At 72.1% G+C, this 57,671-nt stretch carries 45 protein-coding genes and 2 riboswitches (2 of these 47 cut by a window edge); of the genes, 15 read left to right on the forward strand and 30 right to left on the reverse strand.

The window, feature by feature from the left end; genetic code table 11:
• Positions 1-360, reverse strand: the 5' portion of a protein-coding gene (locus IE313_RS17560; protein WP_189933225.1) for an SDR family oxidoreductase. 339 nt of this gene lie to the left of the window's left edge; 360 of the gene's 699 nt are visible here — the first part of the coding sequence; it begins with the start codon at positions 358-360; its stop codon lies off the left edge, out of view.
• 93 nt (positions 361-453) lie between these two features.
• Positions 454-993 (reverse strand): LOG family protein, encoded by a 540-nt coding sequence (locus tag IE313_RS17565; RefSeq protein WP_189933227.1) that lies wholly within the window; start codon positions 991-993, stop codon positions 454-456.
• Between the two features lie 52 nt (positions 994-1,045).
• Between IE313_RS17565 and IE313_RS17570 the strand changes: the two genes are divergently transcribed.
• Positions 1,046-1,381 (forward strand): DUF427 domain-containing protein, encoded by a 336-nt coding sequence (locus IE313_RS17570; protein WP_189933229.1) that lies wholly within the window; start codon positions 1,046-1,048, stop codon positions 1,379-1,381.
• Positions 1,382-1,418: 37 nt separating this feature from the next.
• Here the strand turns inward: IE313_RS17570 and mnmA are convergent, their stop codons facing one another.
• From mnmA to IE313_RS17590, 4 genes are all read right to left on the reverse strand, one after another.
• Positions 1,419-2,540: a tRNA 2-thiouridine(34) synthase MnmA gene (gene mnmA / locus IE313_RS17575; RefSeq protein ID WP_189933231.1), complete on the reverse strand. Its 1,122-nt coding sequence runs from the start codon at positions 2,538-2,540 to the stop codon at positions 1,419-1,421.
• Between the two features lie 248 nt (positions 2,541-2,788).
• Entirely contained in the window at positions 2,789-3,952 is a 1,164-nt protein-coding gene (locus IE313_RS17580) for a cysteine desulfurase family protein (RefSeq protein WP_189933233.1), read from the reverse strand.
• A 72-nt stretch (positions 3,953-4,024) separates the two neighbouring features.
• Positions 4,025-4,363 carry a hypothetical protein gene (locus tag IE313_RS17585; protein ID WP_189933235.1) on the reverse strand — a complete coding sequence of 113 codons (339 nt, stop codon included), beginning with the start codon at positions 4,361-4,363 and terminating at the stop codon, positions 4,025-4,027.
• Between the two features lie 28 nt (positions 4,364-4,391).
• Positions 4,392-4,562, reverse strand: a complete 171-nt coding sequence (locus IE313_RS17590) for a hypothetical protein (RefSeq protein WP_189933594.1) — start codon at positions 4,560-4,562, stop codon at positions 4,392-4,394.
• 189 nt (positions 4,563-4,751) lie between these two features.
• Between IE313_RS17590 and IE313_RS17595 the strand changes: the two genes are divergently transcribed.
• Entirely contained in the window at positions 4,752-5,369 is a 618-nt protein-coding gene (locus IE313_RS17595; protein ID WP_189933236.1) for a TetR family transcriptional regulator, read from the forward strand.
• Positions 5,370-5,800: 431 nt separating this feature from the next.
• Here IE313_RS17595 and IE313_RS17600 read toward each other — a convergent pair whose 3' ends face one another.
• Together IE313_RS17600 and IE313_RS17605 are read right to left on the reverse strand one after the other, a co-directional pair.
• The gene (locus IE313_RS17600) at positions 5,801-6,646 is read right to left on the reverse strand and encodes a thioesterase family protein (RefSeq protein WP_189933237.1); all 846 of its coding nucleotides are present in this window, start codon (positions 6,644-6,646) and stop codon (positions 5,801-5,803) included.
• A gap of 236 nt (positions 6,647-6,882) precedes the next feature.
• A complete protein-coding gene (locus IE313_RS17605) occupies positions 6,883-7,431 on the reverse strand; it encodes a TetR/AcrR family transcriptional regulator (RefSeq protein ID WP_189933239.1) in 549 nt (182 codons plus the stop codon).
• A gap of 133 nt (positions 7,432-7,564) precedes the next feature.
• Here IE313_RS17605 and IE313_RS17610 point away from each other — a divergent pair, with 133 nt between their 5' ends.
• A complete protein-coding gene (locus IE313_RS17610; protein WP_189933241.1) occupies positions 7,565-8,614 on the forward strand; it encodes an aldo/keto reductase in 1,050 nt (349 codons plus the stop codon).
• A 520-nt stretch (positions 8,615-9,134) separates the two neighbouring features.
• Here the strand turns inward: IE313_RS17610 and IE313_RS17615 are convergent.
• From IE313_RS17615 to IE313_RS17650, 8 genes are all read right to left on the reverse strand, one after another.
• Positions 9,135-10,319: an ABC transporter ATP-binding protein gene (locus IE313_RS17615; protein ID WP_229924724.1), complete on the reverse strand. Its 1,185-nt coding sequence runs from the start codon at positions 10,317-10,319 to the stop codon at positions 9,135-9,137.
• On the reverse strand, positions 10,316-11,413 hold the full coding sequence (locus IE313_RS17620; protein WP_189933243.1) for an ABC transporter ATP-binding protein: 1,098 nt from the start codon (positions 11,411-11,413) through the stop codon (positions 10,316-10,318). Before IE313_RS17620 ends, IE313_RS17615 begins: the two co-directional genes overlap by 4 nt.
• Entirely contained in the window at positions 11,410-12,408 is a 999-nt protein-coding gene (locus IE313_RS17625; protein ID WP_189933245.1) for an ABC transporter permease, read from the reverse strand. The genes IE313_RS17620 and IE313_RS17625 overlap by 4 nt, the downstream gene beginning before the upstream one ends.
• 135 nt (positions 12,409-12,543) lie before the next feature.
• A complete protein-coding gene (locus tag IE313_RS17630) occupies positions 12,544-14,331 on the reverse strand; it encodes an ABC transporter substrate-binding protein (protein WP_189933247.1) in 1,788 nt (595 codons plus the stop codon).
• Positions 14,332-14,396: 65 nt separating this feature from the next.
• Positions 14,397-15,407, reverse strand: a complete 1,011-nt coding sequence (locus IE313_RS17635; RefSeq protein WP_189933249.1) for an ABC transporter permease — start codon at positions 15,405-15,407, stop codon at positions 14,397-14,399.
• A 405-nt stretch (positions 15,408-15,812) separates the two neighbouring features.
• The gene (locus tag IE313_RS17640) at positions 15,813-16,655 is read right to left on the reverse strand and encodes an enhanced serine sensitivity protein SseB C-terminal domain-containing protein (RefSeq protein ID WP_189933251.1); all 843 of its coding nucleotides are present in this window, start codon (positions 16,653-16,655) and stop codon (positions 15,813-15,815) included.
• A 324-nt stretch (positions 16,656-16,979) separates the two neighbouring features.
• The gene (locus IE313_RS17645; RefSeq protein WP_189933253.1) at positions 16,980-17,852 is read right to left on the reverse strand and encodes an enhanced serine sensitivity protein SseB; all 873 of its coding nucleotides are present in this window, start codon (positions 17,850-17,852) and stop codon (positions 16,980-16,982) included.
• A 149-nt stretch (positions 17,853-18,001) separates the two neighbouring features.
• A complete protein-coding gene (locus IE313_RS17650; protein ID WP_373317017.1) occupies positions 18,002-18,706 on the reverse strand; it encodes an AAA family ATPase in 705 nt (234 codons plus the stop codon).
• Positions 18,707-19,046: 340 nt separating this feature from the next.
• A riboswitch (glycine riboswitch) is annotated at positions 19,047-19,141 on the forward strand.
• Positions 19,142-19,267: riboswitch (glycine riboswitch) on the forward strand.
• A gap of 37 nt (positions 19,268-19,304) precedes the next feature.
• On the opposite strand from IE313_RS17650, the gene gcvT reads away from it, so the two are divergent.
• From gcvT to IE313_RS17675, 5 genes are all read left to right on the forward strand, one after another.
• Complete coding sequence (gene gcvT / locus IE313_RS17655; protein ID WP_189933255.1) at positions 19,305-20,462, forward strand: glycine cleavage system aminomethyltransferase GcvT; 1,158 nt, start codon at positions 19,305-19,307, stop codon at positions 20,460-20,462.
• A 179-nt stretch (positions 20,463-20,641) separates the two neighbouring features.
• Positions 20,642-21,019 (forward strand): glycine cleavage system protein GcvH, encoded by a 378-nt coding sequence (gcvH, locus tag IE313_RS17660; RefSeq protein ID WP_189933256.1) that lies wholly within the window; start codon positions 20,642-20,644, stop codon positions 21,017-21,019.
• A 100-nt stretch (positions 21,020-21,119) separates the two neighbouring features.
• Positions 21,120-22,403, forward strand: a complete 1,284-nt coding sequence (gene glyA / locus IE313_RS17665) for a serine hydroxymethyltransferase (protein ID WP_189933258.1) — start codon at positions 21,120-21,122, stop codon at positions 22,401-22,403.
• A gap of 161 nt (positions 22,404-22,564) precedes the next feature.
• Entirely contained in the window at positions 22,565-23,932 is a 1,368-nt protein-coding gene (locus IE313_RS17670) for an L-serine ammonia-lyase (protein WP_189933260.1), read from the forward strand.
• Between the two features lie 258 nt (positions 23,933-24,190).
• Positions 24,191-25,486, forward strand: coding sequence for a glycosyltransferase (locus IE313_RS17675; protein WP_189933262.1), 1,296 nt, complete (start codon positions 24,191-24,193; stop codon positions 25,484-25,486).
• 253 nt (positions 25,487-25,739) lie between these two features.
• Here the strand turns inward: IE313_RS17675 and IE313_RS17680 are convergent, their stop codons facing one another.
• Together IE313_RS17680 and IE313_RS17685 are read right to left on the reverse strand one after the other, a co-directional pair.
• Positions 25,740-26,252 (reverse strand): P-loop nucleotide/nucleoside kinase family protein, encoded by a 513-nt coding sequence (locus IE313_RS17680; protein ID WP_229924754.1) that lies wholly within the window; start codon positions 26,250-26,252, stop codon positions 25,740-25,742.
• A 511-nt stretch (positions 26,253-26,763) separates the two neighbouring features.
• A complete protein-coding gene (locus tag IE313_RS17685; protein WP_189933266.1) occupies positions 26,764-29,139 on the reverse strand; it encodes a glycosyl hydrolase family 95 catalytic domain-containing protein in 2,376 nt (791 codons plus the stop codon).
• Positions 29,140-29,648: 509 nt separating this feature from the next.
• Between IE313_RS17685 and IE313_RS17690 the strand changes: the two genes are divergently transcribed.
• Together IE313_RS17690 and IE313_RS17695 are read left to right on the forward strand one after the other, a co-directional pair.
• Positions 29,649-30,206, forward strand: coding sequence for a GH25 family lysozyme (locus IE313_RS17690; RefSeq protein ID WP_189933269.1), 558 nt, complete (start codon positions 29,649-29,651; stop codon positions 30,204-30,206).
• A gap of 69 nt (positions 30,207-30,275) precedes the next feature.
• Positions 30,276-31,124: an ABC transporter ATP-binding protein gene (locus tag IE313_RS17695; protein ID WP_189933270.1), complete on the forward strand. Its 849-nt coding sequence runs from the start codon at positions 30,276-30,278 to the stop codon at positions 31,122-31,124.
• Positions 31,125-31,218: 94 nt separating this feature from the next.
• On the opposite strand, the gene IE313_RS17700 is transcribed toward IE313_RS17695, so the two are convergent.
• The 11 genes from IE313_RS17700 to IE313_RS17750 form a co-directional block, all read right to left on the reverse strand.
• Positions 31,219-31,434, reverse strand: a complete 216-nt coding sequence (locus IE313_RS17700; protein WP_189933272.1) for an EF-hand domain-containing protein — start codon at positions 31,432-31,434, stop codon at positions 31,219-31,221.
• Between the two features lie 48 nt (positions 31,435-31,482).
• A complete protein-coding gene (locus IE313_RS17705) occupies positions 31,483-32,400 on the reverse strand; it encodes a helix-turn-helix domain-containing protein (protein WP_189933274.1) in 918 nt (305 codons plus the stop codon).
• Between the two features lie 57 nt (positions 32,401-32,457).
• Positions 32,458-33,675 (reverse strand): YVTN family beta-propeller repeat protein, encoded by a 1,218-nt coding sequence (locus tag IE313_RS17710; RefSeq protein ID WP_189933553.1) that lies wholly within the window; start codon positions 33,673-33,675, stop codon positions 32,458-32,460.
• Positions 33,676-34,180: 505 nt separating this feature from the next.
• Positions 34,181-34,690: an ATP-binding protein gene (locus tag IE313_RS17715; protein WP_189933276.1), complete on the reverse strand. Its 510-nt coding sequence runs from the start codon at positions 34,688-34,690 to the stop codon at positions 34,181-34,183.
• Positions 34,691-34,918: 228 nt separating this feature from the next.
• Entirely contained in the window at positions 34,919-35,686 is a 768-nt protein-coding gene (locus tag IE313_RS17720; protein ID WP_189933278.1) for an enoyl-CoA hydratase/isomerase family protein, read from the reverse strand.
• A gap of 212 nt (positions 35,687-35,898) precedes the next feature.
• A complete protein-coding gene (locus IE313_RS17725) occupies positions 35,899-37,149 on the reverse strand; it encodes a L,D-transpeptidase (RefSeq protein ID WP_189933280.1) in 1,251 nt (416 codons plus the stop codon).
• Between the two features lie 252 nt (positions 37,150-37,401).
• Positions 37,402-38,592, reverse strand: a complete 1,191-nt coding sequence (locus IE313_RS17730; RefSeq protein WP_189933555.1) for a L,D-transpeptidase — start codon at positions 38,590-38,592, stop codon at positions 37,402-37,404.
• A gap of 265 nt (positions 38,593-38,857) precedes the next feature.
• Positions 38,858-39,499 carry a response regulator gene (locus IE313_RS17735; RefSeq protein WP_268256715.1) on the reverse strand — a complete coding sequence of 214 codons (642 nt, stop codon included), beginning with the start codon at positions 39,497-39,499 and terminating at the stop codon, positions 38,858-38,860.
• Positions 39,500-39,806: 307 nt separating this feature from the next.
• A complete protein-coding gene (locus IE313_RS17740; protein WP_229924727.1) occupies positions 39,807-41,321 on the reverse strand; it encodes a sensor histidine kinase in 1,515 nt (504 codons plus the stop codon).
• Positions 41,322-41,325: 4 nt separating this feature from the next.
• The gene (locus IE313_RS17745) at positions 41,326-42,108 is read right to left on the reverse strand and encodes an ABC transporter permease (protein WP_189933284.1); all 783 of its coding nucleotides are present in this window, start codon (positions 42,106-42,108) and stop codon (positions 41,326-41,328) included.
• A gap of 2 nt (positions 42,109-42,110) precedes the next feature.
• Positions 42,111-43,064: an ABC transporter ATP-binding protein gene (locus IE313_RS17750; protein ID WP_189933286.1), complete on the reverse strand. Its 954-nt coding sequence runs from the start codon at positions 43,062-43,064 to the stop codon at positions 42,111-42,113.
• Positions 43,065-43,446: 382 nt separating this feature from the next.
• On the opposite strand from IE313_RS17750, the gene IE313_RS17755 reads away from it, so the two are divergent.
• From IE313_RS17755 to IE313_RS17770, 4 genes are all read left to right on the forward strand, one after another.
• The gene (locus IE313_RS17755; RefSeq protein ID WP_189933288.1) at positions 43,447-45,699 is read left to right on the forward strand and encodes an ABC transporter ATP-binding protein; all 2,253 of its coding nucleotides are present in this window, start codon (positions 43,447-43,449) and stop codon (positions 45,697-45,699) included.
• Positions 45,696-47,690, forward strand: a complete 1,995-nt coding sequence (locus tag IE313_RS17760) for an ABC transporter ATP-binding protein (protein WP_229924728.1) — start codon at positions 45,696-45,698, stop codon at positions 47,688-47,690. The genes IE313_RS17755 and IE313_RS17760 overlap by 4 nt, the downstream gene beginning before the upstream one ends.
• 1,541 nt (positions 47,691-49,231) lie before the next feature.
• Complete coding sequence (locus IE313_RS17765; RefSeq protein WP_373317019.1) at positions 49,232-51,358, forward strand: M4 family metallopeptidase; 2,127 nt, start codon at positions 49,232-49,234, stop codon at positions 51,356-51,358.
• Between the two features lie 289 nt (positions 51,359-51,647).
• Positions 51,648-53,234, forward strand: a complete 1,587-nt coding sequence (locus IE313_RS17770; protein WP_189933292.1) for a M4 family metallopeptidase — start codon at positions 51,648-51,650, stop codon at positions 53,232-53,234.
• Between the two features lie 329 nt (positions 53,235-53,563).
• On the opposite strand, the gene glgP is transcribed toward IE313_RS17770, so the two are convergent.
• On the reverse strand, positions 53,564-56,242 hold the full coding sequence (gene glgP / locus IE313_RS17775; protein ID WP_189933294.1) for an alpha-glucan family phosphorylase: 2,679 nt from the start codon (positions 56,240-56,242) through the stop codon (positions 53,564-53,566).
• Positions 56,243-56,771: 529 nt separating this feature from the next.
• On the opposite strand from glgP, the gene IE313_RS17780 reads away from it, so the two are divergent.
• Positions 56,772-57,671: the start of an alpha-1,4-glucan--maltose-1-phosphate maltosyltransferase gene (locus IE313_RS17780; protein ID WP_229924729.1), read on the forward strand. 1,242 nt of this gene lie beyond the right edge of the window; the window shows 900 of its 2,142 coding nt (coding positions 1-900); its start codon is at positions 56,772-56,774; its stop codon lies off the right edge, out of view.

The raw sequence follows: 57,671 nt of genomic DNA on the forward strand, positions 1-57,671 counted from the left end.
GGGCAGCAGCAGGCGGGTCAGCTCGGCCGGCGCCACCAGGTTGACGTCGAGCTGGCGGCGCCAGCTCTGCGGGCCGAGGTCGCCGACCGGTCCCAGCTCGACGATGCCGGCACTGTGCACCAGCGAGTCGACCCGTTCCGGCAGGCTCTGGTGCGAGAACGCCTCGGACAGCGCGCCCGGCTCCGCGAGGTCGCCGACCAGGGTGCGGGCCCCCGGGTACGCGTCGGCCAGTTCCTTGGCGCGGCCCGCGTCCCGGGCCAGCAGCACCAGGTCGTCCCCCCGCTGGTGCAGCCGGCGTGCGACGGCCGCTCCTATGCCCGAGCCTGCTCCGGTGATCACATGTGTAGCCATGGTTGCCATGCTCGCACCCGGGCAGCGGGAGGACCGCACGCGGTACCGGGAAACCGGCACCCCCGAGGCCCGCGGTGCCCCGCGCGCGGTGCCGGGCGGGGCTCACGCGGTGCCGAACGACTCCTCCAGGTAGGCCAGTGCGCCCACCGGCTCCTCGGCGAAGAACACCAGGTCGGTCAGCGGCAGCGGCAGGAAGCCCTCGGCGTCCATGCGCCGGAACTGCTCCTTGAGGCCGTCGTAGAAACCGGCCGCGTTGAGGAGCACGACGGGCTTGGTGTGGTGGCCGTGCTTCTTCAGCTCCAGTATCTCGGTGGCCTCGTCCAGGGTGCCGGTGCCGCCGACCATGATGACGACCGCGTCGGCCTTCTCCAGCAGGAGGGCCTTGCGTTCCGCGAGGTCGCGCGCGACCAGCATCTCGTCGGCCCGCCGGCGCACCCGGTCGGAAAGGAACTCCACGGAGACGCCGAGCAGCCGCCCGCCCGCCTTCTCCACGCCGTCCGCCACCACCTTCATCAGCCCCACGTCGGAGCCGCCCCAGACGAGGGTGTGCCCGCCCTTGCCGAGCAACTCGGCGAACTCGCGGGCGGGGCGGGTGTAGCGCTCGTCGAGGTCGGCAGCGGAGAGGAAGACGCAGATGTTCATGCGCACCACCGTACGGGGGAAGACGCGCGGCCCGTGGGGCGCTGTACAGGACATGACCCAAGGACACACGATCACGATCGAAGAGAGCACCGAGCAGGTGCGAGTGGTGCACAAGGGGCAGGTGCTGGCCGAGAGCAGCCGGCCCCTGGTGCTGCACGAGACCGGCTGCCCGCCGCGCTACTACCTTCCTCCGCAGGACGTGCGCACGGACCTGCTGACCCCGTCGGACTCGCACACGGTCTGCCCCTTCAAGGGCACGGCCTCGTACTGGTCGCTGCCGGACGCCCCGGACCTGGTGTGGGCGTATCCGGACCCGCTGCCGGAGGTGGCGGGGATCAAGGACCACCTCTGCTTCTACGACACCCAGGTGGTGGGCGGGGCGGCCTGAACCGCGCCGGCGGGCGGCCCGGGGCCGCCCGCCGGCCTCAGACGGCCGCCCGCGCGCGGGTGGTCGTCGCGATCGTCGCCGAGCCGACCACCCGTGTGCCGTCGTACAGGACGATGGCCTGGCCGGGTGCCACGCCGCGCACGGGCTCGGCGAAGCTGACCAGCAGGCGGCCGTCGTCGAGCCGGGCGCTGACCTCGCACTCGCCGCCGTGTGCGCGTAGCTGGGCGGTGTAGGTTCCGGGCCCGGTGGGTGCGGTGCCGCACCAGCGGGGGCGGATCGCGGTGAGTTCGCGGACGTCCAGGGAGGCGGCGGGGCCGACCGTCACGCGGTTGTCCACGGGCGAGATGTCGAGGACGTAGCGGGGCTTGCCGTCGGGCGCCGGGGTGCCGATGTGCAGGCCCTTGCGCTGGCCGATGGTGAAGCCGTAGGCGCCCTCGTGGCCGCCGAGCCTGGTGCCCGACTCGTCGACGATGTCGCCGGGCGCGGTGCCGAGGCGGCGGGCCAGGAAGCCCTGGGTGTCACCGTCGGCGATGAAGCAGATGTCGTGGCTGTCGGGCTTCCTGGCGACGGCGAGGCCACGCCGCTCGGCCTCGGCACGGATCTCGTCCTTGGTGGTGACGGTGTCGCCGAGCGGGAACATCGCATGGGCGAGCTGCCGCCCGTCGAGCACCCCGAGGACGTAGGACTGGTCCTTGGCCTGGTCGGAGGCGCGGTGCAGCTCGCGGGTGCCGTCCTCGCGGGTGACGACCTTCGCGTAGTGGCCGGTGCAGACCGCGTCGAAGCCCAGGGCGAGGGCCCGGTCCAGGAGCGCGGCGAACTTGATCTTCTCGTTGCAGCGCAGGCAGGGGTTCGGGGTGCGGCCCGCCTCGTACTCGGCGACGAAGTCCTCGACGACGTCCTCGCGGAAGCGCTCGGCGAGGTCCCAGACGTAGAACGGGATGCCGATGACGTCCGCGGCGCGGCGGGCGTCGCGGGAGTCCTCGATGGTGCAGCAGCCGCGGGCACCGGTGCGGAAGGACTGGGGGTTGGCGGAGAGCGCGAGGTGCACTCCGGTGACGTCGTGCCCGGCCTCGGCGGCGCGGGCGGCCGCGACGGCGGAGTCCACGCCGCCCGACATGGCGGCGAGGACACGGAGGGGGCGCTGCGGGTTCTCAGTCATAACGCCCTCCAGCGTACGGGGCGCCCCCGGCGGGCGGCGCGCCGATACCGCCCCCTCGGGGCGCTCCCCCCTCGGGCTGGGCCGTCGGCCGTGGCGGGCCGTCCGCCGCGGGTGCGCCGCGCGGGTGTGCGGTCCCCCGGCACCCGTGCGGTCCCCCGCGCGCGTGCCGCACGCCCTCCGGGCGGAGGCGCGGTCGGGCGGAGGCGCGGTCGGGCGGAGGCGCGGTCGGGCGGGGGCGCGGTCCCGGGTCAGGTCAGGCCGGCCGTGCGGGCACGGGCCACCGCGGGGCCGATGGCGGTGGCCACCGCGTCGACGTCCGCCCGTGTGGAGGTGTGGCCGAAGGAGAAGCGGAGGGTGCCGCGGGCCAGGTCGGCGTCCGCGCCCGTGGCGAGGAGCACATGGCTGGGCTGGGCCACTCCCGATGTGCAGGCGGAGCCGGTGGAGCACTCGATGCCCTGCGCGTCGAGCAGCATCAGCAGGGAGTCGCCCTCGCAGCCGGGAAAGGTGAAGTGCGCGTTGGCGGGCAGCCGGTCCACGGGGTCGCCGCCGAGGACGGCCTCGGGCACCGCCGTGCGCACCGCCTCGATCAGCGCGTCGCGCAGCTCCGTGCTCTCCCGCGCGAACCGCTCGCGCCGCTCGGTGGCGAGCCGGGCCGCCACCGCGAAGGAGGCGACGGCGGGTACGTCGAGGGTGCCGGAGCGTACGTGCCGCTCCTGGCCGCCGCCGTGCAGGAGCGGCACGGGGCTCTGGTCGCGGCCGAGCAGCAGCGCCCCGATGCCGTACGGACCGCCGATCTTGTGTGCGGAGACGGTGAGCGCGGCGAGTCCGGAGGCGGCGAAGTCCACCGGCACCTGGCCGACGGCCTGCACCGCGTCGGCGTGCAGGGGCACGCCGAACTCCGCCGCCGCGTCCGCGAGTTCGCGGACCGGCATCAGGGTGCCGATCTCGTTGTTGGCCCACATCACCGTGGCCAGCGCCACATCGGCGGGGTTGCGGGCGATCGCCTCGCGGAGCACCTCGGGGTGCACCCGGCCGTAGGAGTCCACCGGAAGGTACTCGACGGTGGCGTTCTCGTGCTCGGCGAGCCACTGCACCGCGTCCAGGACGGCATGGTGCTCGACGGGGCTGGCGAGCAGGCGGGTGCGGGCCGGGTCGGCGGCTCTGCGGGACCAGTACAGGCCCTTCACGGCGAGGTTGTCCGCCTCGGTGCCCCCGGCGGTGAGCACCACCTCGCTGGGGCGTGCGCCCAGCGCCGCGGCGAGCGTCTCGCGCGCCTCTTCGACGGTGCGCCTGGCCCGTCGGCCGGCAGCGTGCAGGGACGAGGCGTTTCCGGTGCGGGCGAGCTGGGCGGTCATCGCCTCGACCGCCTCCGGAAGCATCGGGGTGGTCGCGGCGTGGTCGAGGTAAGCCATGGTGGCCTCGATTCTACGAGGCCCGCTCCGTGGTGCGGACCGGCGCGGGGGTACCGGCCTTCGCCGCGCCGGTCAGCCGGGGATGTTCCAGGACCAGGTGTGGTCGGCGGTGACCAGGACCGCGAGGACGACCAGGTCGGCCACTCCGAGGGACAGCCCGAACAGGGCGCGACCGCGCCGGCCGGTGCCGCGGGCCAGCGCGAGCGAGGACAGCACGATGGCCGTCGGCCCGAGGAAGAGGTTCGCGACCAGCAGGCCCAGCAGTCCGAGCACGAAGGAGCCGACGGCCATCCCGTCGGCGTCCCGGCGCGCGGCCGTCCGCGGTGTGGGCTCGGCGGCGGGAACGGGGCGGTCGGCGGCCGCGTGCGTCCGGTCCGAGGTGCTTCCGGCCGGGGAGAGGGTGAGGTGCATGGGGTGTGCCTCCTGGTGGATCGGTGGATCAGTGGTGGCGGCGGGCGCGCCGCTCGCGGAGGGCGAAGACGGCCAGCCAGACGCCGATGACGGCGGCGGCGACGACGCTCACGGACAGCGGCGCGTGCGCCACCGTGCCGAGCGCGACACCGAGCAGCAGCAGGGCCGCGACGAGGAAGAGCATGCAGACCTCTTTCATGGTCCGTTCCGTGGCCCCGGTCTCAGTGAGCCCGGGTTTCGTACGGCCCCCGGGGCCCCGGCCCCCTGAGTTGCCGGGCCGCGGACTCCCGAGAGTCAGTGAACGAATGTAGTTACAACTGTTCACTGATCTCCAGAGTACCCCCCGCCCGGCTTTCCAAGAACAGAGAACAGTTGTTGACTGAATGGCATGAGTCACACCCTCGGCAAACGGCAGGTCCAGAAGGAGCAGACCCGGCAGGCGCTGCTGGACGCCGCGCTGGCGCTGCTGGCCGACCAGAGCCTGAGCAGCCTGGGCCTGCGGGAGGTCACCCGGGCGGCGGGCATCGCCCCGACCGCGTTCTACCGGCATTTCCACAGCACGGCCGACCTCGGTGTCGCACTGGTCGACCAGGCCCTGGGCAGCCTGCACGAGATGATCGGCACCACCCTCACCGCCCCGGGCGGCATGGACGAGCGGATCGCACGCAGCGTGGACCTGATCGCGGGTCACGTCCGGCGCTACCCGGCGCACGTGCGGTTCGTCGCACGGGAGCGGCACGGCGGGGTGCAGCCGGTGCGGGAGGCCATCGCGCGGCAGTTGGACCGGTTCGCGGGCGAGGTGCGCACGGAGCTGGCGGGGCAGCCCGAGTCGCACGGCTGGAGCGAGGAGGACCTGCTGATGCTCGCGCGGCTCTACGTCGACCACATGGTGATGACGGCCGCGGCGCTCCTGGAGGCACCGCCCGGCGGTGCGGGGGCGGTGGCGGGCCTGGCCCGCCGCCAGATGCGGCTGATGAGCATCGGCCGCAGGCACTGGCTCGACTGACGGCGCCCGCCCGACCCGGTCCGCGGACCCGCGCGCGAACGGCCGCCTGTGGCGCGGGGCCGCGCCCGCACCGGACGCCCCCGCGCCCCGCGGCGGGTGGACGGCGGGTCGCGGGCCCGCGCGGCGGTGTCGTCCGCCGATCGCGATCAGGCCGTCGGGGTCAGGCTGTCGGAGTCAGGCCGTCGCAACGGGGCCGGCCCCCCGGCCCGCCGGCCCCGCACCCTCCGGGCCGCCCTCCCGGCAGGAACGGCGGAGACGGCGGAGACGGCAGGAACAGCGGAAACGGCAGGAACAGCGGAGACGGCAGGAACAGCGGGGACGGCAGCGAGGGCGGCGGCGACCCTCGGCGAGGAGGGCGACGCTCGCCTCCCGCCGCGGCCGCTCGTGCAGTGCCTCCCGCCCCACCCCGTCCCGACGGGGCGGGGACGGGGTCAGATCAGGCCCACTCGGGCCAGTTGCCGCGACTGGGCCACCAGGCGGTCCGCGGTGTCCCATACCTCGGCGTCCTCCTCCAGGAAGCCGCCGGCCAGGTTGCGGGTGGTGACCGACACGCGCAGCGGCCCCGGGGCGGGCCTCGCCCTGATGTGCGCGGTGAGTTCGACCGTGGGCACCCAGCCGGTGAAGCCGAGTTCGAAGGTGGTGGGCGGCAGGGCGTCCACCGCGACCAGCAGGGCCAGGGGATCGGGGTCGCGGCCGTCGGCGAGGCCGAACCAGGCACGCATCTCGCCCCTGCCGGAGGGCGCGCCGAGCGCCCAGCCGAGGGTCGCGGGGTCCAGCTTCATCCGGAGCCGCTCGTGCAGCGGGCTGCCCGGCGCGGGCCGGTCGTCGGGGGCGTCCTCCGGGCCGAGGCACTGCTCGACGGGCGGGAACTCGGGAGGCTTGGCCGCGGTGCGCACATCGTCGGGGAGCGCGTCCAGGTCGCCGTAGGAGGCGAGGACCCGGACGCGCTCGACCTCGTTGCCTTCGGCGTCGTGCTGCACCAGGGCCGCGGTTCCGGTGGAGAGGGTGCGGCCGGTGCGCACGGTCTCGGTGCGGATCACGGCGGGGCCCGGCCGGGAGGCGGTGAGGTAGTGGGCGGTGATGGTGAACGGGTCGGGGTGCGGGAGCTGGTCCCCGAGGGCCCGGCCCAGCAGGGCCAGGAGGTAGCCGCCGTGCACCGCGGCGTTCCCGACGGACCAGCCGGCGGAGAGGGTGGCGTCGTAGACGCCGGGCCCGCGGAGCGTCACCGCCGTGTCGCGGTCGAGCTCGCCGTCACCCTTGGATACGCGTTCAGCCATGCCCGTCAGCGTACGACACGAAAATACTAAGCGGTAGCTTTTCTTGCTCGCCCCCGCCCGGCACCCCGACCGGAGCACGGGCACGCACAGCCGCCCCGATCAGGACCCTCCGCCCGGGCGACCGGTCCCGGCCCGCACACCCCTCGGGGAGAGGCGGCCCCGGCGCCGGCACGGAGGCGGGGCCCGGCCGGACCCGCCGGAGCGTGCGGCGCGGTGCCGGCACCCGCGGACAGTGGCTACCGCAGGCCGGTGACGGCGAGATCGAGGAGCCGGTCGGCCTGGGCGGTGCCCTCGGGGGTGTCGGGGGTGCGCCACAGACAGCTCAGCAGCATGATCACGTCGACGGGGTCGACACCGGGACGGATGTCGCCGGCGCGTTCGCAGGCATCGAGGAGCTGCTGGACGGCCGCGGTGACCGGGGGCCAGGAGGAGCTGATGATCTCCTGCGCCGCGGCCGAGTGGAGGGCCTCGCCGAGGTCGTGCTTGATGCGGACGTAGGCGCTGAGCGTGGTGAACCAGCGGCGCAGCGCCTCCAGCGGGGGATGGGCGGCCAGGAGCTCGGACACGGAGCCGGTGAGGCGGGCGATGTCGTGCCGGTAGACCTCGAGGAGCAGCGCTTCGCGGGTGGGGAAGTGCCGGTAGAGCGTGCCCGGACCGACGCCGGCCCGCTTGGCGATGGAGTTGAGCGAGGCGTCCGGGGACTCGGCGAGGGCGTCGTGGGCGACCTGGAGGATCGCCTCGCGGTTCTTCAGCGCGTCGGAGCGCTGCTGCGGGGCGCCGGTCATCGAGTCCTCCTGGGAGTGCGGGCGGGTGCCCGCGGATAGTGCCGTTTGCGAAACGGAGACCTCTCCGTTAGCGTCGGGCGGGTCGGCGGAGAGTTCTCCGTTTGGCTTCGTTCCCCATTGTAGGAGCCTCCTCATGCGCTATACCAAGCTCGGGCGCACCGGCCTGGACGTCTCTTCGGTCGCGATCGGTGCCATGACCTACGGCGAGCCCGACCGCGGGCACCCGGTCTGGTCGCTGGACGAGGCGTCCAGCCGCCCTTTGATCAAACAGGCCCTGGAAGCGGGCATCAACTTCTTCGACACCGCGAACATGTACTCCTACGGCTCCAGCGAGGAGATCCTGGGCCGGGCCCTGAAGGAGTACGCGAACCGCGACGACGTCGTCATCACCACCAAGGTCCGCCACCCCATGCGCCCCGGCAGTCCCAACAGCAGTGGCCTGTCCCGCAAGACGATCATGACGGAGATAAACAACAGCCTGCGCCGCCTGGGCACCGACCACGTCGACGTCTACATGATCCACCGCCTGGACAACGACACCCCGCTGGAGGAGACCCTGGAGGCCCTCAACGATGTGGTGAAAGCCGGCAAGGCCCGTTACCTCGGCGCCTCCTCCATGCACGCCTGGCAGTTCGCCAAGGCCCTCCACCTCCAGGAGCGCCACGGCTGGGCCCGCTTCGTCACCATGCAGGACCACTACAACCTCCTCGCCCGCGAGGAGGAACGCGAGATGCTCCCGCTGTGCGCCGACGCGGGAGTGGCCACCATGGTGTGGAGCCCGCTGGCCCGCGGCCGCCTCGCCCGCCCCTTCGACCAGGCCGCCGCCACCCCGCGCGCCGCCACCGACGGCGCCTACGCCGACCTGCTCTACAAGGCCAACGCCGACAGCGACCGCCGGATCATCGACGCGGTCGGCGCCATCGCCGGAGAACGCGGCGTCCCCCGCGCCCGGATCGCCCTGGCCTGGCTGCGCCGCAACCCCGTCGTCGCCGCCCCTGTCGTCGGCGCCCGCACCGCCCGGCAGATCGGCGACGCCGTCGCCTCCCTCGACATCGACCTCACCGACGACGAGGCCCGCCGCCTCGAAGCGCCCTACACCCCGCGCCACGACTTCCAGGGCGTCTCCGACGAACGCGAGATGGAACGCATCAAGGCCTCCGTCCCCGGCTACGCCAACCTCTGACACCGCGCCGATCCGCAGGGCTCCGCCTCCGCGGCGGCCGGATGCCGAAAGGCCCCCGGGACGGGCCCGGGCCGTGCGGCCGCCGCGCCGTCCCCTGCGGGGGCCGGGCGAAGCGACGGGAGGTCGGGCTCGGGGTGGCGCGGGGCGGGCTGTCGTTCCGATCACCCGGGCCGCCCGCATCGCACCGTCCGGTCCCCGTGTGATGCCGTGTGGTCCGCAGGACGGGCCGGGGCGGTCGTACTCGTCGGTTCGGCCGTCCGGGGTGGTCACGCCGACGAGGCCGGCGCGTGTACCCAAAGGCCGTGAGGGCCGCGCACGTGGACTTCGCCGCCCTCCAGCAGCGCGACCGCGGCGTCGTGCAGTCACCCGGCGCCGCATGCCCGTTCGCCGTAGCCGTACGAGAACAGGGCCGGGACGGCACCGCCGGCGCCCCGCGGGGGCAGCCCCGCCGACGTCACTCATCCCCGCACGCCGGGCGGCCGGCCGCGCGGCCCGCTGCTCCGGCGCGCGGGAGACGGGTTCACTCCCCGGACGCCGTGCCCTCCGCCGCGGCGCCCTCGGACCCCGTGGCGGGCTCGGCCGCCGCGGCGCCCTGCCCGGCAGGGGCCTCGTCCCTGCCGACCGGGACGAGCTCGATGGCCTCCCTGGCCGCGGAGAGCAGTTGGGTGTCCTGCGGGGCCTGGTCCTCGGCGTTCTCCGGATGGTGGCAGGCGACCCGCTGTCCCGGCTTCAGCTCGATGAGCGGGGGCTCCTGGGTGGTGCAGATCCGGGTCGCCTTCCAGCACCGGGTGTGGAAGCGGCAGCCGCTGGGCGGCGCGATCGGGGACGGCACGTCGCCCTTGAGCAGGATGCGCTCGCTCTTGGCCGAACGGCGCCTGGGGTCCGGGATCGGCACCGCGGACAGCAGGGCCTTGGTGTACGGGTGCATCGGCGCCCGGTAGAGCGACGAGCGGTCCGCCAGCTCCACGATCTTGCCCAGGTACATGACCGCGATCCGGTCGGAGACGTGCCGGACCACGGACAGGTCGTGGGCGATGATCACGTAGGTCAGGCCCAGCTCGTCCTGGAGGTCGTCGAGGAGGTTGACGACCTGGGCCTGGATGGAGACGTCAAGCGCCGACACCGGCTCGTCCGCGATCACCAGCTTGGGGCTGAGCGCCAGCGCGCGGGCGATGCCGATGCGCTGCCGCTGGCCGCCCGAGAACTCGTGCGGGTAGCGGTTGTAGTGCTCGGGGTTGAGGCCGACCACCTCCAGCAGCCGCTGGACCTCCTTCTTGATGCCGCCCTCGGGCGTGACGCCCTGGAGCCGGAAGGGGGCCCCGACGATGGTGCCGATGGTGTGCCGGGGGTTCAGCGACGAGTACGGGTCCTGGAAGATCATCTGGACGTCGCGGCGCATCGGGCGCATACCGCTGACGCCGAGGTGGGTGATGTCCCTGCCCTCGAACTCGACGGTTCCCGCGGTCGGTTCGAGCAGCCGGGTGATCAGCCGGCCCATCGTGGACTTGCCGCAGCCGGACTCGCCCACGACGCCCAGCGTCTCGCCCGAGCGCACCTCGAAGTCGATGCCGTCCACGGCCTTCACCGCGCCGACCTGCCGCTGGAGCATCCCCTTCCTGATCGGGAAGTGCTTCTGGAGCCCGTTCACCTTGAGGAGGACGTCGCCTGCCGCGGCGCCCTGCGTGCCCGTTGACTTTTGGTTCACAGCTTCGGCGCAATCTCTTCGGTCCAGATACGCTCCCGCTGCTCCTGCGTCATGTGGCAGGCCGCCCAGTGCCGGCCGCCGACCTCCTGCAGCTCAGGCCGGACGGTGCGGGTGACGTTGTCCTTCGGGACGTCCGCGTACGGGCAGCGCGGGTTGAAGGCGCAGCCGGACGGGAGGTTGATGAGCGAGGGCGGGGAGCCCTTGACCGGGATGAGCCGGTCGGTCTGCTCGCGGTCCAGGCGCGGCATCGAGCCGAGCAGGCCCCAGGTGTAGGGGTGCCGGGGCTCGTAGAACACCTTCTCCGCGGGCCCGCGCTCCACGCACCGCCCGCCGTACATCACCAGGATGTCGTCGGCGAGCTCGGCGACCACGCCCAGGTCGTGGGTGATGATGATGACCGCGGAGCCGAACTCCTTCTGCAGGTCCCGGATGAGGTCCAGGATCTGCGCCTGCACGGTGACGTCCAGGGCGGTGGTCGGCTCGTCGGCGATCAGCAGCTCGGGGTTGTTGACCAGCGACATCGCGATCATCGCGCGCTGGCGCATCCCGCCGGAGAACTCGTGCGGGTAGCTGTCCACCCGCTTGTCCGGCTGCGGGATGCCCACCCGGTCGAGCATCTCGACGGCCCGGCGCCTCGCGGTCTTCTTGTCCACGTCGTGGTGGACGCGGTACGCCTCCACGATCTGGTGGCCGATCGTGTAGTACGGGTGCAGCGCGGAGAGCGGATCCTGGAAGATCATCGCCATCTCGCGGCCGCGCAGCTTGCGCACGTGGTCGGGGTCGGCGGACAGCAGTTCGGTGCCGTCCAGCCAGATCTCCCCGGAGATGCGCGCCCGGCGCTTGCCGTACTGGCCCGCGGTGTGCAGACCCATGATGCCGAGCGAGGTCACCGACTTGCCGGAGCCGGACTCGCCGACGATGCCGAGGGTCCTGCCCCGTTCCAACTGGAAGTTGAGCCCGTCGACGGACTTCACGACACCGTCGTCGGTGGGGAAGTGCACCTTGAGGTCGCGCACCTCGAGGAACGCGGTGGGCGCGGGCGAGGCGTCGACCACTTCGCCGACGGCCGCTCCGCTCTTGTGGAGTTCGGTCATGCGAGCCTCACTCGGGGGTCGATCACGGCGTACAGGATGTCCACGAGCAGGTTGGCGACGATCACCGCGAGCGAGGTGATCAGCGTGACGCCCAGGATGATGGGCAGGTCCTGGTTGCGGATCGCCGTGAGCACGGCCTGGCCGAGACCGGGCAGGCTGAACGTGGTCTCGGTGAGGATCGCGCCGCCGATCAGGGCGCCGAGGTCCATGCCGAGCATGGTCAGGATCGGCGTCATCGTCGAGCGCATGGCGTGCTTGCCGATGACGACGGGCTCGCGCAGGCCCTTGGCGCGGGCGGTGCGGATGTAGTCCTCGCCCAGGATCTCCAGCATGGTGGCGCGGGTGATCCGGGCGTACATCGCCGCGTAGAGGAACGCGAGGGTGATCCAGGGCAGGATCATGCCGCCGAGCCAGCCGGTGAAGCTGTCGGACAGGGGTACGTACTGGGCGTCGATCCAGCCGAGGCCGTAACTGAAGATGGCCAGGCTGAGCAGACCGGTGAAGTAGATGGGCAGCGAGACACCCGCCAGCGCGACGACCATCGCACCCCGGTCCCACAGGCTGCCGCGCTTGAGCGCGGAGAGCACACCCGCCGCGACACCGAACAGCAGCCACAGGATGGCGGCACCGAGCGCGAGGCCCAGCGTCACCGGGAAGCGGTCGGTGAGCACCGGCCAGATGGCCTGCTCACTGCGGAAGGAGTAACCGAAGCACGGCGCAGCGCAGTGCGTCACATCACCGCCGGCCGCATAGGTGCGGCCCGCGAAGATGCCTTTGAAGAACTCCCAGACCTGGACGAAGATCGGATCGCCCAGACCCAGCTTCTCCCGCACGGCCTCGACGGCGGCCGGGTCGGCCTGCTTGCCGACGAAGGCCGCGGCCGGGTCGACACCCGCCCACTTGGGGACGAGGAAGAAGATGCCGAAGACCACCACGATGATGACCACCAGCATCACCACGGCGGCGAACAGCCGCCTGATGAGGTAAGCGAGCACAGCTATCGGCCCGCTGCGGACCGCGGGCCACCGCCGGCCCCTGCCGGCTCACGCCGGAGGTGCCCAAGTGGCCCGCGGTCTCGCCGCGCCGGCCTTCACCTGCCTTTCGTGCCGTTAGGGCGGGTGTCGCCGGGACTACTTCTTCAGACCCAGGTTGACGAAGTCGTACTCACCGCTGTAGGCGTCGGTGGTGTACACGTTCGCCAGCCGGGACGAGCGCCAGTTGATGAACTTCTCGAAGACGAACGGCAGGTAGTAGCCGCCCTCCATGACCTTGTGGTTGATCTCGGTCGCTATCTGCGCCTTCTTGGTGGCGTCCATCTCCTTGACGTAGGAGTTGAACAGACCGTCGATCGTCTTGTCCTTGATCAGGGAGTAGTTGTTGTTGCCGCTCTGCAGGATGTACTTGCTGTCCCACAGCGGCAGACCGAAGCCCTGCACCGACGGGAAGTCCGGGCCCCAGCCCATGATGATGATGCCGTAGCCCTTCTTCTTCACGTTGGAGGGGCTGCCGATGATGCCGGTGGTCTGCGAACCGTCGTACTGGTCGATGTCGGCCGTGACGCCGATCTTCTTCAGCGACGCCTGGAGCGACTCGGCGGTGGCCACCTCGACCGGCTTGTTGTTGCGGACCGCGATGGTGGTCTTGAAGCCGTTCGGCTTGCCGCACTCCTTCAGCTCGGCCTTGGCCTTGGCGACGTCACCCGCACCGTCGTTCTTCAGGAAGCCGAACGGGTCGTACTTCTGGCCCTCGGCGCCCGGCACGGACGGCGGCAGCATGTTGGTGCCGATCGCGCCACCGGCCACCGGGCCGCCGCGCGCGGTCTGCAGCGACTTGTGGTCGGCACCGTAGATCACCGCGTTGCGGCAGTGGACGTTGTCGAACGGCTTCACGCTCTGCGGGAAGGCCGCGTAGCGGATGTAGCCGGAGACCGGGTTGTCCAGGTTCTCCTTGTGCTGCTTCAGGGCCACGGTGCGGCCCTGCGGCGACATGCCCGTCTGGCCGATGTCCAGGTCGAAGTCACCCTGGATGAGGCGCTGGTCCATGTCGTTGGCGTTGGTGAAGAAGTTGACCGTGATCTTGTCCGGGTACGCCTTGCGGACCGGGTCGGACGACTGCTTCCACGAGGTGTTGCGGACCAGCACCAGCGACTTGCCGGGGTCGTACGACTGGAACTTGTACGGACCGGAGGAGAACGGGTGCAGGGCGTACTTGGACCTGGTGTCCTTGTCCTGGCGGACCGGGGACGCCGAGGTCATCGCCAGCATCTCCTGGAAGTCGGAGTTCGGCTTCGGCAGGTGGAAGACGATGGTCTTGTCGTCCGGCGTGGAGATCGCCTTCAGGCCCAGGTGATCCGCGCTCTTGTCCTTGTACGGGCCCTTGTAGGTGTTATCGGGGTCCAGCACCTGCTGGAGGTAGATCGGACCGCCGGACAGCACGTCCTGCGCCCACGAGCGCTCGATGCCGTACTTGACGTCCTTGGAGGTGATCGGCTTGCCGTCCTCCCAGGTGATCCCGTCGCGCAGCGTGTACGTGTAGGTCTTGCCGCCGTCCGTGATCTTCGCAAGGCCGGTGGCCAGGTCCGGGGTGAGCTCGGCGCCCGTCTTGCCCGGCGCGGTCTTGTTGGTGACGAGCTGACGGCTGTAGTAGCGCATGAAGTTCCAGGCGAAGCCGTAGTAGCCGCGCGTGGTGTCCCACGAGTCGGCGTCCTGGGCTCCGGCGAACTTCAGCGTGCCGCCCTTCTTGGCGAGCGAGGCCTGGGCGACCTTGTTGTTCGCGGCGTCGAACCCGGCCGCGCCGTCCTTCGACGCGCCGTTGTCCTTGCCACCGCCGCCACACGCCGCCGTGGCCAGCAGTGCGGCTACCGCGGCCGCAGCGGCGAAGGCCTGCTTGCGCCGCCCTGAGGTGCGTTGGGTAGTCACGATCTCGGATCCTCCGAATTGATAAGCGGCCCGTGGATCGGCCACGGGTCCCTGGGGGTAGCAGTTCATCGGGAACCCTTCGGGTCCAGCGCGTCTCGCACGCCGTCGCCGAAGAGGTTGAAGGCAAGCACGGTGATGAAGATCGCTACGCCGGGGATCACCATGTACATGGGGTCCGAGTCGTAGTAGTCGATCGCACTCGAGAGCATCTGCCCCCAGGAGGCGGTGGGCGGTTTGACGCCCACGCCCAGGAAGCTCAGTGCCGCCTCGGTGAGGATGTTGGTCGGGATCATCATCGTCGTGTACACGATGATGGGCGCGACGAGGTTGGGCAGCAGCTCCTTGAACAGGATGTAGAGCCGCCCCGCGCCGAGGCTGCGGGCCGCCTCGACGTACTCCCGCTCACGCAGCGAGAGCGTCTGTCCGCGCACCACACGCCCGATGTAGGGCCATCCGAAGAAGCCGATCACGAGGATCATCACGAACAGGCGCACGTCCGTGCCGGTGAGGCCCAGCATCTCGTTCGGCATGACCGAGACCAGCGCGATGATGAAGAGCAGTTGCGGGAACGCGAGCAGGCCGTCCATGACCCGGCTGATGGCCGCGTCCACCCAGCCCCCGAAGAAGCCGGCCAGGATGCCGAGCACGGTGCCGATGATGACCGCCACCACCGCGGACAGGAAGCCCACGAGGAGCGAGACCCGGGAGCCGTAGACGATCCGGGCGAAGACGTCGCGGCCGCTGACCGGTTCGACGCCGAACAGGTGGTCGCCGCTGATCCCGCCCAAGGAGCCCTTGGGCGTGGAGAAGAGCGGATCGATCAGGTTCTCGTGGTGCGTCTCCGGGTCCTGCCCGACCAGGTGGGCGATCGCGGGAGCGAGGATCGCGATCACGATCAGCACCAGGACAACGATGCCACCGGTCAGGGCGAGCTTGTCGCGTTTGAGGCGCTCCCAGGCGATCCGGCCGAGCGACCGGCCCTGGACCGCCTGCGCGCCTCCGGCCTCGGCGAGGGACGCCTCCTCGGCCGCACTGGGGGCCGCATCTGCGGTCGGCTCGTGCAATGGTGCCGTCATCGTGCCAGGGACCCCTCTCAACCGGCGGTTACCGGCCCACACGTGCCGCTGTGGCGGCCTGATCCGTCCGTTTCGTACGCAGGGGCGACCGCCCCTTGGAGCGGGAGTCTTCATCGCGGTTGCGATCTGTTGCCAGACTTGGCAGGGAATGGATGCCTAACCGTGATGCTGGCTGGAACGTTCCGTTATCCGGACGGGCCGAATCGGGGGTCGGACACCCCCCATTTACGGACAAACGACACATCGGTTGAGATATGCCATTCTGTTGTTCACTGAAAGTGACCAACTGTTACCGCAGAGGACATATTTCCCCCTAGTAACATTGACATGACGGCTTGTTCGACCCCGTCAGGTCAAGTCAATTTCCGTGGCCCCCCGGGCACCGGAAGGCCCACGACAGACCGGTCAGTAGGTGGCGCCGGGAGGTGGGTAACCGTAGCCCGTCGCGGGCGGGGGCAGGATGCCGGGTGCCCCGGGGGCCCCGGGGGCGATACCGGGGGCCCCGGGCGCGCCGTGCGCCTCCCGGTCGTAGAACGGCCGGGCGCAGGCCCGCAGCCACATCGCCACCGGATCGTGCTCGTCGAACAGCGCGACGGTGGAGACCGAAAGGCCGTCCGGCACGGCACCGATGGACTGCTGCATCATCGACCGTACGGCGTCCACGGCGGGCGGGCTGGTGTCGTAGACGTCCAGGCCGATGGCGAGGTACGGCGAACCGAGCGCAGGCTGGACCCAGGCGCGGCGCAGCGCACGCACCGCGGGCGTACGGTGGGCGTGCTGGGTGAGCAGGGCGTAGAACTGCGGGATCTCGATGGTGGGCTCGCTCAGCCGCAGCGGACCGGCCGGCTGCCGGTCCAGGCCGGTGGCCATCCGGCGCAGATCGAGCCAGGGGATGCCGACGCCGCCGCCGGGCGCGTGCGGGTTCAGCCAGAGGCCGTAGTGGTCGGGGTAGAGGGCACGGGCCGCGTCCAGGCCGCCGATCACCTCGTAGGAGCGGTTCCAGCCGCTGGCGGTCAGCTCCTGGGCCGAGGTGACGCAGGGGGCGTAGCCGAGACCGTCGACCTGCATGTTCCCGTACTGGGCGTCCGGGGAGCCGGCCTGGCCGTGCCAGAGCAGCATGTACACCTGCCCGCCGGCGGGATCGGCGAGCGCCTGGAGCAACGCCTCGTAGGCGTCGTAGCGCCCGGGCGTCACCTGGCGCAGCATCTGCTCGACCTGCCCGGCCGCTGCCGTGCCCGACGCACTCACCTTTGACAGCTCCTTCGTGAAGCATCCGCTGATGACGCACTGACGTACCCGGCGGGACCGGGCCCGGACCCCTGCCCGGCGGCTTCGACCGTAGGCGAACGGCCGCGGTGGCGCGAAACGGCCCGCCCGGGTCGTGGGACCAGCTTAAGCGGCACGGTCGGCCGCCGACCTGACGCACCGGTGGGTGGCGGCGCTGCAACGCCTCCTGCGGACACCGGTGCACCGGCGCCCGGCGGCACCCGGCGGGCGCGCCCGCCGGGTGCCGGGGCGGGCCCGCCGGGGCGGGCGCTGCGGGACCTGCCGGGCCCCGGGCGCCCGCCCGTCTCACGGCGCGCAGGTGTAGAAGGGGGCCACCTTCTCCCGCATCCACTCGGCGACCGGGTCCTGAGTGACGTCCAGCAGGACCAGGTTGACGGGCCAGCGGACCGGGACGCGGCCGAGCGCCCGGCCGAGCGCGGCCAGCGGGGCGGCACGCCCGTCCCCCTCCCACGGGGTGAGCTCGACGCCGATGAACAGCACCGGATCGTCGCCCTCGATGCTGGCGAGGCAGCGGCGCGCGCTGAGCACGGTGCCGGGCAGCGGCCCCGCGCCGGGGGCGGCCGGCTGCGGAGCGATCCCGGCGCCGGGGGCCGCGCCGGTGACCGCGAACTCCTCCGCGGCCGCGGACAGGAAGTCCACCGGGTCCTCCTGCCAGTCGGGCTGGAAGAGGCGGACGCGACCGCCGGCGGCCGTCCCGTCGAGGGGGCTGCGACCGGCGCGGCACAGCTCGGCCACCGCGGGCGGCGGCAGCGGGATGCCGACGGCGCCGTCCGGGTTGACGGCTATGCCGAGCTGGGGCGGGAGCCCGCGGGCGAACTCGACGGCGGGCGCGACGGTGTACCCCATGTGATCGCCGACGACAGCCCGGAACTGCTGCTCGGAACTGAAGACCGGGATGTACGCCTGGCCTTCGAGCTCGATGGTGGGCAGGTCGAGCACCGGCTGGTGGGGGCCTCCGCCGCCGGGCAGCGGCACCCAGAACGCGCTGCGCGTGAGGACCTCCAGGATGCGGGCGCCCGCCGAGGACACTCCCCCGGTGCCCGAGGGGCCCGAAAGGTGCCCCCACGGGGCGTCCAGGGAGGCGGCGAGGACCTCTTCGAGCTCGTTGGCCGGCCATCCGCCGTGGGGATGCGTCATGGCCTGCGGCGCTGTGTCCATGCTTCTCAATCCTTGTGTCATGCCCGTGCTCTCACGCCCTGCGCACAGCCGCGCGCGGCTGCGGCTGGCACCCTAACGCGGCGCCGGTATCCTGCGCGTCCCGCCGCCGGAGCCGACCGGGACCACCCGGGACCACCCGGGACCGCGGCTCACCGCCGCGGCGCTGCGAAGGCGATGGTGCGCAGGGCGTCGGCGGCCGGGCGGTCCAGCAGCACCGCGGAGGCGCAACCGGACGGCAGGCGGCCGTCCTTCAGGGAGCGCACCAGGCGGCCCACGGCCCTGCGGTGGCGCAGGAAGGCGTAGCGGGACACGCCGCGGCCGCGCGCGCCCTGCCCGGCCAGGGCGGTGCCCGGCGGCACGTCGAGCAGCAGCAGGTGCAGGGTGGCGTCCCGGCGCGCGGCCTCGCGGGCGAGCCAGCGGCGTACCCATGCCTGCGTGCCGCAGTCGTGGACGACGAGGCCCGCGCCGGTGCGCAGGGTGCGGTGCAGGCGTGCGTAGTGCGCGAGGCGGACGAGGGGACGGTAGAGCGCGTACGGCAGACACCGGGGCATCCGGCGCGACCAGCGCTCGCGGGTGTCCTGGGAGTCGATGCGGGGGCCCTCCACCACCCGCCGCATCAGGGTCGACTTGCCGCTGCCGGGCAGTCCGGAGACCACCACCACGTCGCCCGCGGCGAACGAGAGCTGCCGGGGCACCCGGTGTCCGGGCTCCCGCAGGTCGCGCACGGCGCCCCGGACCGGCGCACGGAGCGCGCGCGTGGCACGGCGCGCTTCGGGGCGCTGGAGGGACGTGTCCGTGCCGGGCACCGCCCCGTCGGAAGTGCCCGTGGCGCGTACCGTGATCGGACCGTCCACCGCGATCGGCCTCCCCCGAGCTGTCACGACCCTGCCTGCCCGTCTCTACTGTCCGTTCCGTTCCTGGTGTGCTCCTCACCAAGTGTAAAGAAACGGTAATGCGGCACAAGGTGACGACCGACCCCTCCCCGGACGCCGGGCGTGTCGCGCGGCTGTGCATCCCGGGCGCACCGCACGGCCGTTGCCGGTTGCGACACGGCCGGCCGGCGCCGCTCGGCCCGGCCTCCCGCGCCCGTCGGCGCGGCTCCTTCGTCTCGTTCGAGGCCGTCCGCCCCGCGCCCCCACCGCTCCGGCGCGCGCGCCGTGCAATGATGTGCGCGCCAACTCCATACCGGCCGTTTGAACCCGCGCGGGAGAGCCTCCGGCCATCGGCCGGGGCGCCGAAGGAGCAAGTCCTCCCTTGAATCTCTCAGGCCCAGATACCGCGCGGGCGAGGCAATTCTGGAAAGCGGGCCGCTCCTGTGGCGGTCCCACCCAAGGTGCAAGCCCGGATGTCCGGATGTCTCCTTGTGAGACGGGCTCTCGGTGAACCTCTCAGGTTCCGATGACAGAGGGGGAGGAGCGTCCTCGTCCGTCCAGCCTGCCCGGGAGCCCGCCCATGCCCCTCGATGCCCGAAAGCCCCGCCGCACCGCCCTCGACGCCGTGCACCGTTCGCTCGGCGCGACCATGACCGACTTCGCCGGCTGGGACATGCCTCTGCGGTACGGCAGCGAACGGGACGAGCACCAGGCGGTGCGGACCGCGGCCGGGCTCTTCGACCTCTCGCACATGGGCGAGATCACCGTCACGGGACCGGACGCGGCGGCCCTGCTCGACCATGCCCTGGTCGGCAACATCGGGGCCCTCAGGCCGGGCCGCGCCCGCTACACGATGATCTGCCGCGCGGACGGCGGCATCCTGGACGACCTGATCGTCTACCGGCTCGCGGGCGGGCGGCCGGGGCCCGCGGGCGCCGCCGACGAGTACCTGGTCGTCGCGAACGCCGCGAACGCCGACACGGTCCTCGGCGCGCTCACCGAGCGGGCCGCGGGCTTCGACGCGGTGGTGCGCGACGACCGCGACGCCTACGCCCTGCTCGCCGTCCAGGGCCCGGCCTCCCCGGGCATCCTCGCACCGCTCACCGACGTCCCGCTCGCGGACCTGAAGTACTACACGGGCGCGCCGGGTGACGTCGCCGGTGTGCCCGCGCTCATCGCCCGTACGGGGTACACCGGCGAGGACGGCTTCGAGCTGTTCGTGTCGCCCGGCGACGCCGAGCGGCTCTGGGCGGCGCTGACCGAGGCGGGCGCGGCGGTGGGCCTGGTGCCGTGCGGCCTCTCGTGCCGTGACACGTTGCGCCTGGAGGCGGGCATGCCGCTGTACGGGCATGAGCTGAGCACCGCGCTGACGCCCTTCGACGCGGGCCTCGGCCGGGTCGTGAAGTTCGACAAGGCGGGCGACTTCGTCGGGCGCGCCGCGCTCGAGGAGGCGGCCGGGCGCGCCGAGAGCGCCCCGCCCCGCAGGCTGGTCGGCCTCGTCGCCGGGGGGCGCCGGGTGCCGCGCGCGGGGTACGCCGTGGTGGCGGCCGCGGACGGCGCGGTGATCGGGGAGGTCACCTCGGGCGCGCCCTCGCCGACGCTGGGCAGGCCGATCGCGATGGCCTACGTCGACGCGGCCCACGCGGAACCGGGAACGGCGGGCGTGGCCGTGGACATCCGCGGCAGCCATGAGCCCCACGAGGTGGTGGCCCTGCCGTTCTACCAGCGCGAGAAGTGAGACCGGGCGGCCGGGCGCGCGCCGCTCGACTGCCGGGCGCACGCCGCCCGGCGGCCGGGCGCACCTCACCCAGCGCCGGTCCTCGCCCGGCCCGGCGGGCACCCGGATCGCCCGCCCCGTCTCGTACCGCAAGACCGTCCGTTCGGAAGCACTCCCCCGCGTACAGGAGAATTCAGCACATGAGCAACCCCGAGCAGCTTCGTTACAGCAAGGAGCACGAGTGGCTGTCGCCCGCCGAGGACGGCGTGGCGACGGTCGGCATCACCGAGTTCGCGGCCAACGCGCTCGGCGACGTCGTCTACGCCCAGCTCCCGGAGGCCGGCTCCACCGTCACCGCGGGCGAGACCTGCGGCGAGCTGGAGTCGACCAAGTCGGTCAGCGATCTGTACGCGCCGGTCAGCGGCGAGGTCACCGAGGTCAACGACGACGTGGTCGACGACCCCTCGCTGGTGAACTCCGCGCCGTTCGAGGGCGGCTGGCTCTTCAAGGTGCGCGTCACCGAGGAGCCGGACGACCTGCTCTCCGCCGACGAGTACACCGAGTTCTCGGCCGGCTGAGCCCGCCGGGCACTCGGGGTACCCGCCGCGCCGGCGCCCCGCTCCGCCCCGGGCCGCTCTGCCCTTGCCAAGGGCCGGAACCACTGCGTTAGGGACCGTGATGTCGCTTCACTCGCTTCTTGATACCCCCCTCCACGAGCTGGACCCGGACGTCGCCGCCGCCGTCGACGCCGAGCTACGGCGCCAGCAGTCGACGCTGGAGATGATCGCCTCGGAGAACTTCGCCCCGCTGGCCGTCATGGCGGCCCAGGGCTCGGTGCTCACCAACAAGTACGCCGAGGGCTATCCGGGCCGCCGCTACTACGGCGGCTGCGAGCACGTCGACGTGGTCGAGCAGATAGCCATCGACCGCGTGAAGGGGCTGTTCGGCGCCGAGCACGCCAACGTGCAGCCGCACTCGGGTGCCCAGGCCAACGCCGCGGCGATGTTCGCCCTGCTCAAGCCGGGCGACACCATCATGGGCCTGAACCTGGCGCACGGCGGCCACCTGACCCACGGTATGAAGATCAACTTCTCCGGCAAGCTCTACGATGTCGTCGCCTACCACGTCGACGGCGAGTCGGGGCAGGTCGACATGGCCGAGGTGGAGCGGCAGGCCAAGGAGGCCAGGCCGAAGCTGATCGTGGCGGGCTGGTCGGCCTATCCGCGCCAGCTCGACTTCGCCGCGTTCCGCCGCATCGCGGACGAGGTCGGCGCCTACCTGATGGTGGACATGGCCCACTTCGCCGGCCTGGTGGCCGCCGGGCTGCACCCGAACCCGGTGCCGCACGCGCACGTGGTCACCACCACCACCCACAAGACGCTCGGCGGTCCGCGCGGCGGTGTGATCCTGTCGACGGCCGAGCTGGCCAAGAAGATCAACAGTGCGGTCTTCCCGGGCCAGCAGGGCGGGCCCCTGGAACACGTGATCGCCGCCAAGGCGGTCGCGTTCAAGATCGCCGCTAGCGAGGAGTTCAAGGAGCGCCAGGCGCGCACGCTGGAGGGCGCGAAGATTCTGGCCGAGCGCCTGAACAGCCCCGATGTGGCCGAGGCCGGCGTCTCCGTCCTGTCCGGCGGGACGGACGTGCACCTGGTGCTGGTGGACCTGCGGCACAGCGAGCTGGACGGCCGGCAGGCCGAGGACCGGCTCCACGAGGTCGGCATCACGGTCAACCGCAACGCCGTCCCGAACGACCCCCGGCCCCCGATGGTCACGTCGGGCCTGCGCATCGGCACGCCCGCCCTCGCCACCCGGGGCTTCACCGCCGACGACTTCCGCGAGGTCGCCGACATCATCGCCGAGACGCTCAAGCCCGCCTTCGGGGCGGACAGCAGGGACGCGCTGGCCGCCCGGGTCGCCGCGCTCGCGGCGAAGCACCCGCTCTACCCCACCCTGGGCGCCTAGGGGCCTTTCGCCCCGGTTCGTCAGCAGTTCCCACGGAACGTACGCTGAACGGGGCGCCGCACCGCCGCGGCGCCCCCACCGCCCGCCTTCCGTGTTCCCGCGGCGCACGCCGCCGTGTCACCCGGGCAGACGACGGCGTCTGCCGACCGCAAGGAGTCCCCGTGGCCGTCTCGGTCTTCGACCTCTTCTCGATAGGCATCGGCCCGTCCAGTTCGCACACGGTCGGCCCGATGCGGGCGGCCCGGATGTTCGTCCGGCGCCTCGCCGGGGAGGACCTGCTCACCCGTACGGCCGCGGTCCGCGCCGAGCTCTACGGTTCCCTGGGCGCCACGGGCCGGGGCCACGGCACTCCGGGGGCGGTGCTGCTCGGTCTGGAGGGCCTTTCCCCGCGCACGGTGGACGTGGACGGCGCGGGCGAGCGGGTGGAGCGGATCCGCACCGAGCGCCGCATACGGCTGCTGGGCAGCCACGAGATCGCCTTCGCCCCCGACGAGGACCTGGTCCTGCACCGCCGCAGGGCGCTGCCCGGGCACGCCAACGGCATGACCCTGTGGGCCCGTGACGCCGCGGGCGGCGTTCTGCTGGAGAAGACGTACTACTCGGTGGGCGGCGGTTTCGTCGTGGACGAGTCCGCCATGGGCACCGACCGCATCCAGCTCGACGACACCGTGCTCAAGTACCCGTTCCGCACCGGTGAGGAGTTGCTGCGGCTCACCCGTGAGACGGGCCTGTCCATCTCCTCGCTGATGCTGGAGAACGAGCGGGCCTGGCGCACCGAGGACGAGGTGCGGGCCGGGCTGCTGGAGATATGGGCCACCATGCGGGACTGCGTGGCGCGCGGGACCAGCAGGGAGGGCATCCTGCCGGGCGGCCTCAGGGTGCGGCGCAGGGCGGCGGCCCTGGCCCGGCAGTTGCGTGCCGAGGGCGACCCCGCGGCGCGCGCGATGGAGTGGGTCACCCTCCACGCCATGGCCGTCAACGAGGAGAACGCGGCCGGCGGGCGGGTGGTGACCGCGCCCACCAACGGCGCGGCCGGAATCATCCCGGCCGTCCTGCGCTACTACCAGGACTTCGTGCCGGGCGCCGACGACGACGGTGTGGTCCGCTTCCTGCTGGCGGCCGGCGCGATCGGCATGCTCTTCAAGGAGAACGCCTCGATCTCGGGTGCCGAGGTGGGCTGCCAGGGCGAGGTCGGCTCGGCCTGTTCGATGGCCGCCGGGGCGCTCGCCGAGGTGCTGGGCGGCAGCCCCCGGCAGGTGGAGAACGCCGCCGAGATCGGCATGGAGCACAACCTCGGCCTGACCTGCGACCCGGTCGGAGGGCTGGTGCAGATCCCATGCATCGAGCGGAACGGCATGGCCGCGGTCAAGGCCATCACGGCCGCGCGCATGGCGATGCGCGGCGACGGCAGCCACAAGGTGTCCCTGGACAAGGTCATCAAGACCATGCGGGACACCGGCGCCGACATGAGCGTCAAGTACAAGGAGACGGCGCGGGGCGGGCTCGCGGTGAACATCATCGAGTGCTGAACGGCCGGCCGCGGTCCGTCGGGACGGGTCCGCCGAGCGGTCGGCGGCCGCGCTGTGCGCGCCCCTCGACACGGTGGGCACCCAGCGATCTGCGGAGAGCGAAAGCGGAAGCAGACAGTACATTTTCAGCCATGAATTTCAGCCATATCTGCGGCTCAAAACAGACTCATCGCCTCTTCCATGGCGTAAACAGCCTTATCTTCCGTACTGCGAAACCTCGCCATTAACGGAACGAAGCACGAACAGAGAGGTCCGTCCTTGAAAGTTCTGTGCACCACCCTCGGCAGCCCGTCACACGGGCGGGCCCAACTCCCCACTCTCCGGGCGCTCAAGGCCGCAGGACACGACATCCTGGTGGCCACCGCCCCCGACCTCGCCGATGTCTTCGAGCCCGACGGCTTCCGGGTGCTCGACTGCCTGCCGACCATCTCGGGCGAGACCACTCAGGCCGCCTTCAAGGAGACCCTCACCGCCGCGGGGCTCCCCACCGAGCACCGGCCGGAGCAGAGCGGGTCCGCGGCGGGCCGGCCGCCGCAGTCCAAGATCGAGATCATGCACCAGAAGATCATGCAGGTGATGACTCTCGCGCTCTCCGGCCCGCTCGCCCTGCGGCTGCGCGAGGCCACCCTCCCCGTGGTCCGCGACTTCGGTCCCGACCTGATCCTGCGCGACGGACTCGACATGAGCACGGTGCTGGTCTCCGAGGAGACCGGGATCCTCCAGGTGGCCACGCCCTCGGGGGCCGGCAACGTGATAGATCCCGCCCTCATCCACTCCAACCTGAACGCCGTGCGCGAGAAACTCGGCCTGCCGAGGAAGGACGACCCGCTGTCGATCGTGCCGTACGGCCGGATCGACTACGTACCGCCGGCCTTCTCCTTCGCCCGGCACCTGCCTGCGTCCTTCTCCTACCGCCAGACGCTCCAGGTGGACCAGCACGCGGTACTGCCCTCGTGGATCGCCGATCTGCCCGCGGACCGGCCCCTGGTGCTCGCCGCCCTCGGCACCGCGCTGCCCATGCGGCACGCGGCGGCGAACGCCGACAACCCGTCCCCGATGACGCTCGTGCCCGGTTCGGATCCGGTTCAGACGCTGGGCGCGATCATCGACGGCGTCTCCCGGCTCGACGACTGCAACGTCATCGTGGCCACCAGCGGGCTGCCCGTCGACCGGCCGGACCTGCCCGGCCACGTCCACCTCACCAACCGGGTGCCGCAGCCGCTGCTGCTGGAGTCCGTCGACGTGTTCGTCACGCACGGCGGCTTCAACAGCATCCGCGAGTCGCTGCGCACGGCCACGCCCATGGCGGTCTTCCCGCACTTCGGCGACCAGATCCACAACGCCAAGCGCGTCCAGGAGCTGGGGCTCGGCCGGGAGATCACCGACCGGACGGCGGACGGCGTGGCCGCCGCCTGCCGCGCCGTCCTCGGCGACGGCGCCATCACCGCCACCACCCGTGCCGCGCGGCTGAGGATGCTCGCGCTGCCGGAGGTCGAGAGCGTCGCGACCGACCTGGAGAACCTGGTCGAGCGTGGCACCCTGGTGGGGCACTAGGAAGGGGGCGGCTCCGGCCCGAGTGCCGGGGCCGCCCCCTTGCGCGGGCCCGCCGCGGGCGGCGTGGAGCTGCCGGCGGCGGGCCCGTTCCCGCGCGGGCGGCGCGGTTCAGGAGGTCGAGGGACATCGGAACGGAAACCGGCACAAAGCCCCTGGAGGGCCCGGGAGCGCTTCGATCTCGGGCTCGGCCGAGGCAGAGCCCTCGGCGGTCGTGTGGATCACTGGCTGTCCAAAGGTCCGGGTGCCGGCCGGGTCAGCTATCGGTGCACGACGGCCATGTGTCCACCGCCCACTCCTGCCAGCCCGGCCAGCCCGGCGGTGGGGTGGGAATCTCGCCGCCGTCGAGTTCTGCGGCGTCGGGCACCTGGAACTGTTCCCGCCAGGCATCCAGGTCGGCCTCGCTCATCGGGAACGTCTGATGCGGTGTTGTTTCCTGGCGGTGCGCGATGCGGGCGAGCTGGACGTCCCTGTCCACGGGCAGGTAGACCACCTGGCATGACGCCCCGACCGACCGGGCCAGCCAGCGCAGTGCCGACCGTTCATCGCGGCTCCAGAGCCCGTAGTCGAGTACGACGCTGGTCCCCAGCCTCAGCGCCTGTAGGGCGACCGAGATGAGCCGCCCTTCGAGCACCCAGCGCCTGCCGTCGGCCGTCGAATCGCCGAACAGCGGGATCATCCAGTGATCCGGGGTCAGCCGCAGCGCCCGATGGGTTGCGGCGAGTTCCTTGGCGCGGGTGGTTTTCCCGGCCCCGGGGAGCCCGACCATCAGGAGCAGGGTGGCGGCACGGGGGTGGTGCCCGGCGTCGGGGCCGGCTGCCTGCGGATGCTGTGCACCGAAACGCTGCGACTGAGACATGACTTCCCTGATCAGGCAGGACGACCCGGCGTCACAGGCATATGAGTGACTGCCGGCAGGACACTGATCCGGCGGTACGTCCTGGCGCTGCCCCATGCGGGGCAGGCAATGGCCGCGGTTACGGGAACCGCGGTACCGCCGCTAGGCGGCGGTTGTGGTCATGGGAGCGCAGCAGCACATGCCTTGATCTTAACGGACCGACTGTGCCCCGGCGTGGGCGCCCGGGGCGGCGGCGGACGGTACACGTCTGGCGGTGGTGTGGTTCCACGGCAGGGCACAGCAGTGACAGCCGGGCCAGCGGCGCGGCCTTTGGCCTTGACCGGGCAGCGGCGCCCGGCGAAGTCCAGGTCGTCGGTGTGCACGCCGAGGACCTCCTCCGGGGCTCGGCACCGGTTTTCGTTCCGCTGTTCTCGACCCCCGTTCAGGAGGCGTTCAGGCCCAGCGTGGAGCGGGTGCCGGGCAGCGACTTGGCACCCTGGTTGGCGGTGCCGGTCAGCCGGGTGCGGCCGTACGCGGAGAGCGGTTCGGCGACCCGCTCGACGACGTAGACCGTGTGGGCGTCGGTGTTCAGGGTGAACTCCCGGTCGGTGGTACGCAGTACCACCGCGTTGTCCGAGGCCCTGCGGACCTGGATCCGCTCGCCGCCCCAGGGGCTGACGACCTGGGTGGTGTTCCCGTACAGGCTCCTGATGCCGACGTACTTGACCTCGCCGGCCTCGCGCTCCGAGCTCACCTGGAAGCCGCCGTTCGCGAGCAGCGTGAACTTCCCGGTGAAGCCGGACAGGGACGGCACGGCGGGGAAGACGCGGATCTTGCCGTTGTACGACTGGAGCAGCGACTCGTTGATCGCGGACAGGTGTACGCCCAGGTACTCGAAGACGCCGTTGGTGTTTTCGGTCATGCCATTCGGATAGTTCTCGTACTTGTCCAGCATGGTCTTCATGCCGTTGAAGGCGTCGTCGCCGAGGCCGAGCCGGGCGGCCTGGACGGCGTCGTTGGACCAGACGTTGCCGTAGGGGAAGGGGCGGGCCCTCCAGGTGTCGACGGCCTTCTGCTGGTCCGGGTAGCCGATGCCGGTCCGGTCGTAGGGCCAGACGATCTCCGCGGCCACGTTCTCGTTGTTGCGGGTCTGCGCGAGCGGCGGGGTGTGCGGCAGGTACGTGCTCGCGTCGGACGGGTAGGGGATCAGGTGGTCCAGGATGTCCTGCCACTGCGGCCGGAGGTCCGCGTCCTGGCCAAGCTGCTGCGAGACGCTGATGGCGATCGGGAAGACGGTGCGCACCGCCGCCAGGTCGGTGATGGCGTTCGGGACGTTCCAGTACGTCTCGTGGGAGTTGGACTCGGCGACGTAGTACTGGCCCGTGGCGTCGTCGTGGGACAGCATCCGCTGGTAGAACCCGACGACGCCCCGGAGGAACGGGTAGACCGTCTGGCGCAGGTAGCCGGTGTCGTTGGTGTAGCGGTACTGGAGGTACATGTTGTACGCGGCCTCGGCGCCGGTGGACCAGATGTTCTTGGTGTAGTCGCTGTTCACCGTGCCGCGGGCGTTGCCGTCCCAGCCCATGGTCTCCGGCACCCAGATGCCGTCGACGCCGTAGCGCTGTTTCGTGAACGCCCTGAGCGCGTCCGCGTTTCGGCTGTAGAGGCGGTTGAACCCGTTCATCAGGTCGGCGTGGTCGGACGCCAGGAAGGAGTTGTAGACGTCGCGCTGGTTCCAGTACCAGTAGGCGTTGCTCCACTTGGTGTCGTCCCCGGTGGCACGGAAGACGCCGTTGATGAAGTGGAAGGGGTAGTCCCCGTAGCCGCCCGCGGCGATCATGTAGGTGCTCAGGTAGTAGACGTTCTCCAGGTAGTCGGCGGCGCCGGACTGGTCGGAGTACTGCACGAAGGACTTCTGCCAGAACGCGTGCCACCACTTCTTGTACGCGTCCAGGGTGCCGGCGTACCCGGTGTTCCCGACCTGCGTCAGCGCTCTCTCGGCCTGGGCCGGGGAGTCGTGGTCCGGGGCGTTCTTCCGGCTGCTGGTGGTGAACCACACGGTGTAGCTGTGGGACGGCGTGATGGTCAGCCGCACCCTGCTGCCGTCCACCACCTGAGTGCGGTACGCGGCGCCCTCCACCGCGGCGGCCAGGGTGTAGCCGAAGCCCTGCGGGTCGTCCTGGCCGCGGCTGAGACCGGCGCTGTCCGCGTCGGCGTAGGTCCTGACGGTCTTCCAGGTGGTCAGGTCGGGGACGTCACCGCTGTTGGAGAGCCGGCCGAGGTCCCAGAGGCTGAGGTCCAGGGTCACCGCGGAGACGTTGCTTCGGCCGTCCTCCACATGGATGCCCATGACCTCGGAGTTCGGCGCGCCCATCACGGTGACGGTGCGGTCGTCGGCGTAACGGGTGGTCAGGGTGCCGTCGTACAGGGACAGCCGCTGCTGGTAGCGAGTGGCGCCGTCCTCCAGGGCGGGTGTCGTCCGCAGGTTCACCAGGCCGCCGCCGAAGGCGCCCTGCTGGGAGTTGTCGACGCCCGAGACCTGCATGGTCAGGCCGTTCTCCTGCCAGGCCATGGCGCCCATCCGGCCGTTGCCCACGGTGAGGCCGTACCTGGGGTCGGTGTTGGGCCGGTCGTAGACGACGTCGTGCTTCGACAGGTACGCCGCGCGGTCCACGTCGAGCGCGCCGGACACCGTGTCGAAGGCCGCGTCGGTGGTGGAGGCGGGGTGGGCGGGGGCGGCTGTCGCCGGCAGGCCGGTGGTGGCCGCGGCCAGGCAGACCGCGGCCACCAGCGGGGCGACGAATCGGGGGATGCGCATGGGCGTTACTCCTGGGGTTGCGGAGGTGGGGACAACCGTGCGCGCTCCCCCTGCCCGCGCGGGGCGGCTCGGCCGGGCAGGGGGATGCACTGGAGCAACAGGCAGTCAACATCGGAGGTTTAAGGGGGTCAAGGCTTAGAACAGCCCTTCCGGAAAGTGGCCACGAAATGGCAAGTGCGCGGCGCATTCCGCATGTTCGAGCTTCAAAGACCCGGTCATCAGTCATCGGATGTCCAGGGGTTTCCACAAGGCCGGGCAGGCCGACACGAGTTGTAAAGAATGGAGAATGACAACCTCTCGTACCTACGCTCGTGGCACGGCACCCAGGGGCGGGGCGGTGGCCGGGAGGCACGTCGTTGCGCACGTCGCGCACCCCCGCCCGTCGCGCCCGGTCGGGCGGCGGTCGGGCGGCGGTCGGGAATGCCGGACAGAAACGGATCGGCACGCCGGGCCGGCGGGAACGCCCCGAGCAGAGGATTCTCCCACCTGATCCGGAAGGCGGTTCGCGCATGCTGCACGGCGTCGACGTCAGCTCCTACCAGTCCTCGTTCGACACGGACGGAATGGCTTTCGTTTTCGTGAAGGCCACGGAGGGCCGTTCGTACATCAATCCGAAGCAGTCCGCACAGGCCAAGAAGGCGCGGGACGCCGGTTGCGTGGTCGGCTTCTACCATTTCCTGTGGCCCGGCAACATCAGGGCGCAGGCCGAGTACTTCGTGGAGGAGTGCGCCTCCGTGGAGGAGGACCTGCTCGCCGTCGACTGGGAGTACACCGGTGAGGGCACGGCCGCCGGCAACGCGGAGAAGGACGCCTTCATCAGGGAGGTGAAGCGGCTGCGTCCGCGGCACCGGGTGATGCTCTACTGCAACCGCGACTTCTGGCTGAACCGCGACACCACCTCCTACGCGGGCGACGGCCTGTGGATCGCCGACCACGTCACGGCGGGAAAGCCCAGGATCAAGGCGAAGTGGGTCATCCACCAGTACAGCAGCACTCCGCTCGACAAGAACGTGGCGAACTTCAAGACCACCGGCGCACTGCGCGAGTGGGCCACGGCTCTGCGGTAGGAGGGGCAGGGGCGCCCCGACGGGATGCGGCTTTCGGGGCGGGAATCGTCCGGGGTTAGGCTGCCGACCATGACGTTCAGCGGTGTGCTTCCCGAGTCGGCCCCCGTGCCCGGCGCCCGCGCGGCCTCGGCCGCGCCGGTCCTCGACGCCCGTGACGTGCATGTCGTACGTGACGGACGGCCGATCCTGGCGGACGTCTCGCTCACCGTGCGGCCCGGCGAGCACTGGGCACTGCTCGGGCCCAACGGCGCGGGCAAGACCACGCTCCTCAGCCTGCTGGGCGCCCTGGTCCACCCCACGCACGGCAGCGTCCGGGTGCTCGGCAGGACGCTCGGCCGGGTTGACCTGCGGGAACTGCGCACCTATGTCGGCCATGTCAATCCCCGCCATCCGCTGCGCTCCCCGCTGCCGGTCCGCGAGGTGGTGCTCACCGGACTGACGAACAGCGTGGAGCGGCTGCCGCGCTGGCGCCCGACGGCGGAGCAGGAGCAGCGTGCCGACCTGCTGATCGACACGCTCGGACTCGGCCCGCGTACGGCGGCCCGCTGGCCGACGCTCTCCCAGGGTGAGCGCGGCCGGGCGCTGATCGCCCGCGCGCTGATGCCGAGCCCTCGGCTGCTGTTGCTGGACGAGCCCGCCACGGGCCTGGACGTCGCCGGCCGCGAGCAACTGATCGACAGCCTCGACTCGCTGGCCGCGGCCCATCCCGAGCTCGCCTCGGTGCTGGTCACCCATCATCTGGAGGAGCTGCCCTCGGGCACCACCCACGCGATGCTGCTCCGCGACGGCCGCACCCTGGCCTGCGGACCGGTTGCCGAGGTCCTGACCAGCGACCTGGTCAGCACCTGCTTCGGCCATCCGGTGCGGCTGGCCCGCCAGGACGGCCGGTGGACGGTGCGCGCGAGGCGGGACGCATAGCGGCACGGCCGGTGCGGGGCCACGCTGCCCCGCGTACGGCGACGGGCCCGGCGCGCCACGGAGGGCGGACCGGGCCCGTACGGGCGTCAGCACCTCATGACTTGTTCAGGTGCGCCCAGAACTCGTCGAAGGACAGGAGCTTGTCCCCGTTGGTGTCCCGGGCCGCGATCACGGCCTCGGCCACCGACTCCGTGACGTGGAAGTCGCCCATCTGCGCCATGGCGCTCTTGTACTCGGCCGCGGTGATGAAACCGTCCCCGTCACCGTCGAACCGCTCGAACGCCTTGCGTGCCGCCTCGATGTCCGCCACCGGGATCCGCCCCTTCTCACTGCCTGCCTGACTCGTTGCCGGGTCAGATTATCGGCCGAGTCGCGTGCGGAGTGCGGCGGCCACCCAGGCGAACTCCTCCCGGTGGTCGGGGGCGGGACTCCGGCCGGCGACCCTGGCGAGCAGTTCGCGGTAGCGGGCGGCGTCCGCGTCCGTACCGGCCTGAAGGCGCTCCAGCACCGCTGCCCGGTCACCGTCCGGACCGAGCAGGGCGTCGAGTACGCCGGCCGCCGCCGGGGCGTCCGGTGCGATGCCGCGTCGCCTTGCGTCGCCGACCAGCTCGATCAGCCGCTTGGCGAACCAGGGGGAGGCGCCCGCGGGGGTGTCCGCGGTGCGGCCCCGGGCGTTGAACTCGATCATGCGCCGCATCTGCTCCCTGAACCGCTGGTCCTGTACCAGTTCGGCCAGTTCGATCCAGGCGTCCACCTGCTCGGGCGTGGGGTCGTCGGGCAGTTCCACGGAGGTGCGGCGCATCCTCTCGCGGATGTCGGGGTCGACGGTGTCCACGCCCTGGAAGGTGTCGGCCACGAAGTCGTCGACGATGCGCCGGCGCTCAGCGGCGGACAGGCGTGCGAGCTTGTTCACGAGTGTCATCTCCTCTGCGGTCGAATCGCGACGGGCGACGGTGGACAGCACGGCCCGGGTGGTCCGCAGGCTCCGGATCTGCGCGTCCAGCGCGGCCACATGGGCGGACGCGACCTGGGCGACCGTCGTCTCGCCCGCCAGCACCCGGCGCACGTCGGCGAGTGGCAGCTCCAGCTCGCGCAGGGTGCGGACGAGTTCCAGCCGGGCGACGGACGCGGCGTCGTAGAGCCGGTAGCCGCCCGCGGACCGGGCCGCGGGCGGCAGGGCGCCCTCGTCGGACCAGTAGCGGATGGTGCGCACCGGCAGTCCGCTGCGTCGGGAGAGCTGCCCGATGGTGAGCAGTTCCGTACCGTCTTCGGTCATGTCGAGGAGTCTGGGCCCTCCGGTCGGTGGAGACTCAAGCCCCGCACCGCGCCCCCGTCAGCGGAAGACCCCGGTGTGCCCGAGCGAGTAGCGGCCGGGCTGCGGGTAGACGGCGAGACCGTGCGGTCCGCTGCCGACCGGGATCTTGGCGATCTGGGCCCCGGTGGCGGTGTCGATGGCGTAGACCTCCGCGTTGTAGCGCCCGGAGAGCCACAGCACCTTGCCGTCCGCGGAGACGCCGCCCATGTCGGGACTGCCGCCGCCCGGCAGCCGCCACTTCCCGGTGAGCCCCCGCCGCCGGAAGTCGAAGAGCGAGATGGTGCCCTCGCCCCGGTTGGAGATGTACATCACCTTGGAGTCGCGGCTGACGTAGAGGCCGTGCGCGCCCTGGCCGGTGGGCAGCAGGCTGGGCTTGCCGAACGTGTCGCCGTCCAGGACCCACACGCCGTCCGCCTCCATGTCGGCGACGTAGAAGGCGCTGCCGTCCGGGGCGATCTTCACGTCCTGCGGCATCGCGCCGTCGAGGGGCAGCCGCTGCTGGCCGACGACGGCCATCCTCGCGGTGTCGACCTTCAGCAGTTCGCCGGAGAACTCGCAGGAGACGATGAAGTAGCGGCCGTCCGGGGAGAAGTCCGCGTGGTTCACGCCGGCGCAACTGACCGGCACGGTCTTCTTCGTCTCCATGGTGTGCGCGTCCCTGAAGACCAGCTCCCGGTCGCGCGAGGCCATCACGACGGCGTACTTGCCGTCGGGGGTGAAGTAGAGGTTGTACGGGTCGTGCACGTCGACGGGCTTGCCCGCCTTGCCGGTTTTGGGGTCGATGGGGGTGAGGGAGTTGCCCAGGTCGTTGTTGACCCAGAGCGTCCTGAGGTCCCAGGAGGGCACGACGTGCTGGGGCTGGTTGCCGACCGGGATGGTCTCGGTGACCCGGAAGGTCACGGGGTCGATGACCGAGACGGTGTTGGAGTTGGTGTTGGGCACGTAGATCCGCGACGGGAAGTCCCGCACCACGGGCGAGAGCTTGCCGGGCCGGTCGGCGGCGTACACGTCCTTCGGATCGAGCAGAGGAGGCATGCCGGGCAGACCGTCCACGGGCGCGGGGGCCGCGGTCCTCGGGGCGGGCGGGATGCTCGGCGCGGCCGCGCGGTCCCTGGTGCGCCGGTCGTCCGAGGAGCCGCCGCAGCCCGCGAGGGCGGCGAGCAGCGCACAGCCGAGCACGGCGGCGGCGCGCTGGGTGAAGGATCGATACACATACAGAAGGTTCACCCGAAACATTCCGATCGGCACGCCCTGTCCGGCATCGGTGTCATCCCCCATGGAGACCATCACGCCAAGAGCCACTTCGCCGATCGCTTGAAAACTGCCGCATCAACCGGGCTTTCACAGGCAAGTGGCCTATCTCACCTGCGATTGAGAACCACTATGGACATTTATGAGCGCTTTGCCGGAATGGTTCCTTTGGAGCGACGTGCTTCCCCTGGCATAGTCGGGGAGACGGCCCCGCGGGGTCCGGGAGAGAGCCCGGACCCAGGCGTTCCACGACGCGGGACCGCACGCAGACCGCCGTGGGACCCCATCCCCCGAGTGCCACGGCGCCCCGACAGCAGCCCCCGCGAGCCCCACGAAGGCGAACGGGGGCTGCTGGCGTCCCGGGAGCGGGCGGCCCCCGGGGGAGGACGGACCCCCGCGGCCGGGCGGACCCCCGCGGCCGGGCAGTCGCGTTCCGGGCGCCTCGACGGGTGCGCGTCGCGCCTGGGCGGCCGCGGGGCGCCGGACGCGGTCAGCGTTCGGGGATACGGATCTCGAACCAGGTGGCCTTGCCGTGCGGTTCCAGGTCGACGCCCCAGCGGTCGGAGAGCCCGTCCACCAGGAACAGGCCCCGGCCCGAGATGTCGAGCTCGTGCACCGGCATCAGGCAGGGCAGGCCGCGCGAGGGGTCGCGCAGTTCCACCCGCAGGCAGTTCCTGCCGCGCGGCAGCCGCATCCGCAGCCCGAACGCCTGCGCGCCGGTGTGCCGCACGGCGTTCCCGACCAGTTCGGAGACGAGCAGCACCGTGTCCTCGGCCAGCTTCGGACCGAGACCCCAGTGCCGCAGCACCACGACCTGGGCGAGCCGGCGTGCCGTGGCCGCGGACTCCGGACGCGACGGGAGCCGCACCTCCGCCTCGGCCGGATTGCCGAGCAACTCCATCACTTCGAGCGCCCGTTCGTCCTCCACCGCCGGTGACCAGCGTGCCGCGGTCGCACTCGCGTGCCGCCGCGGCTGTTCGACACCCTCCAGCCCCGCCATGCCCCCATCATGGCCGCCCGGAGCACCCTCCGTGGCCGTTCACGGGAATCACCCACGCGGAGCCCGCGGCGAGCGGGTTGCCGCGCGGCATATGCCACAGGCAGGTGGAATCCTTGATTTCGGCCATTGACCTGCGGTGACTTAGCGCTGCTCGAAGGTGACAGAATGCTTCTCTCCGACCCTTCGGGCAAGGTCTTCGTAAAGGTTCGGATAACCCGAAAGAGGCATTCAACTGAACTGCGCCTTGCCCGGCCCCTCCGCCACGAAGCTGCGCATGCCGATCTCGCGGTCCTCGGTGGCGAACAGACCCGCGAACCAGTTGCGCTCGATGGCGAGCCCGGTGTCGATGTCCGTCTCCAGGCCGCGGTCCACCGACTCCTTGGCGGCGCGCAGCGCGAGCGCGGGCCCCTTGGCGAGCCGGGCCGCCCAGGCGTGCGCCTGCTCCAGGACCTCGCCGGCGGGCGCGACACTGTCCACCAGGCCGATGGCGAGCGCCTCGGCGGCGCGCACATGGCGGCCCGTGAAGATGAGGTCCTTGGCGCGCGAGGGGCCAACGAGACGGGCGAGGCGCTGGGTACCGCCCGCGCCCGGGATGAGGCCGAGCAGGATCTCCGGCTGCCCGAGCCTGGCGTCCTCGGCCGCGATGCGGTGGTCGGCACAGAGCGCGAGCTCCAGGCCGCCGCCGAGGGCGTAACCGGCGACGGCGGCGACCACCGGCTTGGGGATCCGGGCGACGGCGGTGAAGGAGTCCTGCAGGGCACGGGACCGTACGACCATCGCCGCGTGGTCCATGGCCTGCATCTCCTTGATGTCCGCACCGGCCGCGAACACCTTCTCACCGCCGTGGATCACCACGGCGCGGATGTCCGCACGCGCGGAGACCTCCTCGGCCAGCTCCTTGAGCCGGTCCTGGGTGGTGGTGTCGAGTGCGTTCATGGGCGGCCGGTCGAGGCGCAGCACGCCGACCGCGTCGGCGACTTCGAGATGCACAGTCATGCAGAGCAGGTTAGCGGTGGTTAACGAGGGGGGTGGGCGGGCCCCGGTGGAGGAACCCCGCCCCGCCCTGAGGTCCCGTCACGTACCGAGGTCCCGTCCCGGCCGGAAGCTCGTTGCCTGCCGAGGCCGTCCCGGAGCCAGGCCGGGGTCGGACCGGTCGGGCCGGGGCCGGGCCGGGGTCGGACCCGGCAGGCAGACCCCTCGGCCAGGGGCTACTTCGTCCAGTCCGCCCAGGACATGTTCCAGCCATTGAGGCCGTTGTCCGGCTGGATCTGCTTGTCCGGGGAGTTCTTCACGATGACGACGTCGCCGATGAGCGAGTGGTCGTAGAACCAGGCGGCCGGCTGCTTCTTGTCCCAGGCTCCCTTCACGTCCCTCAGGCCCACGCAGCCGTGGCTGGCGTTGTAGTTCCCGAAGGCGCCGCCCGACCAGTAGTTGCCGTGGATGAAGGTGCCCGACGTCGACAGGCGCATGGCGTGCGGCACGTCCTTGATGTCGTACTCGCCGCCGAAGCCGACCGTCTCGCCGTTCATACGGGTCACCCGGTACTTCTCGCTGATCACCATCTGGCCGTTGTACGTGGTGTGGCCGGTGCCGCCTGCGGTGATCGGGACCTTCCTGACGACCTTGCCGTCCCGCTCGACGGTCATCATGTGCTTCTCGGCGTCGACGGTGGAGACCTGGGCCCGGCCGATCGTGAAGGTCACCGACTTGGCCTGGGTGCCGTACACGCCCGGCCGCCCCTCCACACCGTCGAGGTCGAGCGCGGCGGTGACCTTGGTACCGGGCTTCCAGTAGTGCTCGGGACGGAAGTCGAGGCGGTCGTTGCCGAACCAGTGGCCCTTGACGGGCACGGACGGCTCGGTGGTGATGCGGATCGACCTCGCCACGTCCTCCGGGTGGGTGATGCCACGGGTGAAGTGCAGCGAGAACGGCATGCCGACGCCGACCTCGGAGCCGTCCTCCGGGGTGAAGATCCCGACGAACGTGTTCTTCGGCCGCAGGGTCTTGAAGGTGGACTTCCCGGTCGTCCGGGCGCCCTCCGCGTTCTTCGCACTGGCCCGGACGGTGTACGTGGTCGCCGACGCCAGGTGGCCCTCGGGCCGCCAGCTCCTGCCGTCGTCCGCGACGGTGCCCTCGACCGGGTGCCCCTTGGCGTCCTCGACCGTGACACCGGTCAGCTTTCCGCCGGACGCGCTGACCCTGAGGTCTCCGGTGGTGTCGACGGAGTCCGCGCCGTCCTTCGGGCTGATCGTCACCACGGCCTTCGGCGCCGGCGGCCTCTTCGCGCCCCCGCCGTCCTTGCCGCCGTCCGAGGAGTCGGCGCCGCTGCAGGCGGTGACGAGCACCAGCGCGGCGCCGAGCAGCAGGGCCCAGGGCCCCGTGCGACCGCGGTGTGCCACGCGCCGGTCCGCGCCGCGCCGTTCATCCGCCGCTCCCCCGGATATCGGTCGCCCCTCCACGATGTCTCTCCCCTCGACCCGCCCGGCCCAACTCGCCACCCGCGCAGTGCCCCGCGGGCCCCGCACACCGCGTCAATTAATCACATCGGTTTGCTTGCAGGGTCCCCGCGTTGGTCACCGTTCAGTCTCGACAGGGGAGTTGGGCACGGCGGTCGGGGCCGGTGTGCGGCACTTGAGCGCATACGCGACGGCAACGACCACCGCAGCCTCGACCGCAACCACGGGCGGGCCGGGACCGCCGTTTCCCTCGACTCAGACCGCGCCGGCGCGCCACTGGCGCCAGCTCATGTTCCAGCCGCTGAGGCCGTTGCCGGGGTCTACCTGACTGTCCTGCGAGTTCACCACCTCGATCACGTCCCCGATGAGGCTGCGGTCGAAGAACCAGCCCGCGGGTGTGCTGGAGCTGCCGCCCTTGACGTCGCGCAGGCCCACACAGCCGTGGCTGACGTTGTCGGTGCCGAAGACCCCTTCGGCCCAGTAGTTGCCGTGCAGGAAGGTGCCCGAGGAGGTGAGGCGCATGGCGTGCGGCACGTCCGGGATGTCGTACTCGCCACCGAAGCCGACCGTGCGGCCGTCCATGCGGGTGACCTCCATCATCTCGCTGACCACCATCTTTCCGTTGTAGGTGGTGGACGTCGGGGCGCCCGCGGTGATGGGCAGGGTGCCGATGAGCCGCCCGTCGCGCCGGACCTGCATGGTGTGCGCGGCGGCGTCCACCCGGCTCACCTGGCTGCGCCCGACGGTGAACGCGATCGTCTTGTACTGGAGCCCGTACACACCCGGCGACGCCGCCACATCGCGCAGCCGCAGTTGCACCCTGACCCTGGTGCCCGGTTTCCAGTAGTGCTCGGGGCGGAAGTCGAGCCGGGAGCGGCCGAACCAGTGCGGGGCCACGGGCACCGGGGGCCGGGAGACGACCCGGACGGCGCGCTGTACCGCGGCGCGGTCGCGGATCGGGCGGTTGAACTCCAGCGACACGATCATCCCGGTGCCGACCGTGGCCCGGTTCTCCGGAGTGACGTACCCGATGAAGCGGCGGTCGGGGACCACGGTGCGGAAGGAGGCGTGCCGGGCCGCCCGGCGACCGTGGCCGTCCAGCGCCACGGCGTCGATGGTGTAGCGCGCGGCCGTCGCAAGCCGGCCGCGGCCGAGGGGCCGCCAGGTCAGGCCGTCCGCGGAGACCCGGCCCGGCACCTTGTACCGCTGGGCGTCCTGGTAGCGCATGACCCGTACCGACTCCAGACGGCCGCTGCGCACCTGAACGCCGATCCGCCGGCCCACCGGGACGTTCCCCCTGCCGTCGCCCGGGGTGACCGCGATGACGTCGGCGGGCGTGCGCGACGTGCCGAGCAGTGCGGCCGTGCTGCATCCCACGGCCGAGGCCAGCAGGGCGGCCCCGCCGAGCACGGCCGCCAGTACGAGTCCTGCGCGCGGCGCGCGCATCAGTACGCCAATCACGCCCGGCCCAACGACGGGTTGCCCCGGGGGAAACGTAGATGCCCCCCGAGTGCCCCGGCAGAACACCGAAGAGGACGACACCCGCCCGGCGGACACGCACCCGGGCCGCCGCGGTTCCGTCCCCCGTCCGGACGATGGGCCGGCCTCCCGGTGCTCCAGGACGTCGTCCGCCGTTTGCGCCCGGCCGCTGCGCCTGGCCGCTGCGCCACGCCCGGGCCCACGGGACCGGCGTGGCGCGCACCGTCGCCGGCTACTCGCCCGCCGAGCCCAGGATCCCCCGGTCGTACGCCACCGCAACCGCCGCGGCGCGATCGCTGGCGCCGAGCTTGGCGTAGATATGGGTGAGGTGGGTCTTGACCGTGGCCTCGCTGATGAAGAGCACCCGGGCTATCTCGCGGTTGGAGGTGCCCTTGGCCACCAGCGCGAGTACTTCGCGCTCGCGGGAGGAGAGCGTCTCGCCGCCCTGGGACTGGGGCGGGGTGCGGACCACGGAGACGAGTCGGGAGGCGATGGCGGGCGAGAGCACCGTACGGCCCTCCGCGGCGGCACGCACGGCGGTGAACAGCTCGTCGCGCGGGGCGTCCTTCAGGAGGTAGCCGGTGGCACCCGCTTCGATGGCGGAGAGGGTGTCGGAGTCCGTGTCATAGGTGGTGAGCACGAGGACCTTGGCACGCGCCCCTCTGCGGGACAGCTCCTTTATGGCCTCGACGCCGCCGCCGCCCGGCATCCTCAGATCCATCAGGACGACATCGGGATCAAGCCGGGCCACGAGGTCGACCGCCTCCACGCCGTTCGCCGCCTCGCCCAGCACGGTGAAGTCCACGACGGACTCGAACATGCCGCGCAGGCCGTTCCGTACGACCGGATGGTCGTCGACGACGAGGAGGCTGATCGCCGGGAGCGGGGGACGCTGGGCCTCCTCCCGGGCGGAAGCCGGAGCACAGGCGCCGGGAGCCGGTTCCGGTACACGCGAAGCCCGAGCCGGAGGTACGGACGGTGCCGAGGCCCGCGGTGCGCAGGCCGGTGCCGGTGGGGCGGGCTGCTGTCCTGGGGCTGTGTCAGGTGGCGCGGCGGGACGGCGGTGGTCGGGCGCTGGTGGGGCGGCCTCGGGTCCGCAGGCCGCCGGCGGCCGGGCAGGGTCCGTCCCGTCCGTCATCGCGCTGCCGGCCGGTGCTCCCCCCGGACCCTGGGCGCGTGTGTCATCGGTCATGGCGGACCAACGGTACGCGAGCGGAGACCGCGGTGCCGTGTCCCGGCTCGGACTCCACGCACAGGGTGCCCGCTATCCGCTCGGCACGCACGCGCATGCCGTCGAGTCCGAAGCCGCCGGTGCCGGACCGGCGCGGCAGGGAGAGCGGGTCGAAGCCGCGGCCGTCGTCGCGGACGTCGAGCGTCACCTCGTCGTCCATGTAGGAGAGGGTCACGCCCACCCGGGCGGCGTCGGAGTGTCTGGCCGCGTTGGCCAATGCCTCCTGGGTGATCCTCAGCAGGGTGGCCGCGACCTCGTCGTGCAGGGGCTGGGCGGTACCGGTGACGGTGAACGCGGAGGGCATGCCCTCGCGGGCCGCCCACTCGAAGACCGTCTTCTCCAGGGCCTCGGGCAAGGCGTCGTGCTCAAGGGCGGCCGGGGCGAGGTTCTGCACCGAACGGCGGGCCTCACCGAGGCTGTAACGGGCCAGCTTCGCGGCCTGCTCCAGGTGTTCGAGGGCCACATCGGGTTCTGTGGCGCCCATGACGACCTGCAACTGGGCGATGATGCCGGTCAGGCCCTGCGCGATGGTGTCGTGGATCTCGGCCGCCAGCCGCCGCCGCTCGTCGGCGACGCCCGCCTCGCGGGCCTGGACGAGCAGTTGGGCGTGGAGGGCGGCGTTCTCGTCGAGGGCCTGCTGGAGGCGGGTGTTGGCCCGCTCCAGCTCCTCGATGGTGCGGGCCTGGAGGTGGTTGCGCTCCTCCTCCTTGGCGCCCATCTGGCCGAAGATGATGACCAGGACGACGTTGAAGCCGAGCATCGCCCCGAACAGCACCCAGGAGACCGGCCCCGCCGGAGGCAGCCCTCCGGCCTGCGCGCCCGCCAGCGTGACGGCGGTCGCGAACAGGCCGATCTTCATCCGTCGGACCGGCAGCAGCCGCTCCGCCCCGAAGTAGCCCGAGACGGCATAGAGCGACATGAAGGGGTTCACCCAGGAGAGGGCGAAACCGAGCGCCCAGCGCACGGCGTAGTAGCGCACGGTGGTGCGGGAGGGAGCCCTGTGGGACGGGCTGACCGTGTACCACCACACCTGGAGGACGAGCGCGGCACCGGCCAGCGGCAGGGCTGCCACCCGGCCGGCCGGGCTCATGACCAGGTCGGCGGTGGCGAGTGAGACCAGCATGCCAGCGGCAAGCAGGAGCGAAGGCCCCAAGCGGTCGAACTGCGCCCGGCGCCGCTCGACCACCGCGGCGGCCCGGCCGAGGGCCGCCACCTCGCTGACGGCCGACCCGCCGCGGACGGGGGCGGCGGCCGCGGCACCACCGGGCTGGCCACCACCCGTCCGGGCACCGGCGGCCCCCGCACCGACGGTCCGCGCACCGCTTTCCCGGGTACCGGCGGCCTCCGCCCCGCTGGGCGGGCCCGAGGTCCTCGTACTCCTCCCCATGGGGTCAGTCTGCGCCACGGAGCCGACCGGGCCCATCGCCTCGGCGGGTGCTCTTTCGTACGTCAGGTCGGTGGGCATCGGGTCACTCCCAGCGGAACCAGCGCGCTGCGGCCGTGGAGAGCACCACCGCCCATACCGCCAGGACACCGAGATGGGCCCAGGACGGCCAGTCGCCCGAGGCCGCCTGGTCGAGTGCCTGCGCCGCGGCACCGAAGGGGGTGAGCTCGACGACGCGGGCCAGGGTGCCGGGCATGGCGCGCACCGGCAGCCAGACCCCGGCGCAGAACATCATCGGGAAGAACACCACGGACCCGATCGCACCCGCGATCTTCGAGGTGCGCGAGAGGGCCGAGACCAACGCTCCCAGCGCCAGTGCCGCGAGCACCGCGAGCAGCAGGGCCAGGGCGTACCCGAACGCCTGCCGGGGCAGGGCGACGTCGAAGGCGAGGCGGCCCACCGCGAGGCTGAGGCAGGTGGAGACGACGGCGGCCGCCCCGTGCAGACCCATCTGGGTGCCGAGCAGGGCACCCGGGCGCACCGGCGTGGTGGACATGCGGCGCAGGATGCCCCGCTCCCGGTAGCCCGTCACGACCGGCGGCATCGACTGCAGACCTGACACGATCATGGAGAGCAGTACCGACACCGGGACGTAGGCGTCCACCAGGCGGATGCCGCCGAGGCCCGGATCGGGGTCCCGGAAGGACGGGATGCAGCCGAGTACCACCAGCAGGAGCGTGGGGAAGCCGAGGATCCAGAAGATGCCCGCCGGCTCCCGTCCGAACAGCCTGGCCTCGGTCCTCAGCACGGCGCGCCATGGACGCGCGCCGCGCGGGGCGGCCGGGTCGGTGACGGTGGCGGTGGTCATGCTCAGGCTCCTGTCAGGTCGAGGAACGCGTCGTCGAGTGTGGCGTCGGCGACGCGGAGCTGGTGGGCGGTGATGTGGTGGCGGGCCAGCAGGGTGACGACGGCGTTGACCGTCTCGTCGGTGCCGCTGAGCGTGATCCGGCCGTCCTTGGACTGGACGGACCCCACCTGCGGCAGCGCGGCCAGCACGGCGTGCTCCAGCGGAGAGGAGGGGGTGAAGGAGATCGTGGTCGAACTTGCGGCACGGCCTATCAGGCCGGCCGGGGTGTCCAGCGCGGCGACCCTGCCCCGGTCGATGACCGCGATCCGGTCGCAGAGACGCTGGGCCTCCTCCATGAAATGGGTGACCAGCAGGACGGTGACACCGCCTGTCCTGATCTCTTCTATGAGCTCCCAGGTGTCCCGCCGGGCTCGGGGGTCGAGGCCGGTCGTCAGCTCGTCGAGAACGACGACGCGGGGTCTGCCGATCAGGGCGAGCGCGATGAACAGCCGCTGCTTCTGGCCTCCGGAGAGCCTGCCGAAGCGGGTGGCCAGCCTCTCCGTCAGCCCGAGCCGCTCGGCCAGCGGGCGCCAGTCGGCCGGGGACGGGTAGAACGCCGCATACAGCTCCAGCGCCTCGCGCACGGTGAGCTTCGCCTGTAGCTCGCTCTCCTGGAGCTGGGCGCCGAGTATCCGGGTGACCGCCGCGTGCTCGGCGACCGGGTCGAGGCCGGCTACGCGGATCCGCCCGGTGTCGGGGACGCGCAGACCCTCGATGCACTCGACCGTGGTGGTCTTGCCCGCGCCGTTCGGACCGAGGATGCCGAAGATCTCGCCTTCCTCGACGACGAAGGAGACTCCGTCGACGACGGTCCGGCCGGCGTACGACTTCGTGAGGGACTGCACTTCGATGATCGGGTGCGGGCCCGATCCGCCGGCCGCGGTCGGCGTGGTGTGGGTGACGGGCGTGTTCGGCATGATTCGAGGATCCCGGCGACGACCCCGCCACCACATCGCCCATTGCGCTAAAGGCCCGCATCGTCCGATCGGTTGATACGCCCATACGACCTCGCCGCGGGGCCGTACGGCCCCGCGGCCCGGACGCCCACCGGGCGAGGCCCCGCACCCGGCCCGGCGGTGCGGGTGCCCTGGAGCCTGCCGGGCCGGCGCCGGGGGCCGCGCGACGGGCCGGGAACCCGGCCGTGCGTGGCAAGGCGCGTCCGGCTGGGGCGCAAGGGCGCGATCCGGACGGCGGCACGCGGCCTCCGGTGGCCTAGGACCAGCGGACGAGCCCGGTCCGCCCAAGGCCGGGTCAAAACTCGGTGGGCGCTGTCAGTGGCAAACCGTAGGCTCGCCACTGATGTCCGAGAGCCCAGCACCGACGCTGCCCCCCGAGCCCGCCCCCGAGTCGACAGGGACCACCGGGGTCGCATCCCCTGCGCCTCCCGCGCCCGTGCCCGCGCCCGCCAGGGGCCACTCCACGGCGCGGTCGCTGGTGCGGCTGTGGCCCCAGGTGCGCCGGGTGCGCAGCCGGCTGTCCGCCGCGGCGGTCGTCGCGATCGCCGCGTCCAGCGTGGGCCTGGTGATCCCGCTCGTGCTGAAGTGGATCGTCGACGGCCCGGTGGCGCACCGGGACCCGGGCGGCGTCTGGCTCGGCGCGCTGTACCTCCTGCTGCTCGGCCTCGCCGAGGCGGTCCTCTTCGGACTGCGCCGCTGGCTGGTGGCGCGCCCGCTCGCGGGAGTGGAGGCGCGGATGCGCGGCGACCTCTACCGCCACCTCCAGCGGCTGCCGGTCGCCTTCCACGACCGCTGGGCCTCGGGGCAGTTGCTGTCGCGGGGCACCACGGACCTGATGCTGCTGCGCATGTTCCTCGCCTTCCCGCTGACGTTCCTGCTGGTGAACGGGGCGACCATCCTGATCGGCATGGCGATCCTGCTGGCCCAGCAGTGGACGCTCGGGCTGGTCCTGCTGGCCCCCGCGGTACCGCTCATGGTGGTGTGCGCGTACTTCGAGACGCGGTACTCGTCCGTGGCGCGCCGGGCGCAGGACCAGGTGGGCGATCTGACGACGGTCGTCGAGGAGGGCGTGCTCGGCATCAGGATCATCAAGGGGTTCGGCCGGCACCGCAGCCAGGCACGGGCCTTCCGCGCCCTCGCGCACACCCTGCGGGGCACGGAGCTGGCCAAGGCCCGGCTGCTCGCCGCGATCTGGGCCGTCATCATGACGCTGCCCGAGCTGGCCATCGGCGCCGCGCTCGTCCTCGGCACCCTCCAGGTCGCGGACGGCACCGTCTCCACGGGCACCCTGGTGGCCTTCCTCTCCACCGCGCTGGCGCTGCGCTGGCCGATCGAGTCGATCGGCTTCCTGCTGGCCATGACCCAGGAGTCGGCGACCGCCACGGAACGCTACTTCGAGGTGATGGACGAGGAGGAGGAACAGGAGACGCCGGAGCCCGCGCGGAACCCCTCCGGCACGGCGGCCGCCGCCGCGGTCTCCCCCGGCGCCGCCCCGACGGCCGCCGCGGTACCCGGAGCGTCCTCGTCCGCCGCCGGCCTCCGGTTCGAATCCGTCGCGTTCCGCTTCCCCGACGCCCCGCCCAGCGCGCCCCCGGTGCTGCGGCACATCGACCTGCACATCGCGCCCGGTGAGACCATGGCCCTGGTGGGCGCCACCGGCAGCGGCAAGACGACCCTCACCGCGCTCGTCCCGCGGCTGCACGAACCGACGGCAGGCCGCATCACCCTGGACGGCGAGGACATCACGGCGATTCCCCGGGAGCGCCTGCGGTCACTGGTCGCCGTCGCCTTCGAGGACCCCACCCTGTTCTCGGCCAGCGTCGCGGAGAACGTCCTGATGGGCGCGGCGGACACCGCGGGCGAGGCGGAACTGCGCAGGGCCCTGTCGGTGGCCCAGGCCGAGTTCGTCCACGACCTCCCGGACGGCGCCGCCACCCAGGTGGGTGAGCAGGGACTGAGCCTGTCCGGCGGCCAGCGGCAGCGGTTGGCGCTGGCCAGGGCGGTGGTCGGCCGCCCCCGCTTCCTCGTTCTCGACGACCCGCTGTCCGCGCTCGACGTGCACACGGAGGCGCTGGTCGAGGCGGCCCTGCGCCGTGTGCTGGCGGACACCACGGCCCTCGTCGTCGCGCACCGCCCCTCCACCGTGCTGCTCGCCGACCGCGTCGCCCTCCTCGACGAGGGCCGGATCACCGCCGTGGGCACCCACCAGGAACTCCTGCGCACCAACGCCACCTACGCGTGGTTGATGTCCGCCACCGACCCCGAGGAGACCGCGAACACCGGGGACACCGGGGCTGCCGGGGCTGCCGGGGCTGCCGAAGACCCCGCGGAGGCCGGAGCCCGGACCGGCCACCCCCCGAACGCCTCAGGTGCTTCGGACACCGCGGGTGCTTCGGACACCGCGGGTGCTTCGGACACCGCGGAGCCCGCAGAGACCGCGGTCACCCGTCGGACCGCCACCAGCGCCTCCGCACCCGCTCCGGCCCCCGCGCGCACCACCACGCTCGCCGCCGCGCCCGAGCGAGCGCCGACCCCGGCCGGACACGCACCGGCCTCCGTCCCCGCATCCGCCCCCGCAGAGAAGAAGGACCGATGACCACGGCGTCCACCAGCACCGCACCGGATGCCGACGGCGGCGACGGAAACGGAACCGGAACCGGAGCCACCGCGGCCGTCACCCCCGCATCCGCCGCACCCGCCTCCGCACCCGCGCCCGTAGCCCCCGCCGGCGGCCGTACCGCCGGCGGCACCACCAAGCCCGGGGCAGGTGCGCCGAAGGCGGCCGGGGAGAGCGGCGACCCCTTCGACCGCGACGCGCTGCCGACCCCCGAAGGGGCGACCGGCACCCTCCTGCGCTCCCTGCTCGCACCACTGCGCGCCCGGGTGGCGGTCGTCACCGTCCTGCTGCTGCTCCAGCAGGCGGCCGTGCAGATCGGCCCGCTGCTCGTCGCCTACGCCATCGACCGCGGCGCACCGGCGGCCCGGGACCACGACTACGGCCCGCTGGCCGCGGTCGGCATCGGGTACGCACTGTGCGCCCTGGCCGCAGGCGGCCTCCAGTACGCGTTCATCATCACCTCCGCGCGCGTGAACCAGGACGTGCTGCTGGACCTGCGCGGCCGGATCTTCCGGCACGCGCAGGCCCTGAGCGTCGACTTCCACGAGCGCTACACCTCGGGCCGGCTGATCGCGCGATCCACCACGGACGTCGAGTCGCTGCGCGAACTCCTCAGCGAGGGGCTGCAGGAGCTCATCACCGTCATCCTGTCCTTCGTCTACATCTCGGCCATGCTGCTCTGGCTCGACCTCGGCCTGGGCACGGTCGCGGTGCTCTCCTTCGTCCCGCTGTACCTGCTGGTCCGTACGTACCGCCGGCGCGCCGGGCGGATCTTCGCGCTGCGCTCCACGGCGATCGCCGCCGTCATCGTGAAGTTCACGGAGACGATGAACGGCATCCGCCCGGTGCGCGCATTCCGCCGTGAGGACGCGAACGACGCCGCCTTCCACGCGCTCAACCACCGCCACGAACGGCTCAACGGCGACTCCATGCTGGAGATGGCCCGCTATGTCGTCGGTTCGCGCCTGGTCGCCAACACGGCGATCGCCGCGATCGTGCTCTGGGGCGCCTACCGGGTCGCGGGCGGATCGCTTGAGCTGGGTGTGCTGGCGGCCGCGGTGCTGTACCTGCGGCGGCTGTACGACCCGATCGACCGGCTGGGGATGTTCCTGAACTCCTACCAGTCCGCCGCGGCCTCCCTGGAGAAGATCGCGGGCCTGCTGGCCCAGACCCCGTCCGTGCCGGAGCCCGGGTCCCCCAAGCCCCTGCCGGGCCGGGAGGCGGACCGTCCGGGGCGTGCCGTGGACTTCGAGGGTGTGCGTTTCGCGTACCGCACGGGTGGTGAGGTGCTGCCGCGCTTCGACCTGAGCATCCCGGCCGGCCAGACGGTCGCCGTGGTGGGCTCGACCGGTGCGGGCAAGTCGACCCTGGCCAAGCTGCTCGCCCGGTTCTACGACCCCACCGAGGGCCGCGTGCTGCTCGACGGCACGGACCTGCGCGACCTCACGGTTCCCGACCTGCGGCGCGGCGTGGTGATGGTGACCCAGGAGGCCTTCCTGTTCTCCGGCACCGTCGCGGAGAACATCGCCATCGGCCGCCCGGATGCCACCCGGGAGGAGATCGAGCGGGCCGCGAAGGCGATCGGCGCACACGACTTCATCGCCTCGCTCCCGGACGGCTACGACACCGACGTACGCAAGCGCGGCGGTCGCATCTCCGCCGGTCAGCGGCAGCTTGTGGCCTTCGCCCGGGCCCTGCTCGCCGATCCGGCGGTGCTGATCCTGGACGAGGCGACGAGTTCGCTGGACATCCCGGGCGAGCGTGCCGTGCAGCAGGCCATGCACACCGTGCTGCGGGGCCGTACGGCCGTGGTCATCGCCCACCGGCTCTCGACGGTGGAGATCGCCGACCGGGTGCTCGTGATGGCGGACGGCCGCGTCATCGAGGACGGCCCGCCCGCGGAGCTGATCGCGGACACCGGTGCGTTCGCACAGTTGCACCGTGCCTGGCGGGAGAGCGTCGCGGGCTGAACAGCGACGGCCCGACGACAAGCCTCCGGGCCGACGGCCGAGCCCGAGCCCCCGAGCCCCCGAGCATCAAACACCGAACGCCCGAGGGCGCCCGAGGAAGGCCGGGCGGCGGACGACGCGGCACCAGAGAAGCCGACGCCGAGCACAGGACGGCAGAGGCGCACGCCGAACGCCGAGCGGCTAAGGCACGCGGCACACGGCGCAGAGCGGGCGAACGCCACACGGTAAAGGCGCACGGCACACGGCGCAGAGCGGCAAAGGCACACGGCGGGCCCCCGGCGAACGGCAAGGCGCACGGCACAGGGCGCCGAACGGCAAAGGCGCACGGCACACAGCGCTGGGCGGGCCTACGGCGAACGGCGGAGGCACACCGCGGATGCCGAACCGAAGGGCAGACGGCGCGGGACGCAGGAACCCGCCGACGCGCGCCGAACAGCAGTGGCCCGCCGGCCGAGCGACACGCATCGAGCAGCAGCGGCCCACCGGTCGGGGCCCGACGACGCAGGCGGACCCCGGAGGCTGAAACACGCACCCCCTGGACGCCACAGACGCCACAGACACCACAGACGTCGCAGACACCACGACCGAGCCGCCAACAACGGCCCAACCTATCCGGACCAACAGACGGCCCAACCGATCCGGAACTACACAGGCAGCACAGCCGAGCCGGAACACCACAGGCACCACACCCCAGCCCGAACACCACAGGCACCACACCCCAACCCGAGCCCCAGGGCAGCACGGCCAAGCCGGAACAAGCAGGCACCACACCGAGCCGGGACCAACAGGCACCACAGCCCAGCCGAACAACACAGACGCCGCAGCCGCGCCCGAACCACACGCAGCACAACCACACCCGCACACCCACGCAGCACAACCAAACCCGCCCCGGCACACGGCACACGGCACACCCAAACCCGCACACCCACGCAGCACACCCACACCCGCACACCCACGTGGCACAACCGAACTCGCCCGCCCACGCAGCACAACCAAATCCCCCCACCCACGCAGCACAACCGAACCCGCACACCACAGACGCCACATCCCAGCGCGGACGACGGACCGCGCCGGACCAGGCGGCCCATGCCCCCGCACACCCCGCTCACCGGTTTTGCGCCACCCCGACCGCCCCCTCCCTCCCCGTCCGCCTGTGCCGTGGCCACGCTCCGCCCGGGCGCCGCCGACCTCCGTGAACGCTCGCGGCATCGCGGGAAAACGCCCAGCCCACAAGACCAGGAGGTCCGCTTATCGAACACGACCGTCCGGGCAACGGACCTTTTCCGGCCAACCTCTTGATGCGCTCCTGACAATCTCCCGAGGGACTGCCACGCTTCCCCTCAGCCACTACACAGCCCAGGCACAGCTTCTTCACCATTCGGTCGCCGCGTCCGGTCCCGTCCCACCACCGGACTGCCCGAGCCCGGGCTGAACGCACACCCGCACGCACCCGCACATGGTTCCGCCCTGTTCTGCCCGGACGGCCACCCCGCCGTCCGGTCGACCCTGGCCGCGTTCGTCCGGCCACGCAGAAGGAGTCAGTGTTGAGTCACCCGTCCCGTAGAGGCACCACCCGTGGGAGCGCCGCGCGCAGGAGCAGTTCCTCCCGCAGCCACACCTCGCACAGACCGGCCCTCGGCCGCCCGGCCACCGCGGCCGGTGTGTTCGTCGCCATCGCCGCGCTGCTGTCCATCGGCGCCCAGGCGGGCGTGGCCGCCGAGGGAACGGCCGGGAGCAGCCAGGCCACCATCAGCGACCCCGCCCCGGCGCTCGGCAAGGTCGACAAGGGCGCCCTGCCCGTCAGCCTCTCCCCCGACCAGCGCACCGCGCTGATCAAGAAGGCATCCGCGGCCACCGCGGACACCGCCCGCAGGCTCGGCCTCGGCGCCAAGGAGAAGCTGGTCGTACGCGACGTCGTCAAGGACGCGGACGGCACCACCCACACGCGCTACGAGCGCACCTACGACGGCCTGCCCGTGCTCGGCGGCGACCTCGTCGTGGACGCCACGGGCGCCGGCGCGGCCAAGGGCATCACCCCCGCGGTCCGCACCCACCTCGGCACCGTGCGCACCGAGGCCACCGTGCGGCCCGCCACCGCCGAGAAGCAGGCGCTCGGCGCCGCCACGGCGAAGGGCGCGGAGCAGGCCGACACCGACCGGGCGCCGCGCAAGGTGGTCTGGCTGGCGAAGGGCACGCCGGTCCTCGCGTACGAGACCGTGGTCGGCGGCCTTCAGGACGACGGCACTCCGAACCAGTTGCACGTGATCACCGACGCCTCCACCGGCAAGCAGCTCTATAGCTGGCAGGGCATCGAGAACGGCACCGGCAACACCGAGTACAGCGGCACGGTGACGCTCGGCACGCAGCTCTCCGGCTCCACGTACACCCTCACCGACACGGGCCGGGGCAACCACAAGACGTACAACCTCGCGGGCCGCACCTCGGGCACCGGGACGCTCTACTCCGGCTCCGACGACGTCTGGGGCAACGGGCAGCCCACCAACTCCGAGACGGCCGCCGCGGACGCCCACTACGGGGCTGCGCTGACCTGGGACTACTACAAGAACGTGCAGGGCCGCACCGGCATCCGCGGGGACGGCGTCGGCGCGTACTCGCGGGTCCACTACGGGAACCAGTACGTGAACGCGTTCTGGGACGACTCGTGCTTCTGCATGACCTACGGCGACGGCTTCGGCAACACCTCGCCGCTGACCTCGATCGACGTGGCGGCGCACGAGATGTCGCACGGCGTCACCTCGGCCACCGCGGGCCTCAACTACAGCGGTGAGTCCGGCGGGCTGAACGAGGCGACCAGCGACATCTTCGCCAGCGCGGTCGAGTTCTACGCCAACAACCCGTCCGACCCGGGCGACTACCTCATCGGCGAGAAGATCGACATCAACGGCGACGGCACGCCGCTGCGCTACCAGGACAAGCCCAGCAGGGACGGCATCTCGCCGGACTCCTGGTCCTCCGGTCTCGGCGGCCTCGACGTGCACTACTCGTCCGGCCCGGCGAACCACTTCTTCTACCTGCTGTCCGAGGGCAGCGGCGCGAAGGACGTCAACGGCGTGCACTACGACTCGCCGACCGCCGACGGGCTGCCGGTCACCGGCATCGGCCGGGACAAGGCGGCGCTGATCTGGTTCAAGGCGCTGACCACCAAGTTCACCTCGACGACCAACTACGCGGCCGCGCGCAGCGGCACGCTGGCCGTCGCCGGCGAGCTGTACGGCACGAGCTCGGCCGAGTACAAGTCGGTCGCGGACGCCTGGGCGGCCATCAAGGTCGGCTCGCGGCCCGGTGGCGGCGACCCGGGCACCGGCACGACGTTCGAGAGCAACACCCGGGTCACCATCCCGGACCGCGGCACCGGCACCTCGTCCATCACGGTCAGCGGGATCAGCGGCAACGCCCCCAGCGACCTCGCGGTCTCGGTGGACATCGTGCACACCTACCGCGGCGACCTCGTCATCGACCTGGTGGCCCCGAACGGTGCGACGGCCCGTCTGAAGGACGCCGACGGCTTCGATTCCGGCCAGGACGTCCAGGAGACCTACACCGTCGACGGGTCCTCGGTGGCCGCGAACGGCACCTGGAAGCTGCGGGTCCAGGACACCGCGGCGCAGGACACCGGTTACATCAACGGCTGGAAGCTCACCTTCTAGCAGGTCCGCACCGAGCCGTCTCCGACAACGGCGGGGCGCCGCACCCTGGGGTGATTCCCGGGGGCGGCGCCCTCTCGTTTTCTGACCGTCTGTATCCGGAACGTTTCGTTCGTATTGCGTGCACCAGTTGTCATCTGACGGATGATTTCCGGCCAACCTTGGTATGTACCCATGACATGTACGCGCAGTGAATGACAGGCTGCCCGAGCAGATGTACTCCGCACCTCATTGTGTAGCCCCGGAGACCCCCACGTCCCCGGGGACCCCCACGACACCACAGGGAGCCTGCGTGACCCCCCACATATCTCGCAGCGGCAAGATCCTGGCGATCGCCACCACCATCGCCGCCGGCGCACTGATCGCCTCCGGCATCTCCGGCCCCGCCTCCGCCCAGCCGCAGCCGTCCTCGGCAGCCACCCTGGCAGCCGCCCCCATGAGCCTCAGCGCGGCGGCGCACACGGACCTGATCAAGGCCGCCCAGGCCAGGACGGCCGACACGGCGAAGGCGCTCGGTCTGAGCGACAAGGAGAAGCTTGTCGTCAAGGACGTCGTCAAGGACCGCAACGGCACCACCCACACCCGCTACGAGCGCACCTACGACGGTCTGCCCGTGCTCGGCGGCGACCTCGTCGTCCACCAGACCAAGGCCGGCGCGACCAAGAGCGTGACCCGCGCCGCCAAGGGCAGCATCGCGGTGGCCACCGGCGCCGGCACGCTCGCCGCCAAGGCCGCGCCCGAGGGCGCCCGCAAGGTCGTCTGGGCCGCCTCCGGCAAGCCGACCCTGGCGTACGAGAAGGTCGTCACCGGCACGGCGAAGGACGGCACGCCCCAGAAGCTGCACGTCATCACCGACGCCGCCTCCGGCAAGAAGCTCTTCCAGTACGACGCCATCCACACCGGCACCGGTGAGAGCGAGTTCAGCGGCACGGTGGACCTCGGCACCACCAAGAACGGCGACACCTACGAGCTGACCGACGGCGGCCGCGGCGGGCACAGCACGTACAACCTCGACAACGGTGTCTCCGGCAAGGGCACGCTCTTCACGGACGACGACGACAAGTGGGGCGACGGCACGGTCGACGACCCGGCCACCGCCGCCGTCGACGCCGCCTACGGCGCCGGCGAGACATGGGACTACTACAAGAACGTGCACGGCCGCACCGGCATCAACGGTGACGGCAAGGGTGCCTACTCCCGGGTGCACTACGGCGACAACTACGTCAACGCGTTCTGGGACGACTCCTGCTTCTGCATGACCTACGGCGACGGCGCGGGCAACAAGGCGCCGCTGACCGCCCTGGACGTGGCCGCCCACGAGATGAGCCACGGTGTCACCGCCGCCACCGCGGGCCTCATCTACAGCGGTGAGTCCGGTGGCCTGAACGAGGCGACCAGCGACATCTTCGGCACCTCGGTCGAGTTCTACGCCGACAACGCCGAGGACCCGGGCGACTACCTCATCGGCGAGGAGATCGACATCAACGGCGACGGCTCGCCGCTGCGCTACATGGACGAGCCCAGCAAGGACGGCGCCTCCCTGGACGCCTGGAGCTCGGACGCCGGCACCGTGGACGTCCACTACTCCTCCGGCATCGCCAACCACTTCTTCTACCTGCTGTCCGAGGGCAGCGGCGCGAAGGACATCAACGGCGTGCACTACGACTCGCCGACCTCGGACGGCTCCACCGTCACCGGCATCGGCCGGGACAAGGCCGAGCAGATCTGGTACAAGGCCCTGACCGAGTACTTCACGTCGGACACCGACTACGCCGCGGCCCGCGAGGGCACGCTGAGCGCGGCCGCCGACCTGTACGGCGAGGACTCGGCCGAGTACAAGGGCGTCGACGCCGCCTGGGCCGGGGTCAACGTCTCCTGACGCCTCCTCGGCAGCACGGCAGCGCCGTCACGGCACAACGGTGGGCGGCACCCGGAACGCAAGGTTCCGGGTGCCGCCCACCGGCATGTCGGGGCCGCCTCCCACCGGCATGTCGGGGCCCTGCCCCGCCGACGGGTCGGGGCCCCGGTGCGGCCTGGTGACGGGGTGGCGGCGGTCTCCCGCCGGACGGGCGGTGCCGCCGGGCCGCCCGGTGTTCCCGCACCGCCCGGTGTGCCCGCACCGCCCGGTGTGCCCGCACCGCCCGCACCGCCCGGTGCACCCGCACCGCCCGCACCGCTCGTACAGCCCGCACCGCGGCCGCCGCTCGGCTACCGCAGGACCACTCCCGTCCCCTCCCCCGCCGCCGGGCTTCCCGTTGCGTCCCCGGGGACCGCGAGCAGGCCCAGCTCCGCACCGGAGGCGAGCAGCGGGTGGGACGGCAGGATGCGGACCGTGTAGCCGAAGGGGCCCGTACGGTCGAGGGTCAGGGGGCCCTCGTAGGTCCAGCGGTCCTCCAGGTCGGGGCCCGAGGCCGGTTTGAGCGGGAAGGACGCCGCGTCGGTGATCCGGTCCTCGGTGTCCACCCGGCCGGTCACCGCCTGCACCTCGACGTCGTCGGGCGAGAGGTCGCCGAGGCGCACCCGCACCCGCAGGGCGTGGGTGGCACCCAGCTCCGCCGTGCTCGCGGCCACCGACGCCTCCACGTGGTCGACCGCCACCCGCGGCCAGGCCGCGCGCACCCGGGACTTCCAGGCCGCGAGCGAGCGGGCCGCCCCGGGGTCCAGGGCCCGGTGCGCATGGGCGGCCGGGGCGTAGAGCCGTGTCACGTACTCCCTGACCATGCGCCCTGCCAGCACCTTGGGACCCAGCCCGCCGAGGGTGCGGCGCACCATCTCGATCCAGCGGTCGGGCAGGCCGTCGGGACCGCGCTCGTAGAAGCGGGGTGCGATGCGCTGCTCCAGCAGGTCGTAGAGCGCGGCCGCCTCCAGGTCGTCGCGGCGCTCCTCGTCGAGCACGGCACGGCCCTGCCCGGCCTCGCCCGCCGGATGGCCCGCGGCGTCCCGGCCGTCCGCCGTCGGGATCGCCCAGCCGAAGTCGGCCTCGTACCACTCGTCCCACCAGCCGTCCAGGACGGAGAGGTTGAGGCAGCCGTTGAGCGCGGCCTTCATGCCGGAGGTGCCGCATGCCTCCAGGGGGCGCAGGGGATTGTTCAGCCAGACGTCGCAGCCCGGGTAGAGGCGCTGCGCCATCCGCATGCCGTAGTCCGGCAGGAAGACGATGCGATGCCGCACCCGGGGGTCGTCGGTGAACCGCACCAGCTCCTGGACCAGGCGCTTGCCGCCGTCGTCCGCGGGGTGCGCCTTGCCCGCCACCACGATCTGCACCGGGCGCTCGGGATGCAGCAGCAGCGCGGTGAGCCGCTCGCGGTCGCGCAGCATCAGGGTCAGGCGCTTGTAGGAGGGCACGCGGCGGGCGAAGCCGATCGTCAGGACGCCGGGATCCAGGACGGCGTCGATCCAGCCGAGTTCGGCCGGGGCGGCGCCGCGCTGGCGCCAGGAGGCGTGCAGCCGCGACCGCACCTCGGCCACGAGCTGGCCGCGCAGCTCGCCGCGGAGCTGCCAGAGGTCCTGGTCGGGGATGCCGGCGACGGTGTCCCAGCGGTCGGTGTCGCCGGCGCCGAGCATCGCCTCGGTGCACCGTTCGCCGGCCGCGCGGGCCGCCAGCCGCTGCACCTCGGGCGCCATCCAGGTGGGGGCGTGCACGCCGTTGGTGACCGCGGTGATGGGCACCTCGTCGGCGTCGAAGCCGGGCCACAGCCCCGCGAACATCTCACGGCTGACCCTGCCGTGCAGCAACGACACCCCGTTGGCGCGCTGGCCGAGTCTGAGCCCCATGACGGCCATGTTGAACCGGGCCTGGTCGCCACCCGGATAGGTCTCCCTGCCGAGCCTGAGGACCCGTTCGACGTCGACGTCCGGCAGCTCGGCGTCGGGGCCGAAGTGGCGGGCGACGAGATCGGCGTCGAAGCGGTCGATACCGGCCGGGACAGGAGTGTGGGTGGTGAAGACGGTGCCGGCGCGCACGGCCTCCAGGGCCGCGTCGAAGTCGAGGCCCTGCACGGCCAGCTCCCGGATGCGCTCCACGCCGAGGAAGCCCGCATGGCCCTCGTTGGTGTGGAAGACCTCCGGGTCCGGATGGCCGGTGATCCGGCAGTAGGCGCGCAGCGCGCGGACCCCTCCCATGCCGAGCAGCATCTCCTGGAGGAGCCGGTGCTCGCTGCCGCCGCCGTACAGCCGGTCGGTGACGTCGCGCTCGCGGGCGTCGTTCTCCTCGACGTCCGAGTCGAGCAGCAGCAGCGGCACCCTGCCGACCTGCGCCCGCCAGACGCGGGCCCGCAGCTCCCGGCCGCCGGGCAGGGCCAGCCGGACCTGGGTGGGGGTGCCGTCGTCCTCGCGGAGCGGGCTGAGCGGCAGCTCGTGCGGGTCGAGCACGGGGTAGTGCTCCTGCTGCCAGCCGTCGTGGGACAGGCTCTGGCGGAAGTAGCCGTGGCGGTAGAGGAGTCCTACGCCGATCAGGGGGGCGCCCAGGTCGCTGGCCGCCTTCAGATGGTCCCCGGCCAGGATGCCCAGGCCGCCGGAGTACTGCGGCAGCGCGGCCGTGATGCCGAACTCCGGCGAGAAGTAGGCGATGGCCGCGGGGAGGTCGCCGGTCTGCTGCTGGTACCAGCGGTCCCCTTCGAGGTAGTCGCCGAGGTCGGCCGCCGCGTCGGCGAGCCGCCGCAGGAACTGCTCGTCCGCGGCGAGGCGGGCGAGACGGGCGGGCGGCACGCTGCCGAGCAGCCGCACGGGGTCGCCGCCCGCGGCGGCCCAGCGGTCGGGGTCGAGTGCCGCGAAGAGCTCACGGGTCGGCGGGTGCCAGGACCAGCGGAGGTTGCGGGCGAGTCGGCTGAGCGGACGGAGAGGTTCGGGGAGAACGGGACGTACGGTGATCCGACGGATGGCCTTCACATATCCACCTTTGCAATCCATTACGGGCATCGCAATGGGACGCACCCGGGGAGTGCGGACCGTAACGGCGCACGGCTGGTCGCAACCACGGCGCACGGTGGGACGGGTGGGCCGGATGCGGGCGCCGCGTGCTGCCTTGCACGGGCGCGAACGACTGAACACCTGAATGCGCCCCCGAGGCGCCTGGGAAGGTTCCCCCGGTGCATGGAGCGCCAGGCGCACACCCCCAGTTGAGTGAACTGAGTGAACGCGGACAGGAGCGGCCATGCCCGCAGCCCGTCAGTCGTCGATCGCACCGATAAAAAGGTCAAAACAACCTTTTCCTCCGCCGGCTGCCGAGACCACCCCGTTCCGCCGCCCCTTCCTCCTGCTCCGTCCTGACCGCACCATCACCACCCGCACCGCTCGCACCACCCACACCCGCACCACCCTCACCGCTCGCGCCACCCGCACCGCCTGCACCATCCGCGGTGCCCGTACCACCCGCACCACCCGAACCGCCCGCTCCGCTGGACCACCAGGTGATGCCGTGAACTCGCTGATTGGCCGTATCCCCGTGCTGGACGTACACCCCTCCGTCGACTGTGGACGCAGGCCCGCCAAGTCGGTGGCGGGCGAGGCGTTCGACATCACGGCGACCGTCTTCCGCGAGGGCCACGAGGCGGTCGCCGCGAACGTGGTGCTGCGCGGCCCGAACGGACGCGGCACCCCCTGGATCCCGATGCGCGAGGCGGCGCCGGGCACCGACCGCTGGGTGGCCACGGTCGCGCCGGCGGTGGAGGGCCGCTGGAGCTACCTGGTGGAGGGCTGGTCGGACCCGGTCACCACCTGGCGGCGCACCGCCCGTGTCAAGGTGCCGGCCGGTATCGACACCGAGCTGGTCCTCGCGGAGGGCGCCGCGCTGTACGACCGGGCGGCGGGCGGAGTACCGAAGAGCAAGGGCCGCAGGGAGGTGGTGCTGGCCGCAGCCGACGCACTGCGCGACACCGCGCGCCCGGCCGCCGATCGGCTCGCCGCGGCGCTGGCTCCCGAGGTGGACCGGGTGCTGGCCCGCCATCCGCTGCGCGAGCTGGTGACGGCCTCCAAGCGCCTGCCGCTGCTGGTGGAGCGCCGGCGTGCGCTGTTCGGGTCGTGGTACGAGTTCTTCCCGCGCTCCGAAGGCGCGCGGGCCACCCCCGGCGCCACCGAGCCGAGTCGGGGCGGCACACCCGGCGCCACCGAGCCCGGCGGACCCCGCACACCCGGCGCCGCGGGTCCGGCCGACGGCGGGACGGCCACGAGGCACCCGGGGCGCGCCGCCGTCCGGACCCGGCTGACCAGCGGCACCTTCCGCACCGCGGCGGAGCGGCTGCCGGCGATCGCCGCCATGGGCTTCGACGTGGTCTACCTGCCGCCCATCCACCCCATCGGCACCACCTTCCGCAAGGGC

Origin of the sequence: Streptomyces sulfonofaciens (assembly GCF_014656295.1) — a bacterium.
Taxonomy (GTDB): Bacteria; Actinomycetota; Actinomycetes; order Streptomycetales; family Streptomycetaceae; genus Streptomyces; species Streptomyces sulfonofaciens.

What these genes read in the sequence shown, in the direction of transcription:
- IE313_RS17565 (WP_189933227.1), bottom strand. Translation starts at nt 993, where the DNA reads ATGAACATCTGCGTCTTCCTCTCCGCTGCCGACCTCGACGAGCGCTAC.
- IE313_RS17570 (WP_189933229.1), top strand. Translation starts at nt 1,046, where the DNA reads ATGACCCAAGGACACACGATCACGATCGAAGAGAGCACCGAGCAGGTG.
- mnmA (WP_189933231.1), bottom strand. Translation starts at nt 2,540, where the DNA reads ATGACTGAGAACCCGCAGCGCCCCCTCCGTGTCCTCGCCGCCATGTCG.
- IE313_RS17580 (WP_189933233.1), bottom strand. Translation starts at nt 3,952, where the DNA reads ATGGCTTACCTCGACCACGCCGCGACCACCCCGATGCTTCCGGAGGCG.
- IE313_RS17585 (WP_189933235.1), bottom strand. Translation starts at nt 4,363, where the DNA reads ATGCACCTCACCCTCTCCCCGGCCGGAAGCACCTCGGACCGGACGCAC.
- IE313_RS17590 (WP_189933594.1), bottom strand. Translation starts at nt 4,562, where the DNA reads ATGAAAGAGGTCTGCATGCTCTTCCTCGTCGCGGCCCTGCTGCTGCTC.
- IE313_RS17595 (WP_189933236.1), top strand. Translation starts at nt 4,752, where the DNA reads ATGAGTCACACCCTCGGCAAACGGCAGGTCCAGAAGGAGCAGACCCGG.
- IE313_RS17600 (WP_189933237.1), bottom strand. Translation starts at nt 6,646, where the DNA reads ATGGCTGAACGCGTATCCAAGGGTGACGGCGAGCTCGACCGCGACACG.
- IE313_RS17605 (WP_189933239.1), bottom strand. Translation starts at nt 7,431, where the DNA reads ATGACCGGCGCCCCGCAGCAGCGCTCCGACGCGCTGAAGAACCGCGAG.
- IE313_RS17610 (WP_189933241.1), top strand. Translation starts at nt 7,565, where the DNA reads ATGCGCTATACCAAGCTCGGGCGCACCGGCCTGGACGTCTCTTCGGTC.
- IE313_RS17620 (WP_189933243.1), bottom strand. Translation starts at nt 11,413, where the DNA reads ATGACCGAACTCCACAAGAGCGGAGCGGCCGTCGGCGAAGTGGTCGAC.
- IE313_RS17635 (WP_189933249.1), bottom strand. Translation starts at nt 15,407, where the DNA reads ATGACGGCACCATTGCACGAGCCGACCGCAGATGCGGCCCCCAGTGCG.
- IE313_RS17645 (WP_189933253.1), bottom strand. Translation starts at nt 17,852, where the DNA reads ATGGACACAGCGCCGCAGGCCATGACGCATCCCCACGGCGGATGGCCG.
- gcvT (WP_189933255.1), top strand. Translation starts at nt 19,305, where the DNA reads ATGCCCCTCGATGCCCGAAAGCCCCGCCGCACCGCCCTCGACGCCGTG.
- gcvH (WP_189933256.1), top strand. Translation starts at nt 20,642, where the DNA reads ATGAGCAACCCCGAGCAGCTTCGTTACAGCAAGGAGCACGAGTGGCTG.
- glyA (WP_189933258.1), top strand. Translation starts at nt 21,120, where the DNA reads ATGTCGCTTCACTCGCTTCTTGATACCCCCCTCCACGAGCTGGACCCG.
- IE313_RS17680 (WP_229924754.1), bottom strand. Translation starts at nt 26,252, where the DNA reads ATGGTCGGGCTCCCCGGGGCCGGGAAAACCACCCGCGCCAAGGAACTC.
- IE313_RS17685 (WP_189933266.1), bottom strand. Translation starts at nt 29,139, where the DNA reads ATGCGCATCCCCCGATTCGTCGCCCCGCTGGTGGCCGCGGTCTGCCTG.
- IE313_RS17690 (WP_189933269.1), top strand. Translation starts at nt 29,649, where the DNA reads ATGCTGCACGGCGTCGACGTCAGCTCCTACCAGTCCTCGTTCGACACG.
- IE313_RS17695 (WP_189933270.1), top strand. Translation starts at nt 30,276, where the DNA reads ATGACGTTCAGCGGTGTGCTTCCCGAGTCGGCCCCCGTGCCCGGCGCC.
- IE313_RS17705 (WP_189933274.1), bottom strand. Translation starts at nt 32,400, where the DNA reads ATGACCGAAGACGGTACGGAACTGCTCACCATCGGGCAGCTCTCCCGA.
- IE313_RS17710 (WP_189933553.1), bottom strand. Translation starts at nt 33,675, where the DNA reads ATGTTTCGGGTGAACCTTCTGTATGTGTATCGATCCTTCACCCAGCGC.
- IE313_RS17715 (WP_189933276.1), bottom strand. Translation starts at nt 34,690, where the DNA reads ATGGCGGGGCTGGAGGGTGTCGAACAGCCGCGGCGGCACGCGAGTGCG.
- IE313_RS17720 (WP_189933278.1), bottom strand. Translation starts at nt 35,686, where the DNA reads ATGACTGTGCATCTCGAAGTCGCCGACGCGGTCGGCGTGCTGCGCCTC.
- IE313_RS17730 (WP_189933555.1), bottom strand. Translation starts at nt 38,592, where the DNA reads ATGCGCGCGCCGCGCGCAGGACTCGTACTGGCGGCCGTGCTCGGCGGG.
- IE313_RS17740 (WP_229924727.1), bottom strand. Translation starts at nt 41,321, where the DNA reads ATGCCCACCGACCTGACGTACGAAAGAGCACCCGCCGAGGCGATGGGC.
- IE313_RS17745 (WP_189933284.1), bottom strand. Translation starts at nt 42,108, where the DNA reads ATGACCACCGCCACCGTCACCGACCCGGCCGCCCCGCGCGGCGCGCGT.
- IE313_RS17750 (WP_189933286.1), bottom strand. Translation starts at nt 43,064, where the DNA reads ATGCCGAACACGCCCGTCACCCACACCACGCCGACCGCGGCCGGCGGA.
- IE313_RS17755 (WP_189933288.1), top strand. Translation starts at nt 43,447, where the DNA reads ATGTCCGAGAGCCCAGCACCGACGCTGCCCCCCGAGCCCGCCCCCGAG.
- IE313_RS17760 (WP_229924728.1), top strand. Translation starts at nt 45,696, where the DNA reads ATGACCACGGCGTCCACCAGCACCGCACCGGATGCCGACGGCGGCGAC.